At 59.9% G+C, this 56,308-nt stretch carries 58 protein-coding genes (2 of these 58 only partly in view); 34 read left to right on the plus strand and 24 right to left on the minus strand.

The window, feature by feature from the left end; translation table 11 throughout:
- On the minus strand, positions 1-308 hold the 5' end (the start) of the coding sequence (locus tag AC30D9_RS24740; RefSeq protein ID WP_307575414.1) for an ABC transporter substrate-binding protein. 466 nt of this gene lie to the left of the window's left edge; the window shows 308 of its 774 coding nt (coding positions 1-308); the start codon lies at positions 306-308; its stop codon lies off the left edge, out of view.
- A 709-nt stretch (positions 309-1,017) separates the two neighbouring features.
- Positions 1,018-2,973, minus strand: coding sequence for an acetate--CoA ligase (gene acs / locus AC30D9_RS24745; RefSeq protein WP_134925478.1), 1,956 nt, complete (start codon positions 2,971-2,973; stop codon positions 1,018-1,020).
- A 567-nt stretch (positions 2,974-3,540) separates the two neighbouring features.
- Here acs and AC30D9_RS24750 point away from each other — a divergent pair.
- From AC30D9_RS24750 to AC30D9_RS24770, 5 genes are all read left to right on the plus strand, one after another.
- Complete coding sequence (locus AC30D9_RS24750; RefSeq protein ID WP_053147209.1) at positions 3,541-3,804, plus strand: DUF2790 domain-containing protein; 264 nt, start codon at positions 3,541-3,543, stop codon at positions 3,802-3,804.
- Between the two features lie 31 nt (positions 3,805-3,835).
- Entirely contained in the window at positions 3,836-4,051 is a 216-nt protein-coding gene (locus AC30D9_RS24755; protein WP_490145060.1) for a hypothetical protein, read from the plus strand.
- 489 nt (positions 4,052-4,540) lie between these two features.
- Positions 4,541-5,788: a ribonucleotide-diphosphate reductase subunit beta gene (locus AC30D9_RS24760; RefSeq protein WP_024776511.1), complete on the plus strand. Its 1,248-nt coding sequence runs from the start codon at positions 4,541-4,543 to the stop codon at positions 5,786-5,788.
- A 346-nt stretch (positions 5,789-6,134) separates the two neighbouring features.
- Positions 6,135-6,755, plus strand: coding sequence for a LysE family translocator (locus tag AC30D9_RS24765; protein WP_307575416.1), 621 nt, complete (start codon positions 6,135-6,137; stop codon positions 6,753-6,755).
- Positions 6,756-6,765: 10 nt separating this feature from the next.
- The gene (locus tag AC30D9_RS24770; RefSeq protein WP_490145061.1) at positions 6,766-7,752 is read left to right on the plus strand and encodes a quinone oxidoreductase family protein; all 987 of its coding nucleotides are present in this window, start codon (positions 6,766-6,768) and stop codon (positions 7,750-7,752) included.
- On the opposite strand, the gene AC30D9_RS24775 is transcribed toward AC30D9_RS24770, so the two are convergent.
- Complete coding sequence (locus tag AC30D9_RS24775; protein WP_490145062.1) at positions 7,732-8,640, minus strand: LysR family transcriptional regulator; 909 nt, start codon at positions 8,638-8,640, stop codon at positions 7,732-7,734. The two genes, AC30D9_RS24770 and AC30D9_RS24775, sit on opposite strands and share 21 nt — an antisense overlap.
- A gap of 110 nt (positions 8,641-8,750) precedes the next feature.
- Between AC30D9_RS24775 and AC30D9_RS24780 the strand changes: the two genes are divergently transcribed.
- The 4 genes from AC30D9_RS24780 to AC30D9_RS24795 all read left to right on the plus strand — a co-directional run bounded on the left by AC30D9_RS24780 (position 8,751) and on the right by AC30D9_RS24795 (position 12,801).
- Positions 8,751-9,875 carry a fatty acid desaturase gene (locus AC30D9_RS24780; protein WP_490145063.1) on the plus strand — a complete coding sequence of 375 codons (1,125 nt, stop codon included), beginning with the start codon at positions 8,751-8,753 and terminating at the stop codon, positions 9,873-9,875.
- 14 nt (positions 9,876-9,889) lie between these two features.
- Positions 9,890-10,345 (plus strand): cobalamin B12-binding domain-containing protein, encoded by a 456-nt coding sequence (locus AC30D9_RS24785; protein ID WP_307575424.1) that lies wholly within the window; start codon positions 9,890-9,892, stop codon positions 10,343-10,345.
- Between the two features lie 43 nt (positions 10,346-10,388).
- A complete protein-coding gene (locus tag AC30D9_RS24790) occupies positions 10,389-11,594 on the plus strand; it encodes a methylaspartate mutase (RefSeq protein WP_490145064.1) in 1,206 nt (401 codons plus the stop codon).
- Positions 11,595-11,811: 217 nt separating this feature from the next.
- Positions 11,812-12,801: a hypothetical protein gene (locus tag AC30D9_RS24795; RefSeq protein WP_490145065.1), complete on the plus strand. Its 990-nt coding sequence runs from the start codon at positions 11,812-11,814 to the stop codon at positions 12,799-12,801.
- A gap of 34 nt (positions 12,802-12,835) precedes the next feature.
- On the opposite strand, the gene AC30D9_RS24800 is transcribed toward AC30D9_RS24795, so the two are convergent.
- From AC30D9_RS24800 to AC30D9_RS24810, 3 genes are read right to left on the minus strand one after another with little or no spacing between them, the layout of a single operon-like run.
- Positions 12,836-13,531 carry a DUF6933 domain-containing protein gene (locus AC30D9_RS24800; protein WP_307575430.1) on the minus strand — a complete coding sequence of 232 codons (696 nt, stop codon included), beginning with the start codon at positions 13,529-13,531 and terminating at the stop codon, positions 12,836-12,838.
- Positions 13,532-13,562: 31 nt separating this feature from the next.
- Complete coding sequence (locus AC30D9_RS24805; RefSeq protein WP_307575432.1) at positions 13,563-13,913, minus strand: hypothetical protein; 351 nt, start codon at positions 13,911-13,913, stop codon at positions 13,563-13,565.
- Positions 13,914-13,957: 44 nt separating this feature from the next.
- The gene (locus AC30D9_RS24810) at positions 13,958-14,770 is read right to left on the minus strand and encodes a sulfite exporter TauE/SafE family protein (protein WP_307575601.1); all 813 of its coding nucleotides are present in this window, start codon (positions 14,768-14,770) and stop codon (positions 13,958-13,960) included.
- Between the two features lie 112 nt (positions 14,771-14,882).
- On the opposite strand from AC30D9_RS24810, the gene AC30D9_RS24815 reads away from it, so the two are divergent.
- Positions 14,883-15,659: an AraC family transcriptional regulator gene (locus AC30D9_RS24815; RefSeq protein ID WP_490145066.1), complete on the plus strand. Its 777-nt coding sequence runs from the start codon at positions 14,883-14,885 to the stop codon at positions 15,657-15,659.
- Between the two features lie 83 nt (positions 15,660-15,742).
- Complete coding sequence (locus AC30D9_RS24820; RefSeq protein WP_490145067.1) at positions 15,743-16,060, plus strand: helix-turn-helix domain-containing protein; 318 nt, start codon at positions 15,743-15,745, stop codon at positions 16,058-16,060.
- 17 nt (positions 16,061-16,077) lie between these two features.
- Here AC30D9_RS24820 and AC30D9_RS24825 read toward each other — a convergent pair whose 3' ends face one another.
- Positions 16,078-17,136, minus strand: coding sequence for an MBL fold metallo-hydrolase (locus AC30D9_RS24825; RefSeq protein ID WP_490145068.1), 1,059 nt, complete (start codon positions 17,134-17,136; stop codon positions 16,078-16,080).
- Positions 17,137-17,325: 189 nt separating this feature from the next.
- Here AC30D9_RS24825 and AC30D9_RS24830 point away from each other — a divergent pair, with 189 nt between their 5' ends.
- On the plus strand, positions 17,326-17,934 hold the full coding sequence (locus AC30D9_RS24830) for a TetR/AcrR family transcriptional regulator (protein WP_307575439.1): 609 nt from the start codon (positions 17,326-17,328) through the stop codon (positions 17,932-17,934).
- A 15-nt stretch (positions 17,935-17,949) separates the two neighbouring features.
- Here the strand turns inward: AC30D9_RS24830 and AC30D9_RS24835 are convergent, their stop codons facing one another.
- Positions 17,950-18,483: a DUF1003 domain-containing protein gene (locus AC30D9_RS24835; RefSeq protein ID WP_134925493.1), complete on the minus strand. Its 534-nt coding sequence runs from the start codon at positions 18,481-18,483 to the stop codon at positions 17,950-17,952.
- 92 nt (positions 18,484-18,575) lie between these two features.
- Complete coding sequence (locus AC30D9_RS24840) at positions 18,576-19,523, minus strand: LysR family transcriptional regulator (protein WP_490145069.1); 948 nt, start codon at positions 19,521-19,523, stop codon at positions 18,576-18,578.
- A 14-nt stretch (positions 19,524-19,537) separates the two neighbouring features.
- On the opposite strand from AC30D9_RS24840, the gene AC30D9_RS24845 reads away from it, so the two are divergent.
- Positions 19,538-20,248, plus strand: coding sequence for a CTP synthase C-terminal region-related (seleno)protein (locus tag AC30D9_RS24845; RefSeq protein WP_490145070.1), 711 nt, complete (start codon positions 19,538-19,540; stop codon positions 20,246-20,248).
- 275 nt (positions 20,249-20,523) lie between these two features.
- Here the strand turns inward: AC30D9_RS24845 and AC30D9_RS24850 are convergent, their stop codons facing one another.
- Positions 20,524-20,850, minus strand: coding sequence for a DUF2025 family protein (locus AC30D9_RS24850; protein WP_163857086.1), 327 nt, complete (start codon positions 20,848-20,850; stop codon positions 20,524-20,526).
- Between the two features lie 245 nt (positions 20,851-21,095).
- Between AC30D9_RS24850 and AC30D9_RS24855 the strand changes: the two genes are divergently transcribed.
- On the plus strand, positions 21,096-22,223 hold the full coding sequence (locus AC30D9_RS24855; protein ID WP_490145071.1) for a glycerophosphodiester phosphodiesterase: 1,128 nt from the start codon (positions 21,096-21,098) through the stop codon (positions 22,221-22,223).
- 150 nt (positions 22,224-22,373) lie between these two features.
- The gene (locus tag AC30D9_RS24860) at positions 22,374-22,679 is read left to right on the plus strand and encodes a PepSY domain-containing protein (protein ID WP_134925497.1); all 306 of its coding nucleotides are present in this window, start codon (positions 22,374-22,376) and stop codon (positions 22,677-22,679) included.
- A gap of 79 nt (positions 22,680-22,758) precedes the next feature.
- Here the strand turns inward: AC30D9_RS24860 and AC30D9_RS24865 are convergent, their stop codons facing one another.
- Positions 22,759-24,384: a methyl-accepting chemotaxis protein gene (locus tag AC30D9_RS24865; protein WP_307575453.1), complete on the minus strand. Its 1,626-nt coding sequence runs from the start codon at positions 24,382-24,384 to the stop codon at positions 22,759-22,761.
- Positions 24,385-24,645: 261 nt separating this feature from the next.
- On the opposite strand from AC30D9_RS24865, the gene AC30D9_RS24870 reads away from it, so the two are divergent.
- The 4 genes from AC30D9_RS24870 to AC30D9_RS24885 all read left to right on the plus strand — a co-directional run bounded on the left by AC30D9_RS24870 (position 24,646) and on the right by AC30D9_RS24885 (position 27,527).
- Positions 24,646-25,668, plus strand: coding sequence for a transporter (locus AC30D9_RS24870; protein ID WP_307575455.1), 1,023 nt, complete (start codon positions 24,646-24,648; stop codon positions 25,666-25,668).
- Between the two features lie 142 nt (positions 25,669-25,810).
- Positions 25,811-25,954: a hypothetical protein gene (locus AC30D9_RS24875; protein WP_014339834.1), complete on the plus strand. Its 144-nt coding sequence runs from the start codon at positions 25,811-25,813 to the stop codon at positions 25,952-25,954.
- Between the two features lie 37 nt (positions 25,955-25,991).
- Positions 25,992-26,225: a hypothetical protein gene (locus AC30D9_RS24880; RefSeq protein ID WP_307575457.1), complete on the plus strand. Its 234-nt coding sequence runs from the start codon at positions 25,992-25,994 to the stop codon at positions 26,223-26,225.
- 102 nt (positions 26,226-26,327) lie between these two features.
- Positions 26,328-27,527: an MFS transporter gene (locus AC30D9_RS24885; RefSeq protein ID WP_134925501.1), complete on the plus strand. Its 1,200-nt coding sequence runs from the start codon at positions 26,328-26,330 to the stop codon at positions 27,525-27,527.
- Here AC30D9_RS24885 and arfB read toward each other — a convergent pair.
- The 3 genes from arfB to AC30D9_RS24900 all read right to left on the minus strand — a co-directional run bounded on the left by arfB (position 27,524) and on the right by AC30D9_RS24900 (position 30,548).
- Positions 27,524-27,937, minus strand: a complete 414-nt coding sequence (gene arfB, locus AC30D9_RS24890) for an alternative ribosome rescue aminoacyl-tRNA hydrolase ArfB (protein WP_025215135.1) — start codon at positions 27,935-27,937, stop codon at positions 27,524-27,526. The genes AC30D9_RS24885 and arfB overlap by 4 nt on opposite strands.
- A 268-nt stretch (positions 27,938-28,205) precedes the next feature.
- The gene (locus tag AC30D9_RS24895) at positions 28,206-29,624 is read right to left on the minus strand and encodes an amino acid permease (RefSeq protein WP_490145072.1); all 1,419 of its coding nucleotides are present in this window, start codon (positions 29,622-29,624) and stop codon (positions 28,206-28,208) included.
- 702 nt (positions 29,625-30,326) lie between these two features.
- Positions 30,327-30,548 (minus strand): hypothetical protein, encoded by a 222-nt coding sequence (locus AC30D9_RS24900; protein WP_307575460.1) that lies wholly within the window; start codon positions 30,546-30,548, stop codon positions 30,327-30,329.
- Between the two features lie 14 nt (positions 30,549-30,562).
- On the opposite strand from AC30D9_RS24900, the gene AC30D9_RS24905 reads away from it, so the two are divergent.
- Together AC30D9_RS24905 and AC30D9_RS24910 are read left to right on the plus strand one after the other, a co-directional pair.
- Positions 30,563-30,700: a hypothetical protein gene (locus AC30D9_RS24905; protein WP_003178782.1), complete on the plus strand. Its 138-nt coding sequence runs from the start codon at positions 30,563-30,565 to the stop codon at positions 30,698-30,700.
- 92 nt (positions 30,701-30,792) lie between these two features.
- Positions 30,793-31,758, plus strand: coding sequence for a M29 family metallopeptidase (locus AC30D9_RS24910; protein WP_134925503.1), 966 nt, complete (start codon positions 30,793-30,795; stop codon positions 31,756-31,758).
- A gap of 225 nt (positions 31,759-31,983) precedes the next feature.
- Here the strand turns inward: AC30D9_RS24910 and rluB are convergent, their stop codons facing one another.
- From rluB to AC30D9_RS24935, 5 genes are all read right to left on the minus strand, one after another.
- Entirely contained in the window at positions 31,984-33,219 is a 1,236-nt protein-coding gene (rluB, locus tag AC30D9_RS24915; RefSeq protein WP_134925504.1) for a 23S rRNA pseudouridine(2605) synthase RluB, read from the minus strand.
- 357 nt (positions 33,220-33,576) lie between these two features.
- Positions 33,577-34,572 (minus strand): SMC-Scp complex subunit ScpB, encoded by a 996-nt coding sequence (gene scpB, locus AC30D9_RS24920; protein WP_490145073.1) that lies wholly within the window; start codon positions 34,570-34,572, stop codon positions 33,577-33,579.
- Positions 34,573-34,583: 11 nt separating this feature from the next.
- Positions 34,584-35,414, minus strand: coding sequence for a segregation and condensation protein A (locus AC30D9_RS24925; protein ID WP_134925506.1), 831 nt, complete (start codon positions 35,412-35,414; stop codon positions 34,584-34,586).
- Positions 35,415-36,044, minus strand: coding sequence for an L-threonylcarbamoyladenylate synthase (locus AC30D9_RS24930; RefSeq protein WP_053124883.1), 630 nt, complete (start codon positions 36,042-36,044; stop codon positions 35,415-35,417).
- 13 nt (positions 36,045-36,057) lie between these two features.
- Complete coding sequence (locus AC30D9_RS24935; protein WP_109753880.1) at positions 36,058-36,921, minus strand: PHP domain-containing protein; 864 nt, start codon at positions 36,919-36,921, stop codon at positions 36,058-36,060.
- Between the two features lie 87 nt (positions 36,922-37,008).
- Between AC30D9_RS24935 and AC30D9_RS24940 the strand changes: the two genes are divergently transcribed.
- From AC30D9_RS24940 to AC30D9_RS24990, 11 genes are all read left to right on the plus strand, one after another.
- On the plus strand, positions 37,009-37,605 hold the full coding sequence (locus AC30D9_RS24940; RefSeq protein WP_134925507.1) for a septation protein A: 597 nt from the start codon (positions 37,009-37,011) through the stop codon (positions 37,603-37,605).
- A 1-nt stretch (position 37,606) separates the two neighbouring features.
- Entirely contained in the window at positions 37,607-37,906 is a 300-nt protein-coding gene (locus tag AC30D9_RS24945; RefSeq protein ID WP_490145074.1) for a YciI family protein, read from the plus strand.
- Positions 37,907-38,011: 105 nt separating this feature from the next.
- Positions 38,012-38,422, plus strand: coding sequence for an SH3 domain-containing protein (locus tag AC30D9_RS24950; RefSeq protein WP_109753877.1), 411 nt, complete (start codon positions 38,012-38,014; stop codon positions 38,420-38,422).
- A gap of 7 nt (positions 38,423-38,429) precedes the next feature.
- Positions 38,430-39,107 (plus strand): response regulator transcription factor, encoded by a 678-nt coding sequence (locus AC30D9_RS24955; protein ID WP_003178772.1) that lies wholly within the window; start codon positions 38,430-38,432, stop codon positions 39,105-39,107.
- Between the two features lie 288 nt (positions 39,108-39,395).
- Entirely contained in the window at positions 39,396-39,833 is a 438-nt protein-coding gene (locus AC30D9_RS24960) for a Spy/CpxP family protein refolding chaperone (protein ID WP_134925509.1), read from the plus strand.
- A gap of 66 nt (positions 39,834-39,899) precedes the next feature.
- Positions 39,900-41,240 carry a sensor histidine kinase gene (locus tag AC30D9_RS24965; protein ID WP_490145075.1) on the plus strand — a complete coding sequence of 447 codons (1,341 nt, stop codon included), beginning with the start codon at positions 39,900-39,902 and terminating at the stop codon, positions 41,238-41,240.
- 236 nt (positions 41,241-41,476) lie between these two features.
- Complete coding sequence (locus tag AC30D9_RS24970; protein WP_134925511.1) at positions 41,477-42,904, plus strand: di-heme oxidoreductase family protein; 1,428 nt, start codon at positions 41,477-41,479, stop codon at positions 42,902-42,904.
- Positions 42,905-42,932: 28 nt separating this feature from the next.
- Positions 42,933-43,997, plus strand: a complete 1,065-nt coding sequence (locus AC30D9_RS24975) for an imelysin family protein (protein WP_116833304.1) — start codon at positions 42,933-42,935, stop codon at positions 43,995-43,997.
- A gap of 2 nt (positions 43,998-43,999) precedes the next feature.
- Positions 44,000-45,097, plus strand: coding sequence for a DUF1513 domain-containing protein (locus AC30D9_RS24980; RefSeq protein ID WP_490145076.1), 1,098 nt, complete (start codon positions 44,000-44,002; stop codon positions 45,095-45,097).
- A gap of 155 nt (positions 45,098-45,252) precedes the next feature.
- Entirely contained in the window at positions 45,253-46,401 is a 1,149-nt protein-coding gene (locus AC30D9_RS24985; protein ID WP_307575478.1) for an efflux RND transporter periplasmic adaptor subunit, read from the plus strand.
- Positions 46,402-46,414: 13 nt separating this feature from the next.
- Positions 46,415-49,441 (plus strand): multidrug efflux RND transporter permease subunit, encoded by a 3,027-nt coding sequence (locus AC30D9_RS24990; protein WP_134925514.1) that lies wholly within the window; start codon positions 46,415-46,417, stop codon positions 49,439-49,441.
- A 254-nt stretch (positions 49,442-49,695) separates the two neighbouring features.
- On the opposite strand, the gene AC30D9_RS24995 is transcribed toward AC30D9_RS24990, so the two are convergent.
- The 5 genes from AC30D9_RS24995 to colR all read right to left on the minus strand — a co-directional run bounded on the left by AC30D9_RS24995 (position 49,696) and on the right by colR (position 53,385).
- Positions 49,696-49,923, minus strand: coding sequence for a hypothetical protein (locus tag AC30D9_RS24995; RefSeq protein WP_109753868.1), 228 nt, complete (start codon positions 49,921-49,923; stop codon positions 49,696-49,698).
- A gap of 2 nt (positions 49,924-49,925) precedes the next feature.
- Positions 49,926-50,636 (minus strand): lipopolysaccharide kinase InaA family protein, encoded by a 711-nt coding sequence (locus AC30D9_RS25000; RefSeq protein WP_134925515.1) that lies wholly within the window; start codon positions 50,634-50,636, stop codon positions 49,926-49,928.
- A 4-nt stretch (positions 50,637-50,640) separates the two neighbouring features.
- On the minus strand, positions 50,641-51,309 hold the full coding sequence (locus tag AC30D9_RS25005) for a class I SAM-dependent methyltransferase (protein WP_109753866.1): 669 nt from the start codon (positions 51,307-51,309) through the stop codon (positions 50,641-50,643).
- A gap of 128 nt (positions 51,310-51,437) precedes the next feature.
- Complete coding sequence (locus AC30D9_RS25010; protein ID WP_134925517.1) at positions 51,438-52,712, minus strand: sensor histidine kinase; 1,275 nt, start codon at positions 52,710-52,712, stop codon at positions 51,438-51,440.
- The gene (gene colR, locus AC30D9_RS25015; protein WP_025215158.1) at positions 52,702-53,385 is read right to left on the minus strand and encodes a two-component system response regulator ColR; all 684 of its coding nucleotides are present in this window, start codon (positions 53,383-53,385) and stop codon (positions 52,702-52,704) included. The genes AC30D9_RS25010 and colR overlap by 11 nt, the downstream gene beginning before the upstream one ends.
- 209 nt (positions 53,386-53,594) lie before the next feature.
- Here colR and AC30D9_RS25020 point away from each other — a divergent pair, with 209 nt between their 5' ends.
- A complete protein-coding gene (locus AC30D9_RS25020) occupies positions 53,595-55,544 on the plus strand; it encodes an LTA synthase family protein (protein WP_490145077.1) in 1,950 nt (649 codons plus the stop codon).
- 53 nt (positions 55,545-55,597) lie between these two features.
- On the plus strand, positions 55,598-56,308 hold the 5' portion of the coding sequence (locus AC30D9_RS25025) for a phosphatase PAP2 family protein (protein WP_307575487.1). It continues 33 nt past the right edge of the window; only the first 711 of its 744 coding nucleotides appear in the window; the start codon lies at positions 55,598-55,600; its stop codon lies off the right edge, out of view.

The following is a 56,308-nucleotide window of genomic DNA, read 5'->3' on the forward strand; positions in this document are numbered from 1 at the left end:
AAATCAACGGACTTCTTACGGTCTTCAGTGATCGACATGGACGACAGGATCGCATCGATCTTGCGCACCTTGAGCGCCGGGATCAGACCGTCGAACTCTTGCTCGACCCACACGCACTTGACCTTCATCTCTTCGCACAGAGCGTTGCCGATGTCGTAGTCGAAACCGACGATGCTGCCATCCGGAGCTTTCGAGGCGAACGGAGGGTAGGCCGCTTCGATACCGATCTTCAGGGGCTTCTCATCGGCAAATGTCGGCAGGGACAGCACGGACAGTGCCAGGGCGCCAAGCAGCACAAGTTTCTTCATCTTGGAACTCCATCGGTAAAGGGCGAAAACGGCAGAGTGAGCAACAGCCCAATATGCGAATGGGTGGAACGAACTTTGGTGCTGCGTCCTAGGAAGCTCACGTTTTATTCAACGCGAGCCACGACGAGCGAGTGATCGGCATTCTAACGACAGGCCCGAAGCCGATATTTCTTCAATGCGACAACAAATTACAGAAGCACCGAGAAAGCGGTTCGAGCACATTGACAGTCTCGCAAATTCATGCAAGAGCAAAAGAAGGGAAACCGATCTATGCTGCAAATAGCGGGCCCATTATTCGCAAACCCTTCTAATCCGGCAAGCACAGCGTGTCGGCTTATTTTCTGAGGCGCCTGGAGCCGCTCTGTAACGGGGCTTCACGTTTCACATCGCCCCGTTGTGGCGCCTTTGGTTACACATTTCGAAACAGGGGTAACGTTCGGAAGCGTCCTGCTTTGAAGGTCGATATTTATTCGTAGAGCACGTCAGCCCAATACGACAACCCTGTGGCGAGGGGATTTATCCCCGCTGGGCTGCGTAGCAGACCCAAAACACTTTATGGGGCGACCTGGCACACCGAGGCGGCTTCTCAGGGGCTGCTTCGCAGCCCTACGGGGATAAATCCCCTCGCCACAGGGATCGCGCCAGGCACAAAAAAAGCCCCACCCGGCAAATGCCGGGCGGGGCTTTTCGGTGTTACTGACTACTACCGTCAGGCCACGTTCATGGTCTTGTGCGTCTCGATCAGATGCGCCACCACACTCGGATCGGCCAGGGTGGAGATATCACCCAAACCGTCGTACTCCGCTGTGGCGATCTTGCGCAGGATGCGGCGCATGATCTTGCCGGAACGGGTCTTCGGCAGCCCCGGGGCCCACTGGATAACGTCCGGCGAAGCAATCGGACCGATCTCCTTGCGCACCCAGTTCTTCAGCTCCAGGCGCAGGGCTTCGCTGGTTTCCTCACCGGCATTCAGGGTGACGTAGACATAAATGCCCTGCCCCTTGATGTCGTGCGGCACACCCACCACCGCCGCTTCGGCGACTTTCGGGTGGGCGACCATGGCGCTCTCGATCTCGGCCGTGCCCATGCGGTGGCCGGAGACGTTGAGCACGTCATCCACCCGACCGGTGATCCAGTAATAGCCATCCTCGTCGCGACGCGCACCGTCACCGGTGAAATACATGCCGCTGAAGGTCTTGAAGTAGGTGTCGACGAAGCGGTCGTGGTCGCCGTACAGCGTACGGGCCTGGCCCGGCCACGAATCGAGGATCACCAGGTTGCCTTCGGCCGGGCCTTCGATCAGGTTGCCGAGGTTGTCCACCAGCGCCGGCACCACACCGAAGAATGGACGGGTGGCCGAGCCTGGTTTCAACGCCGTGGCGCCCGGCAGTGGGCTGATCAGCACGCCACCGGTTTCGGTCTGCCACCAGGTGTCGACAATCGGGCAACGTTCCTTGCCGACATTCTTGTAGTACCAGTCCCAGGCTTCCGGATTGATCGGCTCGCCCACCGAACCCAACAGGCGCAGGCTGCTGCCATCGGCGCCTTCGACAGCGGCGGTGCCCGAGGCCATCATCGCGCGGATGGCGGTCGGCGCGGTGTAGAGGATGCTGACCTTATGCTTGTCGACGACCTTGGCCACCCGGGTGATATCCGGGTAGTTCGGCACGCCTTCGAACAGCAGCGTGGTCGCGCCATTGGCCAGCGGGCCGTAGACGATATAGCTGTGGCCGGTGACCCAACCGACGTCGGCGGTGCACCAGTAGACTTCGCCCGGCTTGTAGTCGAACACTCGCTCATGGGTCAGAGCCGCGTACAGCAAATAGCCGGCCGTGGTGTGCTGCACACCCTTGGGCTTGCCGGTGGAACCGGAGGTGTAGAGGATGAACAGCGCTTCTTCAGCGCCCATTTCCTTCGGCGCGCAAACGGTGCCGGCCACTTTCATCAGGTCTTCGTACCAGATGTCGCGGTGCTGGTTCCACTTGATGTTGCCAGCGGTGCGCTTGCACACGATGACTTTCTGGATGCTGCTGGTTTCCGGGTTGGTCAATGCGTCATCGACGTTGGCCTTGAGCGGAATCTTCTTGCCAGCGCGAACACCTTCGTCGGCAGTGATGACTACTTTGGATTTGCAGTCGATGATCCGGCCGGCCAGCGCTTCAGGCGAGAAACCGCCGAACACCACCGAGTGGATCGCACCGATCCGGGCACAGGCCAGCATGGCGACCACAGCTTCAGGAATCATCGGCATGTAGATCGTCACCACGTCGCCGCGATGCACGTCCTGACCACGCAAGGCGTTGGCGAACTTGCAGACTTCTTCATGCAGTTCGCGATAGGTAATGTTGCGGCTCTCGGACGGGTCATCACCCTCCCAGATAATCGCAACCTGATCACCGCGCTCGGCCAGATGACGGTCGAGGCAATTGTAGGAAACGTTCAAGGTGCCGTCGGCGAACCACTTGATGTCGACATGGTGATCGTCGAAGGACGTCTGCTTCACCGTGGTGAAAGGCTTGATCCAATCGAGGCGCTTGGCCTGCTCACGCCAGAAGCCGTCCGGGTTGACGACCGACTGCTGGTACATAGCCTTGTAGGTCGCCTCGTCAGTCAGCGTATTAGCCGCAACCTCGGGGCGAACGGGATACACAGAAGCCGCACTCATCTTTCTTACCTCGGAGACATAGTTGTTTTTGTATGGTCCCGTTGTAGCCCGGGGCGGGCCTATAGAACCATTCGACGATGGTAGTAACAAGTCCCTACAAAATGTCGGTACTAACGTGCAAGGCCCTGCCTGCGGGGATTTTCCTGTGTGGGAGCGAGCCTGCTCGCGATGGCATTGGGTCAGTCAATATCGATGTTTGATGTAACACCGCCTTCGCGAGCAAGCCCGCTCCCACAGTTGAATTTCAGTGAACGCCTATTTTATGTCCAACACAGATCCTCTGTGGGAGCGGGCTTGCTCGCGAAGACGGTGGTAAATCCAACACAGACGTAACAGACAGCCACCGGTCCCTACGACGATTATTACCAGATCAACCAACAGTGTTTATCAAAACCCGGTCTTTTTGCGATTACCCCCTCCCCCTAAAATCCATCTCGCCAACCGGCAAACACGATTAACGCAACACAGCCCCCACGAAGGCCGTTAATCCAACCTCCAAAACCAAGCTCCACACGCAGCCCCAAAAAGGTTGCGTGACCCCACTCGACCTCAAGAAAGGTGAATTAGATGAAAGCTTTATGGGTTCTGGTCCTCGGCAGCCTCTGCGCCACCGCGATGGCAGACGAGGCCCCGACCGATGTCGCACAGCAAAAACCGGCGATCGAGGAGTACACCTACTCCACCCACCTGGACATCGCCAAAGTCATCTCCATGAGTGAGATCCCCAATGTCTGCGAAGTGGTCCCGGCGAAGATGGAATACGACGATTCCAAGGGCCAGCGCCACATCTTGCGCTACAGCGTCATGGGCAACGGTTGCTCCAACGGCTGATCAACCCTTGAACGAATCAGGAGCAACTACCATGAAAGCCCCACTGATCCTCGCCTTGGCCCTGTCCGTACTGGCCACCAATACTTTCGCCGCCGATGGCTTCGATCGCACCGGCTCCGCCGCCGCGATCAGTCGGTACGACATGGCGGACTCTGCCACCATCGCGAGTGACGACTACACCACCACGACATCAACCACCGTCGCCTCGGATGGCAGCGATCACACCGGTTCCGCCCATACCGATTGATCATTACTGGCATTTTCCATGGCCCGATTTCGATCGGGCCTGGTTGTGTCTGCAACCGCCGAAAACCCTCAACAAACACAACATGTAGTGTAAAACCGCAAAAAACGCTCGTTTTTTGATCAAAAAATACCGCCACCCGATCCATGCAAAAAAAATCTTCGGCGGCCAAAGCCTTGTAAACACTCGCTCCCACGCGGGTATGCCCTTCGCTGTGCCTTCTGTGAGCCATTTCGCCGCAGCACGTAGGCAAAAAAGCCCTTATAATGCCGCCTCAAACGGGCCTGCAATATTCCCTTACAGGGGATCAAGCCAGCCTGAAGCCCACGCAGGGGCCTATCACCTCCTCGCGTTCACTGCCGCTTCAGAATGACCCGTACATTTTTCTGTTTATTGCCTGCGTCAGCTGCTGCAACAAACGATTTTTCAAGATCCATCGCGGCCAGTAGGCCTTCATCGGGCATCTGGCCCTCACGCAGGAGACGACACGTCATGCTGAGCTGGGACGAATTCGACAAAGAAGACGGCGAAGTCGCTGTAAAAGGCGCCAACGCCGGCCACGCTTCTGAAGCCAACATGGACCGCCTCGACAGCGCCGGCGGTGCCGCCGCCCTCGAAGCCCGGGCCGTGACGGCCAGCGACTCGGCCGCGATCATTCGCGCCAAGGCCGCCCTCGACAAACTCGACGTCGCCGAAGGCCTCGCCGAACTCGAAGGCGCCTCCGCCCGTGTCGCCGTCGATGAAAAACGCATGATCAACTGCCGCGCCGACCTCAACCAGCTCGTGCCGTTCAAATACGACTGGGCCTGGCAGAAGTACCTGGACGGCTGCGCAAACCACTGGATGCCGCAAGAAGTCAACATGACCGCCGACATCGCCCTCTGGAAAAACCCGGAAGGCCTGACCGACGACGAGCGCCGCATCGTGATGCGCAACCTGGGCTTCTTCTCCACCGCCGACTCCCTGGTTGCCAACAACCTGGTCCTGGCCGTGTACCGCCTGATCACCAACCCGGAATGCCGCCAGTACATCCTGCGCCAGGCTTTCGAAGAGGCGATCCACACCCACGCCTACCAGTACTGCATCGAATCGCTGGCCATGGATGAAGGCGAAATCTTCAACATGTACCACGAGATCCCATCGGTCGCGAAAAAAGCCGCCTGGGGCCTGAAATACACCCGTTCGATCTCCGATCCGAAGTTCGAAACCGGCACCCCGGAAACCGACAAAGAACTGCTGCGCAACCTGATCGCCTACTACTGCGTCCTGGAAGGCATCTTCTTCTACTGCGGCTTCACCCAGATCCTCTCCATGGGCCGCCGCAACAAAATGACCGGCGTCGCCGAGCAGTTCCAATACATCCTGCGCGACGAATCCATGCACCTGAACTTCGGCATCGACGTGATCAACCAGATCAAAATCGAAAACCCGCACCTGTGGGATGCCGAGATGAAGGAAGAAGCGACCCAGATGATCCTGCAAGGGACCCAGCTGGAGATCGAATACGCCCGCGACACCATGCCTCGCGGCGTGCTGGGCATGAACGCGGCGATGATGGAAGACTATCTGAAGTTCATCGCTAACCGTCGCCTGTCGCAGATCGGTCTGAAGGAAGAGTACCCAGGGACGACGAACCCGTTCCCTTGGATGAGCGAGATCATGGACTTGAAGAAAGAGAAGAACTTCTTTGAGACTCGGGTGATTGAGTATCAGACTGGCGGTGCGCTTAGCTGGGATTGATTCGAAAGAAAATCCTGGGCTGCACGCATAACTAAAACCCCGTGAAAACGGGGTTTTTTGTATTCTACGGAACCAAAACCGCGTTTAGCGCTGGGACAGGCACGCTACCTTTACCCTACGAAAAACTTAGAATGCGCTCCGCATTGACGCCGTATATCCTCGCTGAACCCTCGTTCTAGCCTCCCCGCAACCTTGATCCTCCCAAAGGTCGCGGAGACCGCCCTCCTCCATGCCACGCTTCCCCCCATTTCTGGGAAACCGCCTTGCGCTCTTCGCTATAACCTTAGAAGCAACTGCGAATTAGACTTGCCGGAGTTAAGTCCGCGTTGTGATGAAGGAAGACAACATGCAAGAAATTTTCAGCATCAACTGGTTGCTTTGGCTATCGACCATGGTGCCGCTGACCCTGAGCGCAGGCCCTGGCAACTTGATGGTGGCGACGTCGGGTGCGCAAAGCGGTGTGCGTCGTTCGGTGCGGTTTATCGTTGGGCTCGACATTACTTACTTCCTGATCGCCGTGCTGGTCGGCTTAGGCCTTTATCACACGCTGATGAACAATCCGACGCTGGTATGGGCGCTGCAAGTAGTGGGCAGTTTCTACATCTTGTGGCTGGGTGTGCGCATGCTGCGTCGTCCATTGAAGGCGCCCACCGACAAGGCCATGCACCTGCAATTTCGGGACGGCATTGTTGTACAACTGGGCAACGTGCAAGGGATCGTGATGTTGCTGGTGATGTTTTCCACGTTCATGCCGTCCGGCGAGACCAGCAGCACTGTCGTCTTGATCCTCAGTGCGGCGCTGATTTCACTGAACTTCTTCTCGCACGTCATCTGGGTGTCGATGGGTTCGACCGTGCAGAAACTGATCCAGTCCCGCCCCAAATTGCTGATGTTTCAGAACGCTGCGTTCGGCCTGATGCTGATCGCGGTTGCGGTATGGATTTTCCTGCGCATCGGCCCGCTTTAAGGAGGCTCCCATGACCCAGACCCACGGAATTGTCTTCGCCGCCGCCGGAACACCCAACGTCATGGAATTGCGCAAATACCCGCTGCGTGTCATCGGCCCTGAAGAAATCACTGTGGCCATCGAAGCCGCCGGCGTGAACTTCATCGACCTGCACCGGCGCTCCGGCGCGCTGGACGATGGCTCAGCCTTCCCCAGAGGCTTGGGCATGGAAGGTGCGGGGCGTGTCGTCGAATGTGGATCGCAGGTGGACAGCTTGGCCATTGGCGATCGAGTGGCCTTCGTCGACAGCTCGACCGGCAGCTACGCCGGTCACGCGGTCGTTCGCGCTTCGCGGGCAATACGCCTGCCCGATGACGTGCCGAGCGAAGTCGCGGCAGGCGTAATGTTCAAAGGGCTGACGGCCGAATACCTGACGCATCGCTGCGTGCCGCTGGCGCCTGGCGAGTTTGTAGTCTGGCACGCGGCGGCGGGCGGCGTGGGCAGCATTGCCACAAGCTGGCTGATCGCTCGCGGGGTGCGCGTCATAGGTCTCGCTTCGACCGAAGCCAAACGCCGCCAGGTTCTGGATGCGGGGTGCATAGCGGCCCTCGACGCTGAGGCTCCAGACACGCTTGGGCTGATCCGTGAATTGACCGATGGCAAAGGCGCCCATGTCGTGTTCGATTCTGTCGGCAAAGATACCGTAGAACTGTCATTGGCGAGCTTGCGCCCGCGCGGCCACCTCGTGTTGTTTGGCAATGCTTCGGGCGACGTGACGGATTTCAACCTGTCCCGGCTCGGGCAAATGGGCTCGCTGCATGTGACGCGGCCGTCGTTGAAGCACTACATCGGCGGCGACGCTGAATTGGCCCACGCGGCCGCACGGGTGCTGCAAGCGGTGTCCAGCGGCGCGATTCGTTTGCCGCGAATAACGCACTTTCCCCTCGCGCTGGCTGCCCAGACCCATTGCGTCATGCAATACCGCCAAACCCAGGGTTCATTGATTCTGGTGCCATGACCTCGCGTTAAGACGACCGTCAGTGCATGCCGACCGCTTTGCCGTCAGATACTCCACCACTCGATCAACGCGGCTCACACCCTGGGTAGCCTGATTGCGCAGCAACCAGATTTCCGAGCGGCGAGCAGGGCGATTGGCCAACACCTGGCACAGACCGGACTGGTGTCCGACATAGGCGGGTAGCGCGGCAATCCCCAGATCGGCTTCGACTGCCTTGAGCTGCGCATTCAGGTTGGAAACGCGCATCCACAGCTTCTGGTCTCCGGTCATTTCGCTCAACCATTGGGCGAGCGGCATATACGACATTTCTTCGGTCCAGCCGATCAGGCTGTGGTGCTTGAGGTCGGCGGGTTCGGCCGGCAGACCGTTGGCATCGGCATAAGCCTGGGAGCAGAAAAGCCCCTGCATCAGTGTCCCGACCCGGCGCATGGTGAAGTTACCGTTCTCCGGTCTGCGCAAGCGGATAATGATATCGCTGTGGCTCTGCGTGAGTTTCGACGACACCGCCGAGTTAATGAAGTCGAAGCTGATCTCGGGGTGCTGATCATGAAATACCGCGAGTTGCGGAATGATCAAGTGCGTGCCCATTAGCTCCGGACAATCAATGCGCACCTGTCCCGCCATCCGATCACCCGGTTGCGACATCTGCCGCTCGATCAGTTTGAAACGCTCCTCCGTCTCCAGTGCCAATGGCAGCAACGCCCTTCCCGCTTCAGTCAGGAAGTAGCCGTTAGTCTTTTTCGAAAACAATACCGTACCGAGCGATTCCTCAAGCGCCGCGATCTTGCGCGACACCGTCGAGGCCGAAACCTTGAGCGAGATTCCGGCCTCGGTCACGTTGTTCGATTTAGCGACGAAGATAAAAACCTTCAGATCATCCCAATCCATGTTGATGACATACCCAAAAATGGAAAATCGATCTCCACCTATTTCTATTCGAAATATCCAGAGGCCACGTTACAGTTTTTGCATGGAGCAAAACCCTAGAGGAAACATGGATGATACGTAACTCAATGCGCGCCCTTCCAGGGTTCATGCAGCCGTTTCTGAGTTGGCTGACAGCCAAGCCTCTCCCCGAAGATCTCGATAAAGTCCGTCCTCTGAAGCCGTTCCACCATATCGTTGTGTCGGCGGGATTAATAGCCGGCGGCGCGCTGTTGGCCGGTATCGGTTATTCGCAGGCCAGCATTGCGCTGTGGCTGCTGGGCTTTGTCCTGGCCACCGGTGGCATCAAGCAGATGCAAGTGATGATCTGCCACAACTGCGCCCATGACATGGTCTTCGAATCACGCGAGACCAATATAACCGTCGGCCGGATCATTTCCGGCGTCCTGATGCTCAAACCCTTCGATACCTACAAGAGCGAACACGCTCTGCATCACAGTTCGAAAACGCTGCTGACCGACGATGATGACACCCTCTCCTACCTGCAAAGTGTGGTGGGGTTAAAACCGTCCGACAGCATCGCCACCATGTGGACCAAACTGGTCTCGACCGCGCTGTCGCCACTGGCCGTGCTGCGTTCGCTCTGGGGCCGATTGAAAGGCACCGCCACGGCTGCAAACCGTCGCGTCGCAGTATTGACGTTGGTCTTCTGGGCGGGCCTTGCACTGCTGTCGGCAGCCTTGGGCCATTTCGATCTGTTCATCGTGGCGTGGGTGATTCCGATTTTCGCCGGCTACCACATCAGCACCACATTTCGCCTGGCGGCCGAGCACACCTGGCCCAGCGTAGACGTGCTGGAACGGCGTGGCATCGACTTCATTTGCGAGAGCACCACCGGCGTATTTATCGGTGAAGAACTGCGCATCCCCGAAGGTGCGGGAACGGTTCGACGCTTCGCCCATATCAGCGTGTGGCTAATCAAGATGCTGGCGTTCCACTTGTTTGTCCGGGTGTTTGTGATGGTCGGCGATACACCGTGCCACGACTTTCATCACCGGCGCCCACGATCCAAAGACTGGCCGAACTACATTACTGCCCGCGAACGCGACAGGATCGATGGTTCCAAACCCTTTCCCACGAACTACGCCGACAACTGGGGTTACATCAACTCGGTGACCACCAACTTTCGCAACTTTCAGCGGGCGCTCCCGTACTACACAACCAGGACAGCCACTTAAAAGGGACTTTAACGATGACTTTCAGCAAAACCGTTCTGCTCACCACTGTGCCTTCGGATTCCCATAGCTGGAATCTGGTGTTCATGGAGTTCCTGCTCACTGACATTGGCTACCACGTCGAGAATCTGGGACCGAACACCCCCATGGATGAGGTGATCGCACGGCTCAACCGCCACGCCAGCGCCATGGTTGTCGTCAGCACGGTCAATGGCCATGGCTACATCGAAGGCGCTGAACTCGCGCAGCGTATTCGTAGCGAAACCAAACACACCGATGGGGTGTATATCGGCGGCAAGATCTGCACCGAAAACGATCCCCAGACCATTGCCCGGCATAGCGACACACTACGCGCCGCAGGTTTCGATGAGGTGTTCGACGACAGCGTGGCCAACAGCTTCGATGCTTTTCAGGAGCTAGTGTCTGCCCAGTTGTATCCAGAGCATTACCTGGAGAAACGGGTCGCTCGCTGACCCGTTGCACCCCCTACCGATTCGTAGAAAAAGGCAGATCAGGATGATCGATTTCAACACCCATGTTCTTGAACGCTTCAACGCGCATGGCCCGGTGCTCCAGCCGCGAATGGGCTTCAGTGACCCGGCCCGGATGCAAGCCGGCTTGGAAGCCACAGCAGCGAGCCGGGCGAACACGGTGTGCACCATCACGCTTGATGCATTCACCCGGGTAAACAATCTTGAAGCAGCGCAACGGGCCATCGACAGCGAATCGATGCTCAACGGTTATCCGATCGTCAACCATCCGCCGGCGCAGACCCGCGCCATGATCGATCAGATTGATGCGCGCTACCGCCTGCCGGTGCAGGTTCGTCATGGTTCACCCGACCCGTTGCACATTTTCGAGCGCATGGTCGAAGTCGGTCTGCCCACCACCGAGGGCGGGCCGATTTCCTATTGCCTGCCGTACAGTCGCACACCGTTGCGCGAGGCGTTCGGTCACTGGGAGAAAGCCTGTCAGGTGCTGTCCAGCGGCGTCGACGACAGCCACATCGAAAGCTTCGCCGGCTGCATGATGGGCCAGATGTGCGACCCAGTGATTCTGGTGGCGCTCAATATTCTTGAAGGGTTGTTCTTGCGCGCCCATGGCATCAAGACGCTATCGTTCTCCTACGCCCAAGGCACCTCGCCGGTGCAGGATCGTGCGGCGGTGACGTCCCTGCAACAACTCGCGGCCGAATATTTTGCGCCGGGCAGCTATCACTTTGTCGGTTATGTGTTCATGGGGTTCTTCCCACGCTCGCTTGGCGGTTTTTGTCGAATCACTGGCGATGCGCTGGCCATGATCCGCGCCACAGGTGTGCAGCGCGTGATCATCAAGACACCGGTGGAATCAAGGCGCATTCCTCGGGTAGAGGAAAATATCGCGGCGCTGGAGTACTGCGACTACTGCCTGAACACCGACGGCGTTTTACCGCAGATTCCCTTCGATTCCCAGGAACACGGGCGCGTCCTGCGCGGCGCGAAACGCCTGATCGAAGGCGCGCTGGCCCACGACAGCAACTTGTCCGAAGCCCTGCTCGGTGCCTTCGACAGTAGTTTTCTGTCGATCCCCTACTGCCTGCACCCCGACAACAAACGCGGCGCCGGCACCGTGCTGACGCCGGAAAACTATTACCACGGGTTCCAGGGCGAGCGGGTGGAAAATGCCTTCTCATTTCTGGCGGCGCTGAGGCAGAACATCCGCACTTATGACTGCGTGCTTTGACGCTGGATCGAGGCCACCAGTAGCAGCACGGGTCTGTTATAAATCTTGTGTACAGGCATGACATGTTGAAGAGGTGCATGCATGCCGATTCAAAAGATTGGTTTTGAGAATCGCGAGCAAGCTCTCTGCCACAGGGTTTGTGGTGGGTTGAAACAAGGGGTGCATCCCGCCCTGCCCTTCGGTATTAATACACATCCTCTCACGGACCCGAGCCCCGATGAAATTCGACACCGCCTACTGCCTCAGCCTCGATGCCAAGCTTTCGATCTATGACGTTCGGGATCTGAATTTCGACGAGACCATGGCATTCGATTCGGCCAAGGAGCGCTTTCAGTGCCCCAACGATGCCTGTCGGGCGGCGTTTGATGAGGACAATCGGCTGACGACGTTCAACGCCAAGAACGTCAATTACATCCGCACGCCGCATTTCAAGAATCAACCAACTACCCAGCATATCGAGGGCTGCCCTTATGTCAGTCCGAAAACGCCGGGATTGGGTGCGGAGGGTGTTGAGGCGGAAACGGATGACGACCGTGAAGAGCATTTTCCGTCGGAGCTGCTGCTGACTCGGCGTCAGTACGTGCGTAAACCGTCCGAACTGTCGAAGGATGTTGAGGCGACTCGGCCTACGTCGCCCAATCAATCGTCCCACGGTGATGACGCTCATTCCGCCCAGGACTCGACACCGGACAAGACCAGTGTCTTCGCCCACCCGGTGGAATGTTTCGTCTCGAATTTCGATAACAAAGACCTGCTCAAGCGCATGCCGCTGAAGATTGGCGAGCACACGGCGCCCTATGCCTCGTTCTTCAAGAAGATCGATTACCTGCTGGACAACAAGGGGTTGATTTACTGGGGCAAGATCAAGGAGATAAAGGATTACACCCAGAGCTTTCGCATCGACTTCGAAGCCAAGGTCTGGTTCAAGCAACCAGACGAGGCGAAGAAGAAGCCATATTCGGTCAACGTTTACCTGAGCAAGAAGCTGATCGACAACTACCGCAAGCGCAAAGCGTTTCTGGAAGAGATCAAGCATGCTGTCGACAGTGAGCGGGATTTGTATTGCTTCTTTTATGGTGTGACGCCGGAGTTGAAACAGGTGCCGAGCAAGAAAAACCCCGAGCAGACGTTCGGGGTGTTCAGTGCCAATATTGAGAATCTGGATCACTTCATTGTTCGAGAGGCGCCGGGGTTGGCCGACAAGTAACTTCGCCTAGGGTAGCTGTAGCACTACACCTTCTTCATAGCCCTTCTTGAGCAAGTTGCCATTCGAACGCCTTTATCTCTCGTCTCACTTCCATGCGCCGCTCACGGGCTGCCTGAGCGGCGGGCTCATCCAGACCGCCGTAACGCCGCAACCAGTGCATGATCATTTCCTTATCCGGAAAGTAATAGTGCTTATGACCTTTGCTGCCTCTCGGGGTGTCGTTCATATCCCCATCGAAGCGGCCCGCAGCGTATTCATCGGCGGGTAACGTTCCCCATTCGGCGGCGCAGTCCTCGAAAATCCAGGAAATTTCGTTGATGTGTTTTTGCGCACCGCGATGACCGCGTTTGTAAAAAACGTACTCACGACAACTTTTCTGGAAGCGCTCCATCATCGACTCGTCATCGATCCAACGAAGGAGGTCGTGCTGCCCTGCATGGCGCATGAGGCCATTGATCCATCGCTCGGAAAACCGTTGAACAAAACCTTCAATGTCAGCTTTTTTAGCACCGGCGAAAATCATGCAGTAACGGGTTTGCACATGGATGACGAACAACACGTGTTTGCGCTGCACAGTAATGGCATGGACCAGCCACTGTTCGGCGAATTCAACCACCTCATCGTCCTCGATAACGGGTGATGGTGGTTTCTCCACTGGGGTAATTTTCTTACCTTTGCTCACGTGGCTGAAGAAGTCGCTGGCCGCTTCGGTGCAGTTGAAGATTAACATTCAGGTTCTCTGGAAAATGCTTGAAAAATACTTATGTGTCTTCAGCCCATTCAATCTCAAAGGGTTGGCGAACGGCGTCAGAAACCCTTTCACGCAACTCCTCGCTCAGAACCGCCAATTCCTGATCGCTCAGCAGGTCATATGCAATCATCAATCTCAAAGATAAAGAGACGTCTCGACGTCGAGATACATTGAATGCCATCGCCAGATCCTTATCCCGATTTCGCATGAGGCGATAGAGCGTACGATATCGCGCGTGAGCCGATAAAGCTTCGCTCTGAGCGACGGTCTGGGCATCAGCAAGAACGCCTTGGCAGAAGCGCTCTAGCGCCAGATCGTAGAGTTCGTTGTAACTCTTCCAGTCACTGTCGGATATCGACATGCCACCCCTCCTTCACTAGATTTCGAGCAACGTTGTGCAGCGATTTATTGTATCGATATGCTCAGCATCACAATGACCAACAATCCAATATAGACCCAAGCGTGAAGCCGATCCGGTATCCGCCCGATCCATGGCGTTGCCAAGCGAATGCCCAGTAGCGCGCCAAGCGTGAGCGCAACAAAGGCCAGTAGGTCGACATAACCGATAAACCACGAGCCGAAGTCTATATCGGTGAAACCGGCCAAAGCCATGTAAGTAACAGTACCGACCAGAGCAACGGGCAAGCTCAGCGGGTTAGCCATGGATGTGGCCTGGGACATGCTCAGGCCACAACGGCGCAGCAGCGGCACGGTCATGACGCTGCCGCCAACCCCCAGGACCGTGGCGATGATTCCGATGGTGGTGCCGCCCAATACGCTCTCCATCGTCGCCAAAGGACGTGGGACGGCATCGCTGGTGTGTGTCAGAAAACCTCGCCGCAGCAGGCAATCCAGAATGGTCAGGCCCAGGTAGGCAATGAAAGCGTAGCGAATAATCTCGCCGCTGAGCCAAGTGGCAGCCACTGCGCCGAGAATCGCCCCCAAGCCAATGAAGCCACCGAACGGCCACAGATAATGACGAATCATCTGACCGGCACGGTGGTGTTTTCCGGTGGAGACCAAGGCGTTGACGATCATGACGCAGGTGGAAGTGGCGACGGCAATGTGCATCGCCGATTCACCGATGACGTCATCTGGGTGGTGAGCCGTCAGCATGCGATACATCAAGGGCACCACGACGAAGCCACCACCGAAACCGAACAGCACCGCCGTCACGCCACTCAGGCAGCCGAAACACGCGAGCAATACATAGAACATCGAGGCGAATCCATGAAAAGGGAGGCGCCCACGATAGGTAAGCGAAGCCTGGCCTGCTGTAGCAAATAGGCCAATAATGTTCGCGTTTACGCCAATCACGAGTGGCTCATCGATGCGCAACACTTCGATTGATTTATTGGATGCGACACCCAGGGCTGTCGTCGCCATCGGCACCGATTATCCCCACGGACATTTATTGCCGCTGCACCACCATCGCCGGGCGCAGTTACTGTATGGCGCCACTGGCGTGATGCAGGTCAGCACCGAGGACGGCAATTGGGTGGTGCCGCCGCAACGGGCGGTGTGGATTCCGCCAGGGGTGGCCCATGAAGTGCTGATGCTGGGCGTCAGCACCCGCAGTCTGTACATCGAACCGGCGGCAGTGACGGCCATGGACGCCCGCTGCCAGGTCATCAATGTGTCGCCCCTGATGCGCCAGTTGCTGTTGGAAGCCGTGGAGCTTGCGCCGGCTTACGACGAGGCTGGGCGGGACGGTGCGCTGATCAATCTGTTGCTGCACGAACTGCTGCGCAGCGCACATCTGCCGCTGCACCTTCCACTGCCCAAGGATTCGCGCCTGCTCGGCCTGTGCCACGCATTCCTGAAGCACCCCGATGCCCATGCCTCGCCCGTGGAATGGGCGGCGCAATTGCATATCAGCCTGCGGTCGTTCAATCGCCTGTTCAGCCGGCAAACCACGCTGAGTTTCAGCCAGTGGCGGCAGCAAGCGTGTGTCATGGCGGCGTTGGCCCGCCTGGCCGAAGGTGATGCGGTGACGCGAATAGCCCTTGATCTGGGCTACGACAGCCCCGCTGCGTTCTCCACCATGTTCCGTCGGGTACTGGGCCACGCCCCGAGTGCCTGGTTAGAAAAGACCACTGGTCACTGATCAAAAAAATGAGATTGATCCGGGTTCAAAACAACTGTACAAAAACACAGTATTTTTTGAATCCACAGCTTTGGAGAACCCCCATGGCCTCTCTCGCAATCAAAACCACTCTGGAACGCATCGCTGTCTATCAATTCACCCCCGCTCACAGCGCACAGGCCCGAGCCATGCTGGGCTGGAGTGTCGAGGAGCTGTCCCGCCAATCCGGTGTCTCGGTCCAGGCTATCCGCCGCTTCGAGGCCGGTGGCGACTTGCTCGACGTGACCCGCCTGGCCCTGGCCTTCCGGCTGGAAGCCGAAGGCCTGGTGTTCTTCCCCGGGTTCGCACCGGGGCGCGGCATGAATATCAAGGGCGCGACGCCGGATCCCATGGGACGACCCGATTACGCAATGATTGAATAGCGCAGGCTCCGCGTGCGCTATGCGATACCGGCCTGGTCCTGATACGCCGAGGGCTCGACGTCCAGCCACCAGGCCTGTCCACGCTGCGGTTGCGTCAGGCTAAATGCTTCACCCATTTGTGGCGTGGCAATGCAAACATTGCGTTCCCAAGCCAGGGCCAGGATGCGGTCGAAGGGTTCGTACCAGGCATGCATCGCCAGGTCGAACGTGCCGTTGTGGATCGGCAGCAACCAACGGCCCTTGAGATCGATATGAGCCTGCAGGGTCTGCTCTGGCTGCATGTGGACATGGGGCCAATCGACGTTGTAGGCGCCGGTTTCCATCAGCGTCAGGTCAAAGGGCCCGTATTGCGCGCCGATGCGTTTGAAACCGTCGAAATAGCCGGTATCGCCGCTGAAGAAAATTCGGCTGGCGCCGTCGATCATCACCCACGAGGCCCACAAGGTGCTGTTGCTATCGAACAGGCCGCGTCCGGAAAAGTGCTGGGACGGCGTAGCGATGAACTCGATACCGTCCACCTCGGTGCCTTGCCACCAGTCCAACTGCTGCACCTTGCTGGCGTCGATGCCCCATTTGACCAGGGTGTCACCCACGCCAAGAGGCGTCAGGAAGTGGTGAGTCTTGGCCGCCAGCTTGAGGATGGCCTGATGATCGAGGTGGTCGTAATGATCATGGGAAAGGATCACGGCTTCAATCGGCGGCAACTCTTCCAGGCTGATGGGCGGCTGATGAAAACGCTTCGGGCCGACCCATTGCACGGGTGAGGCGCGTTCAGAGAACACCGGGTCTGTCAGCCAGAATTTGTCCCGCAGCTTGAGCAGAACGGTGGAATGGCCGAGGCGCCAGACACTGTTGTTCGGCGCGGCCAGCAGGGCGGCACGCGTCAACGGTTGAACCTCGATGGCGCCCGCAGGCCGAGTGGTGCGCGGCTTGTGGAAGATCATGTTCCAGATGATGCGCAGGGTGGTACCAAAGCCTTCCCGAGGAGTGAAGGCGTGATTGCGATACTTGCCCTGTTCCTGCCGGGATGAAGGGAGGGCAGACGGGCTGTCGGTGGAAAAAGAGGGAATGGTCATGGTGCGATAACTCCAAGGACGTCGTCGCAATTGCGCTTCGCCGTTGTGGGACGCTGGATGGCCGTTGCATGCACGCTCAGCCGTCTGACTCAAAACTACACCACTCGGTGTAGTTTCTAGATTGCATGAATCCCGAGAGCAAGTAAACTTCCGAGTGTAATTTCTATCATCTCAACCGACGAATTGCCCATGACCGCACCGCAGCGCCTTACCGAGCGAAAACGCGAAGCCATCCTCCAGGCCGCGATTGCTGAATTCCGTAGCAGCGGTTTCGAGATCACCAGCATGGACAAGATCGCAGCGACAGCCGGCGTATCGAAACGTACGGTGTACAACCATTTCCCGAGCAAGGAAGAGTTGTTTGCCGAAATTCTGAATCGGTTATGGAACAGCATTACCGCAGAACAGGACATGCCCTACAGCCCGCAAAAGCCGCTACGGGATCAGCTCCAAACGTTGCTGAAAGCCAAACTGCACATGCTCGCAGACGAGAACTTCCTCGACCTGGCACGCATCGCCATCGCCGCGACTATCCACTCCCCCGAGCGCGCCCAAGACATGGTTGCGCGCATGGGACAACGTGAGGAAGGCTTGACTGCCTGGATTCGCATGGCCCAGGCCGATGGCCGCTTGAAGCCCGTGGAACCGGCATTTGCCGCCCAACAAATGCATGGGCTACTCAAGACGTTCGCCTTTTGGCCGCAGGTTTCGATGGGGCAACCAAGCCTGACCCTGGATGAGCAGACCCAGGTGATCGAGTCGGCCCTCGACATGTTCCTGAGCCGTTACCAAGCCTGATCAGGCAATGGAGGACTACTGCATCGATGGGTTGTGCATGACCTTCTGATGCAGTTCGGTAGTCAAGCTGTCGATACGCTCGGTCAATGCCTTGGTCATTTCCGTCAGGCGGGTGTTCTGTTCCAACAATTCGAGCAACTGCGCCGTATTCTGCGCGGCCTGGGCCTGGCGCTCGCTGTTGGCGATGGCCAAGGCTTCGCGATGCTGCGCATCGGCTTCCGCCTGGGCTTTGTCTCGGGCGGCCTGGCGGGTCTGCGCCAGCAAAATCAGCGGCGCGGCATAGGCTGACTGCAGGCTGAATGCCAGGTTCAGCAAGATGAACGGGTAAGCATCGAAATGAACGACGCCCAACAGGTTCAGGCTGATCCATATCAGCACAATCAAGGTTTGCGCGCCGAGGAACATCGGAGTTCCGAAAAAACGCGCGAACGCCTCCGCTCTCAACGCAAAGCGGTCATTGCCAAAGGTCGGCGCCAGATGAGCGTGAGGGCGATGAAAACGCAAGTGGTCAACGGGTGCGGATGGGGTGGGTTGGGAAGACTTCGTCATCGTGATGTTCTCTGCCAAGGGCGGGTGCTCAGCGCACTATAACCGTTGGGGGACCGTCATCCAGAGTCATGCGCACCCTGCCCCGTTGAAAGTCAGCGCCATCGCAGATTGCGCCCCAGCTCATCGAACAAGGTCACCACCGAACGCAAGGCCCGGCAGTCCGGACGAGTCAGGAGCCACAGGGCCGTGTCATATCCCTCCAGCGGTTCGCCAAGGGGTCTCAGGCCCTGGCGTTCATCGATCAGAAAGTCCGGCAGCGCCGCAACCCCCAAGCCGGCCCGCACCAGCTCGGTGACCGAAAGCATGCTGTTGCAGCGATAAGCAGGCACCACGCCGGGTAGAGATTGGCGGCGCCAGGCCACGGTGGGGTGATCGGGAAGGAAGTCGTCCGGCGCGATCCAGGTCATGGAGGCCAAATCATCCGGACTCGCCGAGCGTAGGTACGTGGCGCCGGCACATACCCGGTAAGTCACGCGCCCCAGATTTCGCCCAACCAGGTGTTCCGGCGGCGTACGGGTCAAGCGCAACGCAATGTCGGCATCACGGCGGCTCAGGTTGGCGAAGTCGTTCGAGGTGCTCAGCTCAAGGGTCAATGCCGGGTAGTCGGGCATGAACCGAGCCAACGCGGGCAGCAGCAATGCCTGCAGGACCGAGTCGGTGCACGTCAGGCGTACCGTGCCGCTAACGACCTCGCCCCCCTGCTCCACACCGATCCGCGCCGCTTCCAAGGCCTGCTCGGCGCGCTCGGCCTGCTCGGCCAATGCTTGGGCCAGGCTCGTGGGCAGGTATCCAGAACGACTTTTTTCGAACAAGGGTTGGCCCAGCGCCGCCTCGAGCCGGCGTATCGAGCGGAATACCGTGGACACGTCCACCTGGAGCAATCGTGCTGCCCGAGCCAGCGAGCCGCCACGGACCAGCGCGAGGATCAGGGACAGATCCGGGTAGTCCAGACGATAGTGCGTCGATGCATTGAACACTTGGATAAACGCCAATATTGATTGCGTGAACGCCAATCTATAGTGGCGACCAGCAATCAACAAGCGGCGAACATCCCATGGATAACCAGCGTTCTTTACACATCGCTCTGGTCGGCGACTATGACCCACAGATAACGGCCCATCGGGCGATCCCCCGCGCCCTTGAGCTCATCGCCAGGCAAACCGGGCAAGACATTCGCAGCCAATGGTTGGCAACCGACGCCATCGCCGCCGACAACATCCTGGTTGGCTTCGATGGCGTCTGGTGCGTGCCCGGCAGTCCTTACCGAGGTGAAGATGGCGCCTTGCAAGCGATTCGTTTTGCTCGGGAACAGCGTCGCCCTTTCCTCGGCACCTGCGGTGGCTTTCAGCATGCCGTACTGGAATACGCCCGTAACGTGATGGGCTGGGCCGATGCCGCCCATGGCGAAACCGCTCCCGAGGCTGAGCGGGCCCTGTTGACGCCGCTGAGCTGTGCCTTGGTGGAAATCATCGATAGCCTTCAGCTCGAAGCGGGTTCCCTGATCGCCAGGGCCTATGGTCGCCAGACGGTTTTCGAGGGCTATCACTGCCGCTTCGGGGTCAATCCGGATTTTGAAAAAGACTTGCTGAACCAGCGCCTGCACGCCGTGGCCCGGGATTCGGCTGGCGACCTGCGGGCGGTAGAGCTGCGCGATCATCCATTCTTTGTCGCGACGCTATTCCAACCTGAACGTGCTGCGCTGGAGGGTCGTGTGCCGCCGTTGGTTGCTGCGTTTGTGGAGGTCTGCGCGAGGACAAGGCCATGAGCGCAGCTCGCATTGATGTTGACTGTGACGCCGCCATCGCGAGCAAGCTCGGCTCCCACATGGATATGAGGTGGACGCAGATCCTGCGTCCCCCCGATCCCTTGTGGGAGCGGGCTTGCTCGCGATAGCGGTGGGTCAGTTTGCCACCGATCCCTGTGGGAGCTGAGCTTGCTCGCGATAGCGGTGGGTCAGTTTGGATCAATACTGAATGTGCCGCCGCCATCGCGGGCAAGCCTTGCTCCCACAGGGGCTCTTGCTCAACTCACGGTCGGGGTTCAGCCTTCCACCAACTGCCGCACCGCCACGATTTCCGGCAGGTCGCTGCGGGCCATGTACACCCGTAAAGGTTCGGTGAGATTGATGCGGTCGTCGATGTGCTGGTCCAGCAACAACTGGATGCGCTCGCGCTTGAGGGCCATGGTGCCGTCTGCCACCTCAGCCCAGACAAACTCGCTGGCGGGAATGATGCCGTCGTCGGCCACGTCCATGCCAAAGGCGTCTTCGCTGAAACGTACGATGTAGTGGCCGGTCTTGCGGTTCAGACCGACAAACCCCTTGAGCTGGTCGGCGGCCTGGCAGATGAATGTCGAAGTGGTGCGCATGGTAAACCTCATGGATGCGTCCCTCGGGACGTCTGATCGATGGTTTACACGCAGGGCAAGTGAACGATGGTTTCGGGTTTCCCTCTGCCGGGGAAACTGGTGCTGCCAAGGGTACTGCAAAGCATCCTGGAAATGCGTGGGAAAATTCTGCTTTGCACACGTTTATGTCGGTATGGCGATAGCGCCGACAGCGTTCAGTTGCTAAAAGATAGGTTTTTGCACACACCCACGAAAGGATTTCGAGCATGCCTGTCACTTTTACCCGCAGCGCCTTGGTGCTGAGCCTGTTGCTCGGCTTCGGCCAGACACAAGCCTCCGAGGCCTCGTCACCCAAGGCGCTGGCAGCCCTCCAGGGCATTCCGCACCCGGCGGTCATCGCCCACCGTGGCGCTTCGTTCGACGCGCCGGAATCCACCGCCGCGGCCTACAAACTGGCCCGAGACCTGGGCGCCGACTATCTGGAACTGGACCTGCAACGCAGCAAGGACGGTGTGTTGTTCGTCCTGCATGACGACAGCCTGCTGCGCACCACGGATGTCGCGACCAAGTTTCCCGAGCGCAAGGACAGCGCCGCCAACCAGTTCACCATGGCGGAACTCAAGACCCTCGACGCCGGCAGCTGGTTCAACACCGCCTACCCGGACCGTGCCCGCCCTTCATTCGCCGGCCTGAAAATCCTCACCCTGGATGAAGTGATCGACATCGCCGAAGGCAACCCGCTGCACAAACCAGGGCTGTACATCGAGACCAAGGAGCCGAAGCTGTTTCCCGGTATCGAACGCGATCTGAAGGACAAATTGCAGGACCGCGGCTGGCTGAGCCCGGCCGGCTCAAAACTGGCCAAGCGCGCCACCGGAGTGGGCCAGGGCAAGGGCAAAGTGATCTTGCAGACCTTCGAAAAGAGCAGCCTCGAGTTGCTGCACAAAGAGATGCCGAAAGTGCCGAAGATCCTGCTGCTATGGGTCGGCGAAGGCAACATCGAGCCCAAGTCCAAGGTGTCTTTTGCCGAGTCCGGCGAAACCGACAAGGCAGTTTATTACGCCAAGCAGGAACCCAAGGACAAGGCTGAATTCGAAAAATGGGTACAGTCCGCCAAAGCCCTGGGCGCCATCGGCACCGGACCGTCCGCGGCGTTGACCCACGGTGGCAGCCAGAGTTATTCGGATCTGGTGCAACCGTGGATGAACCAGTACACCCATGACCAGGGCCTGTTGGTGCATGTCTATACCGTGGATGAAGCGGTGGACTTCAAGAAAGTCATGGATGCCGGCGTCGATGGCATCTTCACCAACCGCGCCAGTGAACTGCTCAATTACTTCAAGCGCCCCGAGACTGGCAGCGTCGCGCAACTGTTGGAAAAGAACGGCTACTGAACTCGAACACGCCTATGGGGGAGGACTTTGCCCCATAGGCCCCGTTCGGCACTTCAGAAGTTTTTTCGAATTAAGGGTGAATTAAGTTGCCACAGATAATCTGGCCCCACTTAAACGACTCACCCCTTAATGACACCAAGGAAAGAACTTATGAAAACTTTGACTGCCCTGTTCACCGCTGCCACCCTGACCCTCACCGCTGGCTTGGCCCAGGCCGATGTGCGCATCGACCAGATCCCAGAACTGGTCAAGGAAGGCAAGATCAAGCCCCTCGAATCGATGAACAAAGAAGCCCTGAAGTTGCACCCGGGCGCGACCATCACCGACACCGACCTGGACAACCACTTCAACGGTTATGAATATGAAGTCGAATTGAAAACCGCCGATGGCAAAGAGTTCGATGTTGATTTCGATGCCACGACCGGCAAAGTCCTGAGTAACAAGCAAGACACTTGATCGGTCAGCAAAAAAGAGCCGCACAACCTTAGGGTTGCGCGGCTCTTTTGCGTTTATCGATAACTAACGCGAACTACCGTCAGGCACTCAACCGCGCCGTCACTTCATTCAACTGCCCCGACAAGCCGTGCAAATCCCGACTGGCAGCTTCGGTACGCTGCACATTGTCCAGGTTAGTGCTGGCAATGCAGGTGATTTCAGTCAGGTTGCGCGAAATGTCTTCGGCCACGGAGGTCTGCTCTTCGGCTGCGGTGGCGATCTGGCGGTTCATGTCGCGAATCGCTTCGACAGCTTGGGTAATGCGTTCGAGCATCGCACCGGCCTGGGTCACTTGCTCCACACTTTCTTCGCTGCGCGATTGCCCACTCTCAATGGCGTGGGCCGCGTCCACCGCACCCGTTTGTACTGTCTGGATGATCTGGTTGATCTCGATGATCGACGAGGCCGTACGCTGGGCCAGGCTGCGTACCTCATCGGCGACCACCGCGAAACCGCGCCCCGCCTCCCCGGCCCGCGCCGCTTCGATGGCTGCGTTGAGGGCCAGCAGATTGGTCTGCTCGGCGATCCCGCGGATCACCTCCAGCACCTTGCCGATGCGCCCGCTGTCGGTTTCCAACTGACGGATGACCGTGGCCGTGTTGGCGATCTCACCGCGCATTTGGGTAATAGTGCGAATGGTCCCTTGCATGACCTGCTCGCCCTGTTGCGCCGATTGATCAGCGTCATCGGCCGCTCGCGCCGCGTCGGCGGCATGGCGGGCCACTTCCTGGGCCGTGGCGGACATCTCGTTCATCGCCGTCGCCACCTGATCGGTGCGTTCGAATTGCTCGCTGGTGCCCTGGCTCATCAGGCTGGCGATGGCATTGAGCTCACCGCTGGCACTGTCCAGTTCCGAGGCACTGCGTTGCAGGCGGGTAAAGGTTTCGGCCAGGAAATCACGCAGTGTGTTGGCCGCTACCGCCAGATTGCCCAGTTCGTCCTGACGGTTGCTCGTCACACGCTCGGCGAAACGCCCGTGACTGAGCCGGGTCACGTATTCGATCAGGTTACGGATCGGCTGCACCAGGTTGCGGTTGACCAGCCACAGGCTGAACAAGCCGATCAGCACGCCCGACACCAGCATGACCACGGTGCCGAGCATAATCGTGCGATCGGCACCGGCACTGATCAGCATCGATTGCTCGGAGCCCAGCTTGCGCAGCTCCACCACCAGCGCACTCATTTGCTCACTGGCCGCACGGTCCACACCCTTGACCGCCGCATCGCCCGCCGCCGCATCGCCACCGGAGGCGACAAAGGCATCACGGCCCTTTTGGTAGGCCGCGCCCAATTGACGATGCTCATCGCGCAGGGCCTCGATACGCGTCTTGATTGGCGCTGGTACACCTTCACGCCCGCTCAATTCGCCAAGGATGCCCTGGACATCACGCTGGCGCTCCTCGAACTGCTTCCAGTATTTATCCAGGTCAGCCGGCTGCTTGCCGCGCAACAGGACGTTTTTCCATTCCTGCACCTGCACCTTGAATTGCAGGTTGGCCTCGTCGATCAACTGCGAGGCACGCAACGGACCATCGATCAGGCTGCGATAGTTCTGGACACCGTTGGAAAGGAAGTGAAAGGACGCCAGGGCGATCAGCAACATCGCCAAAAGGCTGCCGCTCAACAGGGCAAGGATCTGGGCTCTGAGGGATTTTTGTAAAAACATGGGGAGCAATCTCTAAGGAGCGAAAAGAACAGGAACGATGTCCCGACCTCCATGTCCGCAACACACCGCGTCGCAACCCGAATACGGGGGATATGTACAAGCCATCGGCCTGCCTGGGGCACTCTTGAGCCTTGGCGACCACCGGTAGGCCAGTTGGGCGGCGCCCATGGAATCGTCACAAAACCTTCAAGAAAGCTTGCGATGATGCCCTACAAGTGACCTGTGGCCGCTGCGACAGGCACTTCCCGCCAGCGAGACTTCATGAACCACAGCATCGACCAAAGCCATCGCGATCCGGACCTGTTCGGCCTGCTTTACGGGTTTCGTTTCCGGCCTGGCGAGCGTGGCCGGGAGATCGATTCGGCCCAGGCCCTGCAAAGCCTGCAACAGCCACAAGACGCCGATGAGTTCCTCTGGCTGCACCTGAACCTGGCTCATGCCGCGTGCGAGCGTTGGATGAAAAATCACCTGGCCCTGCCTCAGGAGTTTTTCGAAGCCTTGCACGAAGGTTCGCGCTCGACCCGCATCGAGCATGTCGACTCGGCGTTGCTGGCCGTGGTGAACGATGTCGTGTTCAACCTCAGCAACATGGTGTCCTCGGATATCTCCACATTGTGGGTTTGCGTGCACAGTCGATTGATCGTCAGCGCGCGCTTGCAGCCCCTGCATTCGGTCGACAAGCTGCGCTCGTCGGTCAAGGCCGGAGAGCGCTTTCGATCCCCCGTGGAATTACTCGTGCACTTGCTGCGCGACCAAGGCGAAGTGCTGACCCAGATCGTGCGCAAGACCAGCCTCAGCGTCGATCAGGTCGAAGATCAGTTGCTGTCCTCGCGACTGTCCACCAACCGCGCCGAGCTGGGCAGCAACCGCCGGGTACTGGTGCGCCTGCAACGCTTGCTGGCCCTGGAGCCGGGTTCGTTGCTGCGCCTGCTCAACCGCCCGCCACAATGGTTGCAGAAAGAAGACGTCAAGGAACTGCGCAAATCCACCGAAGAATTCGCCCTGATCATCAACGACCTCACCGCGTTGAGCGAACGGATCAAGCTGTTGCAGGAAGAAATCGCCGCCAACCTCAACGAACAAAGCAACCGCACCCTGTTCACCCTGACAGTGGTCACAGTGTTGGCGTTGCCCATCAATATCATTGCCGGTTTCTTTGGCATGAACGTCGGTGGCGTGCCACTTGCGGGCGATCCCGAAGGCTTCTGGATCCTGGTGGCGCTGGTGGCGACCTTCACGTTGATTGCTGGCCGCTGGGCCTTTCGCAAGCGCCGCGACTATTGAACATGACCTGTCCAGACAACCCCTTTTGTCGGCACAACGGGATTTAAAAGTCTTTTTGTCATTTCTCCTGGGGTATCCTGCCCAGGCTTTTTAAAAGCGCGGATCTACCAGATCTATCAACAGACTTTGCGAGGAGCGCGATATGCACGAGATCCCTAATCTCCCCTTCCCAAGCCTGCACGACACTGAGCAGACGACCACGCTACAAGCCGGGGGGCAAACAGACGCCCAGCAACCCGAACCCAAAGAAGCCACTGAACGCCGCCAGGCTGACAGCGAAGACTGATTGACCCGCACCACCAGACCGTGTGGAAAGCGCTAATATGCGCTTTCCACACTGCCTGAATCCCGAGCCCCGCACCATGACCGATGACACCCCGACTTTCAGCGAAGCCCAGGCCAGCGTCCTGATCGGCACCGCCGAGAAAATGGTCGAGATCTGGACACGCCTTTCCCCCGAGAAACAAGCTGCCCTGCTGGCCCGTTTCGGCACCGAAGAAAATGCCCTCGCCGCACTGGTCACCACGCACCTGGTCGCCGGAAAAAACGACCGCTGAGCAACCACTGGGCAAATAGTTATACTTTTCCACGCCCAGCCACCACGCTCGCCGTTATCATAAGCAGCCTATCTATCCTGCTGCTCCGTGGACCTTTTCCTCATGTCAGATTCCCAGCGCCCCCTGGCGGTCACGCTGCAAGTCGTCTCCATCGTTCTGTTCACATTCATTGGCTACCTGAACATCGGCATTCCCCTGGCCGTGCTGCCTGGGTATGTCCACGGCGAGCTGGGTTTCGGCGCGGTGATCGCCGGGCTGGTGATCAGCGTGCAATACCTGGCCACCCTGCTCAGCCGTCCTTATGCAGGAAAGATCATCGACAACCTGGGGAGCAAGCGTGCGGTCATGTTCGGCCTCGCCGGCTGCGGACTGAGCGGTGTGTTCATGCTGGTGTCTGCCTGGACGCCCCATCTGCCAGTGTTCAGCCTGATCAGCCTGTTGATCGGTCGCCTGGTGCTGGGCAGCGCGGAAAGCCTGGTGGGCTCCGGTTCGATTGGCTGGGGCATCGGCCGGGTTGGCGCGGCCAATACCGCCAAGGTGATTTCCTGGAACGGCATCGCCAGCTACGGCGCGCTGGCGATTGGTGCACCGCTGGGGGTATGGCTGGTCAATCGCCTGGGGCTGTGGAGCATGGGCGTCAGCATTATCCTGCTGGGTTTGTTGGGGTTGGCACTGGCCTGGCGCAAGACCGCTGCGCCCATCGTCGCTGGCGAGCGCCTGCCATTCATGCACGTGCTGGGACGCGTCCTGCCCCACGGCTGTGGCCTGGCCCTGGGCTCCATCGGGTTTGGCACCATCGCCACGTTCATCACCCTGTATTACGCAACGCAGCATTGGGACAACGCGGTGCTGTGCCTGAGCCTGTTCGGCGCCAGCTTCATCGGCGCGCGCTTGCTCTTTGGCAACCTGATCAACCGCCTGGGCGGCTTTCGCGTGGCGATTGCCTGCCTGTCGGTGGAAACCCTGGGACTGTTGCTGCTGTGGCTCGCACCCGATGCCCATTGGGCCTTGGCGGGTGCGGCGTTGAGCGGCTTCGGTTTTTCCCTGGTGTTTCCGGCGCTGGGCGTGGAAGCGGTCAACCTGGTGCCCGCCTCCAGCCGTGGTGCGGCGGTGGGCGCATATTCGCTGTTCATCGACTTGTCGTTGGGGATCACCGGTCCACTGGCCGGTGCGATTGCCGCAGGCTTCGGCTTTGCCTCGATCTTTCTGTTCGCCGCCCTGGCGGCCCTGGGCGGATTGGCACTGAGTGTCTACCTGTACCGGCAGGCGCCTCGGTACCGTGAAGCACGGGAGAAAAACTAGAAGTCCACCTTGCCGCGCCCGGCCTTGATCGAACCGCGCTTGGTCTTGGATTCCAGGCGACGCTTTTTCGAACCCAGGGTTGGCTTGGTCGGGCGGCGTTTCTTTTCGACCTTGGTGGCGCTGAGGATCAGTTCGACCAGGCGCTCCAGGGCATCGGCCCGGTTCTGTTCCTGGGTGCGATATTGCTGGGCCTTGATGATCAGCACACCGTCGCTGGTAATGCGGCTGTCGCGCAGGGCCAGCAGCCGCTCCTTGTAGAACTCGGGCAAGGACGAGGCTGGAATATCGAAGCGCAAGTGCACGGCGCTGGACACCTTGTTGACGTTCTGCCCCCCGGCCCCCTGGGCACGGATGGCCGTCAGCTCGATCTCGGCGTCGGGGATGTGCACGGTGTTGGAAATCGCCAGCATGGAAAACGTCCGGGTTCAGGCCCCACAGGATACCGCGAATCCCCCAGCCAACAATCAACCTTGCTCGCGATAGCGGCGGCACAGTCAATACAGATGTCGCCTGTGATGGCCTCTTCGCGAGCCAGCCCGCTCCCACAAGATCCGACGGTGAACACACATTCTGTGACCACTGAAGATCCTGTGTGGGAGCGGGCTGGCTCGCGAAGAGGCCGGCACATCCGGCATAGGTTTCACCTGCGAGAGCACCATCGCGAGCAGGGTTTCGTGCTTACTTGGCAGCCGCTGCCACGGCCATTTCATACCGGGCACTGCGCTTGTTCTTGATGACGTAGCAGCCCCACATGAACACCACCCACACTGGAATCGCATAGACCGAAATCTGGATGCCGGGGATCAGCAACATCACGCCGAGGATGAACACCACGAACGCCAGGCAAATGAAGTTGCCGTACGGATACCACAGCGCCTTGAACAGCGGTGTCTGGCGGGTCTGGTTCATGTGCTGACGGAACTTGAAGTGCGAGTAGCTGATCATCGCCCAGTTGATCACCAGGGTCGCGACCACCAGCGACATCAGCAGCTCCAGCGCATGCTGCGGGATCAGGTAGTTCAGCAACACCGCCACCAGCGTCACGGCCGCCGAGGCGAGGATCGAACGCACTGGCACGCCGCGCTTGTCGATCTTGGCCAAGGCCTTGGGCGCATCGCCCTGCTCGGCCATGCCCAGCAACATGCGGCTGTTGCAATAGGTGCCGCTGTTGTACACCGACAGCGCGGCGGTCAGCACGACGAAGTTGAGAATGTGCGCGGCGGTGTTGCTGCCCAGCATCGAGAACACCTGCACGAACGGGCTGCCGCTGTAGGCATCGCCGGAAGCGTTGAGGGTGGTCAACAGGCTGTCCCAAGGGGTCAGGGACAGCAGCACCACGAGTGCACCGATGTAGAAAATCAGGATCCGGTAGATCACCTGGTTGATGGCCTTGGGGATCACGGTTTTCGGCTTGTCGGCCTCGGCGGCGGTGAAACCGAGCATTTCCAGGCCACCGAAGGAGAACATGATGATCGCCATGGCCATCACCAATCCGCTTACGCCGTTGGGGAAGAATCCACCGTGGGACCACAGGTTGGTCACCGACGCTTGCGGGCCGCCATGGCCGCTGACCAGCAGGTAGCTGCCCAGGGCAATCATGCCGACAATCGCCACGACCTTGATGATCGCGAACCAGAATTCGGCTTCGCCAAAGACTTTGACGTTGGCCAGGTTGATCGCGTTGATCAGGATGAAAAACGCCGCTGCCGAAGCCCAGGTCGGAATGTCCGGCGCCCAGTAGTGGATGTACTTGCCAACCGCGGTCAGCTCGGACATGCCCACCAGAATGTAGAGAATCCAGCAGTTCCAACCCGACAGGAACCCGGCGAAACCGCCCCAATACTTGTGGGCAAAGTGGCTGAACGAGCCGGCCACCGGCTCTTCGACGATCATTTCGCCCAACTGGCGCATGATCATGAAGGCGATGAAGCCGCAGATGGCGTAGCCAAGGATCATCGACGGGCCGGCTGATTTCAGCACCCCCGCCGAGCCGAGGAACAGGCCGGTGCCGATCGCGCCACCGAGGGCGATCAGTTGAATGTGGCGATTTTTCAGGCCGCGTTTCAGCTCGCCCGAATGCGAGTTTTGTCCACTCATGAAAAGGGTCTCACGCAAGGTTTGATGATGTTCGTTAGACGTTGCCGCTCGAATCGGATCTCAAGCAGCGCCGATCAAACCCCAGCGCAGGCACCAGGAATTCAGCGTTTTTACAACGGTCATGCGTCACCTGTTTGTTTTTATCTGTGACGAAATCGAACCCGACACGCTTGTGGCGTGGCGGAGTGAACAAGGCGGATAACCTTGAAAGTGCGTGGGTACGCGAAGGGTCACAGTAAAACGCGGCGCATTGTACACCGCTGACCCCCTGCTGCCAGACACCACCGGATCAGCGTGTCGTTTGCCGGGATTGCATGGGTCCACCTCGAACGTGCCGGGTGGCTGCAAAAAAGTGTCCAGGCCCTTGCGGACCCTTGAAGGGTGTAGCGCGAAAAACGCCACCACGGGAGAAATGCACTTGAGCTGCGGCGTTCATTGCGCCTCCTTCTTGTTATTCACCTGCACGACAGGCATGGAGCGCATCTCACCCTGCCCATCGCCTGGAAACAAGCGGGCCAGAGCCTTGGAAAAACCACCTGGGCAAGGCATGCGGAAGTTTTTTCTTACGATCCGGGAATGCACCGTTTCGGGCCGTCTCGACGGGCATTTTTCGTCAGCATTTCTTTACAATCCGTAACGCAAACTTTCCATGAAGGAAATTTCCGTAGGCTGACTGCAAATTGACGGTAGGTAGCTACCTATTTAAAAAAACCACCCAGGCGGCTGTTTTTGAATGAGTAATGCTGTCGCTGAAAATGGAACAAAAAGTTCAAACGAAAAAAATAAAAATATTTTTTTGCAATCCAAAAAACCCTCGACTAGGTTTTCAGCGACTTGCCAAGGCATCGTGCCGACAAGTTCTGCGGTGTCGTGCCGGCCTGTTTCCACTCGCCGAATCGAGCCGCTAATTTCCGTAAAAGTCATCTAGGAGATTCACTATGCAAGCACTGGACAAAGACTTGGAAACCGAACTGCAACTGGACGAATGGTTTGAGGCCCCTACCCATGAGGCCGCCGTTGAAATGATGCAAGCCGACGCCGTCGTTCCGTTCGGCACGGCGATGTGGCCTCTGTAGGCATCGCCCGGCGGAGGCGATCCGGCCGGTCGACTCCGCCACTTTCGCCGGTTGTCAGGGAAGTTAAATGAACTTGTCAGGGAAGGATAAGCATGGATACACAACGAGCCATCTCACATTTCCTTTACTACCTCGAACACCATCCCGCACTGGCCGGCATCCAGCCCGCCAAGGTGCTGCTCGGCCATACCGCTGAGTACGAAGCGCTGACCGGCGCCATCGCCGAACAGGCTGGCAGCGGTTCGCCCTTCCGGTTCAGTGCCATGCGCCTGGACCTTGAATCCACGGAACGCCTGTCCAAGGCCATTGCCGACAGCGATCTGTATATTTTCTTCTACGACTCCTCCACCCTGCCCAACCCTCGTCCCGACGGCCCGGACTTTGTCCGCGCACTGCAAGGCGTGATGGCCGACAACTGGAGGAAATCGCTGCTGTTCAAAGATTACGGTGACTATTTCTACGACACTTTCAGCGTGATTCCCCAGCGCATCGCAGGGCTCAACAGTCACCTGATCCGGCGCATGTCCCAAGCGACGACCCTGAGCTTCCAGGATGACCACGGTTCGTATTTCGACACAGCCCTGGGTAGCGTGAAGAAATGGACCGACATCAACGGCGTCGGCAACTACGACCTGGCCCCCGGCGAAATCGCCACCCACAGCGACACCATCAATGGCCGGGTGAAATTTGTCGGCACATTCCTGAGCACCATCCCGTTCGCACGCAAATATGGCGTGCTGCAATCGCCGCTGGAGCTGTGGATCGAAGACTCCACTATCCAGAAAATCGCCACCGATGTTCCGGGTTTGGAGCACGACTTCAACAAGTACCTGGACGCCAATCCATCCAACCGTCGTATTGAGGAACTGGGAATCGGCACCAACGAAGGGGTCAAGAGCCTGTATGCCCGTAATGCCGGTTTCGAGGAGCGCCATTGCGGCTTGCACCTGGGCCTAGGTGGCGGGGCCAAGGGTAGCCATCACCTGGATCTGATTTTCGAGGCTGGCGTGTTGGCCCTGGATGATAAGCCGATGTTTGATGGGCGGTTTGTGTTGTAGGCTGAGTTTAATGGTGGTGCTACTGACGCCATCGCGAGCAGGCTCGCTCCCACAGTTGATCCTCAGTGAATGGGGATACGAGCTCGGCGCCGTCTCATTGTGGGAGCGAGCCTGCTCGCGATGGCGGACTTATTAATACCGCATCACTAAAAGTCAGGTAAAAAAACGGCAACCCAATGGTTGCCGTTTTTTCTTGCAGCGTGCAGCTAGAAACTCACCTCTGCCTCACTCCGGCTTGCGACGCCCAAACCCCGGACGTTGCCCCGAACCCGCCGGTGCCCCACGGCGCTTGCCCGATGGCGCGTCGCGGTCGGCCAGGACGATGCCCGGGCGCTTTTTCGGCGCAGGCTTGGCCGGGCGCTTGGTGTCGGCCGGGCGATCGGCCACTGGCGTACCACGACCAGCAGGAGCACCGCGGCCTTCGCCGCGCTCAGTCCGACCGTTGGCCGGGCGGGGCGTGCGCGGGGCGCGTTCGCCGTCCTGACGTGGCGCCGGCTTGCGGGCCGGGCGTTCACCTTCGATCTGCGGCTCGCGGGAAGGACGTGGGCCGGTCGGAGCACCTTCGGCAGCCGGACGCAGGGTACGCACGCGCTCGGTCTTGCCCATCGGGCGCGAAGACTTACGCTGCATCCGCTCCAGCTTATCCTTGCTCTTGGCGGTCATCTGCGGCATCGCCACCGGCTTGAGGCCCACTTCGGCGGCCAGGATGTCGACTTCGTACTGGCTCATTTCACGCCAGCGGCCCATCGGCAGGTCGGAGTTGAGGAACACCGGGCCGAAGCGCACACGCTTGAGGCGGCTGACCACCAACCCCTGGGATTCCCACAGGCGACGCACTTCACGGTTACGGCCTTCCATCACCACGCAGTGGTACCAGTGGTTGAAGCCTTCGCCGCCCGGTGCCTGCTTGATGTCGGTGAAACGCGCCGGGCCGTCTTCCAGCACAACGCCGGCCTTCAGGCGCTCGATCATCTCGTCGTCGACTTCGCCACGCACACGCACGGCGTATTCGCGGTCCATCTCGTAGGACGGGTGCATCAGGCGGTTGGCCAGCTCACCGTCGGTGGTGAACATCAGCAGACCGGTGGTGTTGATGTCCAGGCGACCGATGTTGATCCAGCGGCCCTCTTTCGGACGCGGCATCTTGTCGAACACGGTCGGACGGCCTTCCGGGTCGTCACGGGTGCAGATCTCGCCGTCGGGCTTGTTGTACATGATCACGCGGCGTACCGTTTCGGCGGCCTCTTCGCGCTTGATCACCTTGCCATCGATGGTGATGGCGTCATGCATGTCGACACGCAGGCCCAAGGTGGCATCTTTGCCGTTGACCTTGATCCGGCCCTGGGTGATCCAGGCTTCCACGTCGCGGCGCGAGCCGACGCCGATCCGGGCGAGTACTTTTTGCAGCTTCTCGCCTGCTGGGCCGATTTCCTGGCTGTCGTTCTGGTCTTGGTCTTTCATTCTGGGCACCTCCCGGTGTGGTCGGGTCAGGCGCGGGGCCTGACACTTTGAAAACGGGTCTTCGACGAAGGGATCGCCAAAGGGTCGCGAATCATACGCTTGTTGAGGCAATTGCGCATCAGAGACTAGCTGATCGACCAGCGCCTGGCGTTTTTTCCGCCGACCGGCCAGCTCGCACACAGTGGACCTGCGGCGGTCACAGGAACCTCGCACACCTCAATTCCCTGTGGGAGCGGGCTTGCTCGCGAAGAGGGCGTGTCAGCTTAATCGATGCTGGCTGACCCACCGCCTTCGCGAGCAAGCCCGCTCCCACACAGAGGTTGTGGTGTATCAGCAATATAGGCGGCACAAGTCGGGTCAGTCATCGAACTGGCGCCGTTCGTTTTCGATCGCTTCAGCCAGGGCCCGAGCTTCGGCCTCTTCGTCGCTCAGTTCGGGTTCCGGCGGCTGGAGGGCGGCGACAGCGGCGAGCAGTTTTTCCCGAGCTTCGGCGACGCCGAGGATGTCTTCTTCCGGTTCCGCTTCTGGCTCTGGCTCTGGCTCTGGCTCTGGCTCTGGCTCTGGCTCTGGCTCTGGCGCAGGTTCCACCTCGCTGTCGGGCTCCGCCAGTTCATCCGACTCACTCTCAAGGCCAGGCCCCTCACGCAGCAGGTCGTCGAAATCGGTCTTGAGCCCCTCTTCCATGGTGTCCAACTCCAGCAACAACGAGTGGAAACTGGTCTCTTCCTTGGGTTCCTCCGGCTCGACGCTGGCGTCGGCCAGGTCCTGCAAGCCCTGGGGTACCGGGGCGTCGTCGAACTCCAGCATTGGTTCGAGTTCCAGTTCCCGCAGTTCGGCCAGCGGCGGCAAGTCGTCCAGGTTCTTCAGGTTGAAGTGATCGAGAAAGGCCTTGGTGGTGGCGAACATCGCCGGTTTGCCCGGCACATCACGATAGCCGACGACGCGGATCCACTCGCGCTCAAGCAGCGTCTTGACGATATGACTGTTGACCGCCACACCCCGCACATCTTCGATCTCGCCCCGAGTGATCGGCTGGCGATAGGCAATCAATGCCATGGTTTCGAGCATGGCGCGGGAATAACGCTGCGGCCGCTCTTCCCACAGGCGCCCGACCCAGGGCGCGAACTTCTCGCGGATCTGCAGGCGATAACCGGACGCCACTTCCTTGAGCTCGAAAGCCCGCCCCTCGCAGGATTTACCCAGGAGTGCCAGGGCTTTCTTGAACACGGCCGGATCAGGCCGCTCGCCTTCTTCGAAGAGTTCGAACAGCTTTTCCATCGATTGCGGCTTTCCCGAGGCCAACAGGAAGGCTTCAAGCAAGGGGGCCAGCTCGCGGGGTTCAGTCAGATTCATTGATTTGCTCGTTATTCGGCTCGTGCCCGCACGTGGATCGCTGCGAACGGCTCATTCTGCACCAGCTCGACCAAGGATTCCTTGACCAATTCCAGGATCGCCATAAACGTCACCACCACCCCCAAGCGCCCTTCCTCGACGGTAAACAGCTCGACGAACGGCACGAAGCCGCCACCCTTGAGCCGCTCCAGCACATCGCTCATGCGCTCGCGGGTGGACAGCGCTTCGCGGCTGACCTGGTGACTTTCAAACATATCGCCCCGGCGCAGGACCTCAGCCATGGACATCAGCAACTCTTCCAGGCTCACATCCGGAAGCAACTTGCGCGCCCGCGCCTCGGGTGCATCGAGCTTGGGCACCACCACATCGCGCCCAACCCGGTTCAAACCATCAAGGCCTTCGGCGGCGACCTTGAAGCGTTCGTACTCCTGCAAGCGACGGATCAGCTCGGCGCGCGGGTCATCTTCTTCCGCTTCGACCTCGGCCGAACGCGGCAGCAACATCCGCGACTTGATCTCGGCGAGCATGGCCGCCATCACCAGGTACTCGGCCGCCAGTTCCAGGCGCACCGACTGCATCAACTCGACGTAGCCCATGTACTGACGGGTGATTTCCGCCACAGGGATGTCGAGGATGTTGATGTTCTGTTTGCGGATCAGGTACAGCAGCAGGTCGAGCGGGCCCTCGAAGGCTTCGAGGAACACTTCCAGCGCATCCGGCGGAATGTACAGGTCCAGGGGCATTTCCATGACCGCCTGGCCGTAGACCATGGCGAACGGCAGTTCCTGCTGCGCGCCGGCCTGGCTGTCTGCACTGTCCACGACGGTTTCCACGGCGGACATTCAGGCCTCGACCATGAACGGCGTCGGATCGCCACAACCGACGCGCACCACCTGGGGCTCGCCATCGGCCAGGTTGATCACCGTGGACGCCGACATGCCGCCGAAACCGCCGTCGATGATCAGGTCCACCTGATGCTCGAGTATCTGGCGCATCTCATAGGGATCGGTCAACGGCTCGGTCTCACCGGGCATGATCAACGTCACGCTCATCAGCGGCTCGCCCAGCTCCGCCAGCAGCGCCAGGGCGATGGGATGGCTCGGCACCCGCAGGCCGATGGTGCGTTTTTTCGGGTGCAGCAACAGCCGCGGGACTTCCCGGGTGGCGTTGAGAATGAAGGTATACGGCCCTGGCAAATGGGCCTTGAGCAGGCGGAAGGTGCCGGTGTCGATCTTGGCGAACAGGCCCAACTGCGACAGGTCGCTGCAGATCAGCGCGAAGTTGTGCTTGTCATCCAGTTGACGCAGGCGTCTTACTCGCTCCACGGCATTCTTGTCACCGATCTGGCAACCAATGGCGTAGGACGAGTCAGTGGGATAGACCACCACGCCCCCACCACGAATGATTTCCACAGCCTGTTTGATCAGGCGCGCTTGCGGGTTTTCCGGATGAATCTGGAAAAATTGACTCACGTGTTCTACCTGTTCAGACGGCGGCGGTAACGGGATCATGTTTGAATCTACACCATAGTGGTGGCAGATCTTCCGGCAACGGGCGGTATTCGCCTATCTCGGACCAGCCCCCAGGGCCATGGAAATCACTGCCGGCGGTGACCAGCAGACCGAATTCACGGGCCAGGATCGCCAGGCTGCCGACCTGCTCGGCAGGCTGATGGCCGTTGACCACCTCGATGGCATGGCCTCCTGCTTGAATATAGTCGGCGACCAGGCGACGGCGCTTGCTGCGGGTGAAATCATAGTGCCAAGGATGTGCCAGGCTGACCCAGGCGCCAGCGGCCCGCAGGGTCTCGACGGTTTCTTCCAGTGTCGGCCAGTGCTGCTTGACGTCACCCAGCTTGCCGGCCCCCAACCATTTGCGGAACGCTTCGGCGCGGTCCTTGACGAAGCCTTCGCGCACCATCCAGTCGGCAAAGTGTGGCCGGGCCGGTGCGTTGCCACTGTCGCCCAGTTCCTGCTGGATCTGCCGGGCGCCGTCCAGCGCACCGGGCATGCCCTTGAGGGCCAGCTTGCGACTGATCTCCTCGGAACGCAGCCAGCGCCCGTCGCGCAGTTGTGCGATGGCCTGGACCAACGCTGGCGCATTCACATCGAAACCATAGCCCAGCACATGGATGGTCGCCCCACCCCAAGTGCAGGACAGCTCGACCCCATTGACCAGCTGCATGCCCAGCGCCGTGGCGGCGCCGCGGGCCTCGTCGAGGCCTTCGAGGGTATCGTGATCGGTCAGGGCCAGGACTCGCACGCCGTGCTCGAACGCCCGCGCCACCAGAACCGCAGGCGCCAGGGCGCCATCGGAGGCCGTGCTATGGCAGTGCAAATCAACATTCACGAGAGTTTGTTACCTCAAATCAGCTGGCCCTATCGCGGCCAAGGATGTTTGTTATTATGCCGCCACATCCTGCTTCTGGCTGCCACTGTGAAACAATTCATCGACTTCATCCCGCTCCTGCTGTTTTTCATCGTCTACAAACTTGATCCACGAGCCGTCGACTTCGCCGGTCATTCCTTGACTGTAGGCGGTATTTACAGCGCCACAGCGGTGCTGATCATCAGCTCCCTGGTGGTCTACGGTGCATTGTTCGTATCCCAGCGCAAACTGGAGAAGAGCCAGTGGCTGACCCTGATCGCCTGCCTTGTCTTCGGCAGCCTGACCCTGGCCTTCCACAGCGAAACCTTCCTCAAATGGAAAGCTCCGGTGGTCAACTGGCTGTTCGCCCTGGCCTTTATCGGCAGCCACTTCGTCGGTGACCGCCTGCTGATCAAGCGCATCATGGGCCATGCCGTGAACCTGCCGGACCTGATCTGGACCCGGCTGAACATCGCCTGGATCGCTTTTTTCCTGTTCTGCGGCGCTGCCAACCTGTTCGTTGCGTTCACGTTCCAGGACTACTGGGTCGACTTCAAGGTCTTCGGTAGCTTGGGCATGACCCTGTTGTTCCTGATTGGCCAGGGTATCTACCTGTCCCGTCACCTGCATGATGCCGACCCCACCACGCCAAAAACCGAGGACTGACATGCTCTACGCAATCATTGCTACCGACGTCGCCAACTCCCTGGAAAAACGCCAGGCCGCTCGTCCCGCGCACTTGGAGCGCCTGCAAAAACTCCAGGCCGAAGGCCGCGTCGTGCTGGCCGGCCCGCACCCGGCGGTGGACAGCAATGACCCGGGCGCCGCAGGTTTCAGTGGCAGCCTGATGGTGCTCGAGTTCGACTCCCTGGTTGCGGCACAAGCCTGGGCCGAGGCCGACCCGTTCGTCGCGGCCGGCGTCTACGCCAATGTCGTGGTCAAGCCATTCAAGCAATCCATGCCGTAATCCCCCGGCGCGATGAGCCTTCGCGGCTCATTGCGCTCAATTGCTCATTTTTCTCGTTTGCCTGCCGACAACCTGTCTAATCTCGATTGGAATTCAGGAGTTGCAATGCGCAAAGGTCCGTTGTGCCTGTTATTGGTCACATTGGCGGTCGGGGCACCCGCCCATGGCGAGGAGAGCACCGATGCCAATCATTCGACCCCCTTGTCCCTGAGCGCCGGCGGCCAGATCGCCGAACTGCAGCAACGCTTGAAAGACAGCGAACGCCAGCGCGAAGAACTGAGCAAGCAATTGCAAAGCGCCGACAGCGAACGCGAGAGCGCATTGCTGGCCCGGCTGCGCCAGGAGAACCAGCGCCTGAAGCTGCAACTCAAGGAAGCCCAGGCCAGCCCCCTGCCTCGCCTGTTGACCGATCAACAGCAATGGTTTGTCATCGGCGCCGGGGTAGCGCTATTGGCCCTGCTCTGCGGTATCTTTGCCAGCGGTGGACGTAGACAACGTCGGCAATGGCTAAATTGAGTGAGTCATGAGCGAGCTGTTACTGATAGACGATGACCAGGAGCTGTGCGAGCTCCTCGTAAGTTGGTTGAGCCAGGAAGGTTTTCAGGTCCGTGCCTGCCACGACGGCCAGAGTGCCCGCAAGGCCCTGGCCGAAACCGCCCCGGCGGCGGTGGTATTGGATGTGATGCTGCCCGACGGCAGCGGCCTGGAACTGCTCAAGCAGCTACGCAACGATCACCCGGAGCTGCCGGTGCTGATGCTCTCGGCCCGTGGTGAACCACTGGACCGCATCCTTGGCCTCGAATTGGGGGCCGACGATTACCTGGCCAAACCCTGCGACCCACGGGAACTGACCGCCCGCCTGCGCGCCGTGTTGCGCCGCAGTCACCCGGCGGCGGTGTCCAGCCAGATCGAACTGGGTGACCTGACCTTCAGCCCGGTGCGTGGCGTGGTCAGCATCGATGAACAGGAACAGACCCTCACCGTGTCCGAAAGCCGCCTGCTCGAAGCGTTGCTCAAGCAGCCGGGCGAGCCCCTGGACAAGCAGGAACTGGCGCAGATCGCCCTGGGCCGCAAGCTGACCCTGTACGACCGCAGCCTCGACATGCACGTGAGCAACCTGCGCAAGAAAATCGGCCCCCACCCCGACGGCCGCCCGCGCATCGTGGCCCTGCGTAGCCGTGGTTATTACTACAGCCTCTAGGACACCACCGATCCCTGTGGCGAGGGGATTTATCCCCGCTGGGGTGCGAAGCGCCCCCCAAACTATCCCTACCACTGCGGTGTGTCAGATGAAACCGAGGGGGCCGCTACGCGCCCCAGCGGGGATAAATCCGCTCGCCACAATTCTGTGTTTCGCTCACACGGTTTTGTCAGCGCCACACCAAACCGTCTTTACCCAAGCTTTACCCACCCCTGACCGCCGCTGACCTTGATCTCCGTAATCTGCACACATCCGGAACTGACCGGGAATGAGACAAGGAGATACCCCATGCGCAAGACCCTTATCGCTCTGATGTTCGCTGCCGCCCTGCCCACCGTCGCCATGGCCATGCCTGGAGACGCCGGCCCGATGGGTCCGATGGATGGCCCGCGTCACGGCGGCATGATGCACGACAAAGGTCCGTTCAGCGAACTGAACCTGAGCCGTGAACAACGCCAGCAGATCCGCCAGATCATGGGCGAACAGCGCCATGAACGCCGCGAGCTGGTAGAGAAATACCTGGCCAAACTGTCACCAGCCGACCAGAAAGCCATGCAAGACGAAATGGAAGCCCGGCACCAGAAAGTCGACGCCCAGATCCGCAGCTTGCTCAAGCCTGAACAGCAAAAAGCGTTCGATGCGATCCAGAAGAAGCAAGCCGAGCGTCGCGCCGAGTGGGCCGAGTTCAAGGCCTGGAAAGCGCAACAGCCGCAAAAAGCGCAATAATGCGCTGAAGCTCCCCAGCCCAACGGCAGATCGCCGTTGGGCTTTCTTTGTTTTCGAGGATTGACCGTGCGTTCATTGTTCTGGCGCATCCTGGCCAGTTTCTGGCTGGCCATCGCCCTGGTTGCGGGACTTTCGATCCTGATGGGCCACATGCTGAACCAGGACGCCTGGATCCTCAGCCGCCACCCGGGCCTCAATACCCTGCCCGAAGAGTGGACCCAAACCTACGAAAGCCAGGGCGAGGACGCGGCACAGGACATCCTGCAACAGCGCAAGCGCCAGTATCACATCGACGTTCAGGTGTTCAACGAAAGCGGCGACCCGGTAGTACGCGGCACCTTCCCCCATCGCGCCGAGGCCTTCGAAGCTCGACAGAATGGCAACGATCGACGCCTGCCCTGGCGGCGGCTGACCGACGAATTCACCAGCGCCAAAACCGGCGACACTTACCTATTCATCTACCGCATTCCCCATCCCGAACTGGACGCCTGGCATCGCGGCAGCCTGCTCTGGCCCCTCAGTGCACTGGGGATCGCGCTGGTGGTGCTGACCCTGTTCAGTCTGCTGGTGACCCTCTCCATCACCCGCCCGCTGAACCGCCTGCGCGGCGCGGTGCATGACCTGGGCCAGGCCGCCTATCAGCAGAACAGCCTCGCCAAGCTGGCCAACCGGCGGGACGAGTTCGGCGTATTGGCCACTGACTTCAACCGCATGGGCGCGCGCCTGCAAAGCTTGATCGCCAGCCAGCGACAACTGCTGCGCGACGTGTCCCACGAATTGCGCTCGCCCCTGGCCCGGCTGCGTATTGCCCTGGCATTGGCTGAACGGGCCAGCCCCGAGGAGCGCGAAAAACTCTGGCCGCGCCTGACCCGCGAATGCGATCGCCTGGAAGCGCTGATCAGCGAAATCCTGGTATTGGCCCGGGTCGATGCCGACAACGCCAGCGCCGAAGAGGTGGAACTCAACGGCTTGCTGGTCACCCTGCAAAAAGATGCGCAACTGGCGTCACCGGAACAAACCGTGCACCTCGAAACCGAGGCAGACCTGACCCTCAAGGGCTGGCCGACCATGATCGAGCGAGCGGTGGACAACCTGCTGCGCAACGCCCAGCGCTTCAATCCCGCCGGGCAACCCATCGAGATGCGCGCGCTGCGCCAGGGCGAACGGATCCTGATCAGCGTGCGCGACCACGGCCCTGGCGTGGAGGCCGAGCACCTGGGGCAATTGGGCGAACCGTTCTTCCGCGCCCCCGGCCAGACCGCCGCCGGCCATGGCCTGGGCCTGGCGATTGCACGCCGTGCCGCCGAACGTCACGGTGGCGCGTTGGTGCTGGCCAATCACCCTGGGGGCGGATTCATCGCGAGCCTGGAACTGCCGTTGGTGCCGGGGGCGGTGGTCCAGCCGTAACACTAAAAATGCACCCAACACTAACCTGTGGCGAGGGGATTTATCCCCGCTGGGCTGCGCAGCAGCCCCAAATTGCCAACAGGTGCTCAGACAGAACGCAGGGGCCGCTTCGCGCCCCAACGGGGGTGAATCCCCTCGCCACAATGAATAAAACCAAACGATAATTCCTCTTATTCAAACAGCCCCGCCCTGTTAGACTTTGCGCCCTCGTTTTCACTCATTTCCCAGGTCGTCCGATGCCGTCGTTGCCTCTTCGTTTATGTGCACTGTTCATGGCCCTGGGCCTGAGTGCCTGCGATGATGCCCCGCGTTTTACCCAGGCCGAACCGGGTGAAGCCCGTTCCGGTGGCGCCGCGACGGTACGCAAGAGCGATCAGAACGCCTTTTCCCTGCCCTCGGCCAACCTGCCGCCCTCACGGCGCGTGGATTTCAGCGTCGGCAACAGTTTCTTCCGCAGCCCCTGGGTGATCGCCCCCTCGACCACCACCGCCCGGGACGGCCTCGGGCCCTTGTTCAACACCAACGCCTGCCAAAACTGCCATATCAAGGACGGTCGCGGCCACCCGCCAGCGCCGGACGCGAGCAATGCGGTATCGATGCTGGTGCGCCTGTCGATTCCCGATGCGCCGCCTTACGCCAAGCTCATCGAACAATTGGGCGTAGTGCCGGAACCGGTCTACGGTGGGCAGTTGCAGGACATGTCCGTGCCCGGCGTCGCCCCCGAAGGCAAGGTGCGGGTCGATTACACGCCAGTCCCGGTGCGTTTCAAGGACGGCACCGTCGTGGAATTGCGCAAGCCAAACCTGCAGATCACCCAGCTGGCCTATGGGCCAATGCACCCGGACACGCGTTTTTCCGCCCGCGTCGCCCCGCCGATGATCGGCCTGGGGTTGCTCGAGGCCATTCCCGACGAAGCCATCCTGGCCAACGCCGAGGCCCAGGCCCGGGAGAAAAACGGCATTACCGGGCGTCCCAACCAGGTCTGGGACGATGCCCGGCAAAAAACCGTCCTGGGACGGTTCGGCTGGAAGGCCGGGCAACCCAATCTCAACCAACAGAACGTCCACGCGTTCTCCGGCGACATGGGCCTGACCACCAGCCTGCGGCCGTTCGACGATTGCACCGAGACCCAGGTCGACTGCAAGCGCGCCCCCAGCGGCAACGGCCCGAACGGCGAGCCGGAAGTCAGCGACAACATCCTGCGCCTGGTGCTGTTCTACAGCCGCAACCTCGCCGTACCGGCCCGTCGCGACGTGAACTCGCCCCAAGTGCTGGCGGGCAAGAACCTGTTTTTCCAGGCCGGCTGCCAGTCTTGCCACACACCGAAATACACCACCGCCGCCAACGCCGCCGAACCGGAGCTGGCAAACCAGGTCATCCGCCCCTACACCGACCTGCTGCTGCATGACATGGGCGAAGGCCTGGCCGACAACCGCAGCGAATTCAAGGCCAGCGGCCGTGACTGGCGAACCCCGCCGCTATGGGGCATCGGCCTGACCGAAACCGTCAACGGCCACACCCAGTTCCTGCATGACGGTCGTGCCCGTGACTTGCTCGAAGCCGTGCTATGGCATGGCGGCGAAGCACAAGCGGCGCAGCGCCAGGTTTTATCGTTCAATGCCGAGCAGCGCGCCGCGTTGCTGGCCTTCCTGAATTCCCTTTAAACGCCTTTTCCAGAAGTGGGAGCACGACATGTTCCGTCCCAAGCTGTTGTTCACCAGCCTCGCCGCCATCGCCCTTGGCGCCTGCTCGCCCCAGGATCCACAAGCCGTCACCTCGGCCGCCATCGCCAAGCAAGTGATCCTGCCGACCTACAGCCGCTGGGTCGATGCCGACCGGCAACTGGCGAGCAGCGCCCTGGCGTTCTGCCAAGGCAAGGAAAACCTGGAAACTGCCCGCGCCGACTTCCTCAAGGCGCAAAAAGCCTGGGCCGAGCTGCAACCGCTGCTGATCGGTCCGTTGGCCGAGGGCAACCGCGCCTGGCAGGTGCAGTTCTGGCCGGACAAGAAAAACCTGGTGGGCCGCCAGGTCGAGCAACTGGTCAACAGCGAGCCACAGATCGACGCCGCCGGCCTGGCCAAGTCCAGCGTCGTGGTCCAGGGCCTCTCGGCCTATGAATACCTGCTGTTCGACGCCAAGATCGACATGGCCGACAGTGCGCAAAAAGCCAAGTACTGCCCACTGCTCACCGCCATCGGCGAACGCCAGAAACAACTGGCCGAAGAGATCCTGTCGCGCTGGAACACCAACGACGGCATGCTCGCCCAGATGAGCAAATTCCCCAACCAGCGCTACGCCGATTCCCACGAGGCCATCGCCGACCTGCTGCGGGTCCAGGTCACCGCCCTGGATACGCTGAAGAAAAAACTCGGCACGCCGATGGGCCGCCAGAGCAAAGGCGTACCCCAACCGTTCCAGGCCGATGCCTGGCGCAGCCAGTCGTCGTTGCAAGGCCTGGAGGCCAGCCTGAGCGCGGCCAGGACCGTCTGGGCAGGCGTGGACAACAAGGGCCTGCGCGGCCTGCTGCCAAGCGACCAGAAACCACTGGCCGACAAGATCGATGCCGCCTACGATGCCTCGCTGAAATTGTTCGCCAGCAGCCAGCGCTCGCTGACCGAAATGCTCAACGACGATGCCGGGCGCCAGCAACTCAACGATCTGTATGACAGCCTCAACGTCGTCCATCGCCTGCACGAAGGCGAACTGGCCAAGGCGCTGGGCATTCAATTGGGCTTCAACGCCAACGACGGTGACTGATCATGTTTCGACGTCAGGTCCTGGCCCTGGGCAGCTTGCTGCTAGGCGCCGTTACCCTGGGCGGCTGGACGCTGTTCAAGCAAAAGGACAAGAGTCCGCTGCTGCTTTCGGCACGGGACGATGGCGACGGCAAGCACTACGCCGTCGGCTATCGACTGGACGGCACACGGGTGTTCGCCACCCAGGTCGGCCAGCGTTGCCATGACATCATCAACCATCCGACACTGCCGATTGCACTGTTCGTCGCCCGTCGTCCAGGCACCGAAAGCTACCTGATCGACCTGCGCGAAGGAACGCTGCTGCAAACCATCACCTCGTTGCCGAACCGGCATTTCTATGGCCACGCGGTGATCCACAAAAGCGGCGAATGGCTGTATGCGACCGAGAACGACACCACCGACCCGGGACGCGGGCTATTGGGCGTGTACCGCTTCGAAGGCGAGCGGCTGGTGCACAGCGGCGAGATTTCCAGCCATGGCATCGGCCCTCACCAGGTGTCGTGGATGCCCGATGGCGAAACGCTGGTGGTCGCCAATGGCGGCATTCGCACCGAGGCCGAAAGCCGGGTCGAAATGAACCTCGACGCCATGGAGCCGAGCCTGGTGCTGATGCAGCGCGATGGCACCCTGCTGAGCAAGGAAACCCTCGCCCAGTCGATGAACAGCGTGCGTCACCTGGGCATTGCCAGCGACGGCACCATCGTCTCCGGCCAGCAGTTCATGGGCGCTGCCCACGAGTCGTCGGAACTGGTGGCGATCAAGCGGCCGGGCCAACCGTTCAAGGCGTTCCCGGTGCCTGAAGAGCAATTGCAGGCCATGGGGCACTACACCGCCAGCGTCGCCGTGCACAGCGACTTGCGCCTGCTGGCCCTGACCGCTCCGCGTGGCAACCGCTTCTTCATCTGGGACCTGGACAGCGGCGAAGTACGCCTGGATGCGCCGCTGCCGGACTGTGCCGGCGTGGGTGCGGTGGCCGACGGTTTCGTCGTGACGTCGGGCCAAGGACGCTGCCGCTATTACGATTGCCGGCAGACACAACTGGTTGCAAAACCACTGGATTTGCCGGCAGGGCTCTGGGACAACCATTTGCATCTGGCCTGAGCCAGGGAGCGAAGCGCATCGGCGCCGAGCTCCCTGATTTTTCGGAAAAATCCCACGCATTGCCAGCCCGCCAGCATCTGGAATACCCCGCACACTCAGAGTAATGTGCCCGCCTATCTGTATTTTCTCTCAGCTCTTTTCCAAGGAAGTGGAACATGCTGCGACGCCGCATGCTGATCATGTTGGGTGTTGTCCTGCTGGTGGTGCTGTTGCTCGCCGGCTACAAGGCCTTCTCCGTCTACCAGCAGATCCAGATGTTTTCTGCACCCAAACCACCGGTCAGCGTTGCCGTGGCCACGGCCGCCCAGCAGCCCTGGGAGGCTCGCCTGCCCACCGTTGGCAGTCTCAAGGCGCTGCAAGGCGTGGACCTGAGCCTGGAAATTGCCGGGACCGTGCAGAAGGTGCAATTCCAGTCCGGGCAGAAGGTCAAGGCCGGCCAGCCGCTCCTGCAACTGGACAGCGACGTCGAAAGCGCCCTGCTGGAAACCGCCGAGGCCGACCTTGGCCTGTCGCAACTGGATTTCGGTCGCGGCCGACAACTGGTGGGCAGCCAGGCGATCTCCAAGGGCGAGTTCGACCGACTCTCGGCGCAACTGAAAAAGAACCAGGCCACGGTCAATCAACTCAAGGCTTCGCTGGCCAAGAAACACATCCTGGCGCCGTTCAGCGGCACCATTGGCATTCGCCAGGTGGACGTCGGCGACTACCTGGCCAGCGGCACGGTGATCGCCACCCTGCAAGACCTCAGCAGCCTTTATGTGGACTTCTACGTCCCTGAGCAAACCGTGCCCAGGCTCGCCGTTGCCCAGCCGGTCAACGTCAGCGTCTCGGCCTATCCCGGGCAGAACTTCGTCGGCACCATCAGCGCGATCAACCCCAAGGTCGAGGACAGCACCCGCAACGTATTGGTGCGCGCCACCCTGGCCAACCCCGACGGCAAGCTGCTGCCCGGCATGTTCGCCAACCTGCAGGTGATCCTGCCGGAGGTGGCCGCCGGAATCGTCGTGCCGGAAAGCGCCGTGACCTACACCCTCTACGGCAACTCCATGTACGTGGTGAGCCAGAAGAAAACCGCCGACGGCAATATCGAGAAAGACGACAAGGGCCAGCCGGTCCTGATCGCCGAACGGCGCTTCGTCGAAACCGGCGAGCGACGTGACGGACAAGTGCTGGTTTCCAAAGGCGTGCAGAGTGGCGAACAAGTCGTGATCGCCGGCCAGATCAAACTCGACAACGGTACGCCCATCGCCATCAGCGACGACAAGACCCTGACCGAACAGAACAGCCCGCCGCGCGCGGACTGATCAAGGAACCCCCATGGCTTTTACCGATCCGTTCATCCGCCGTCCGGTGCTCGCCACCGTGGTCAGCCTGTTGATCGTGCTACTGGGCTTCCAGGCCTGGAGCAAGTTGCCCTTGCGCCAATATCCACAGATGGAAAACGCCCTGATCACGGTGACCACCGCCTACCCCGGAGCCAACGCCGAGACCATCCAGGGCTACATTACCCAACCGATGCAGCAGAGCCTGGCCAGTGCCGAGGGCATCGACTACATGACCTCGGTCAGTCGCCAGAACTTCTCGGTGATTTCGGTCTACGCCCGCATCGGCTCCAACAGCGACCGGCTCTTTACCGAACTGCTGGCCAAGGCCAACGAGGTCAAGAACCAGTTGCCCCAGGACGCCGAGGACCCTGTCCTGAGCCGCGAGGCCGCCGACGCCTCGGCACTGATGTACATCAGCTTCTTCAGCAAGGAGCTGAACAACCCGCAGATCACCGACTACCTGTCGCGGGTAATCCAGCCCAAACTGGCGACCCTGCCGGGCATGGCCGAGGCGGAGATCCTCGGCAACCAGGTCTTCGCCATGCGCCTGTGGCTGGACCCGGTCAAGCTCGCCGGCTTCGGCCTGACCGCCGCCGACGTGACCAATGCCGTGCGCCAGCACAACTTCCTCTCCGCTGCCGGTGAAGTGAAAGGCGAGTATGTGGTCACCAGCATCAACGCCAATACCGAACTCAAGTCCGCCGAGGCCTTCGCCGCGATCCCGCTCAAGACCGACGGCGACAGCCGCGTGTTGCTGCGGGACGTGGCCCGGGTGGAAATGGGCGCCGAGAACTACGACACCATCAGCTCCTTTGGTGGGACGCCCTCGGTGTACATCGGGATCAAGGCCACACCCGGTGCGAACCCGCTGGATGTGATCAAGGAAGTGCGCAAGATCATGCCGGACATGGAGGCCCAGCTTCCGACCAACCTCAAGGCCGAGATCGCCTACGATGCCACCCTGTTCATCCAGGCCTCCATCGACGAGGTGGTGAAAACCCTGTTCGAGGCGGTGCTGATCGTCATCGTCGTGGTGTTCCTGTTCCTCGGTGCCCTGCGTTCGGTGGTCATCCCGGTGGTAACCATCCCGCTGTCGATGATCGGCGTGATGTTCTTCATGCAACTGATGGGCTACTCGATGAACCTGCTGACACTGCTGGCCATGGTGCTCGCCATCGGCCTGGTGGTGGACGACGCCATCGTGGTGGTGGAGAACATTCACCGGCACATCGAGGAAGGCAAGACCCCGTTCGACGCCGCGATAGAAGGTGCCCGGGAAATCGCCATGCCGGTGGTCTCGATGACCATCACCCTGGCGGCGGTGTATGCACCGATCGGCCTGCTCCAGGGCCTGACGGGCGCGTTGTTCAAGGAGTTCGCATTGACCCTGGCCGGGGCGGTGGTGATCTCCGGGATCGTCGCCCTGACCCTGTCGCCGATGATGTGCGCCATGCTCCTGCGCCACGATGAGAACCCATCGGGCCTGGCCCACCGGCTGGACATGGTCTTCGAACGCTTGAAGAGCCGTTACCAGCGCATGCTTCACGGCACGCTCAACACCCGGCCGGTGGTGCTGGTGTTCGCGGTGATCGTCCTGCTGCTGATCCCGGTGCTGATCATGTTCACCAAGTCCGAACTGGCCCCCGACGAGGACCAGGGCATCATCTTCATGATGGCCAACGCCCCGCAGCCAACCAACCTCGACTACCTGAACACGTACACCGACCACTTCATTACCATCTTCAAGGAGTTCCCGGAGTACTACTCCTCGTTCCAGATCAACGGCTACAACGGCGTGCAGTCAGGCATCGGCGGCTTCCTGCTCAAGCCCTGGAACGAACGCAGCCGCACCCAGATGGAAATCCTGCCAGAGGTCCAGGCCAAGCTGGAAAGCGTGCCTGGCTTGCAGATCTTCGGTTTCAACCTGCCCTCGCTGCCAGGCACCGGCGAAGGCTTGCCGTTTGCGTTCGTCATCAATTCGCCGAAGGACTACGCGACGCTGCTGGAGATCGCCGACCGGGTCAAAAAGCGTGCATTGGAATCCGGCAAGTTCGCCTTCATGGACATTGACCTTGCGTTCGACAAGCCCGAGGTCGTGGTGGACATCGATCGCGCCAAGGCCGCCCAGATGGGCGTTTCGATGCAGGACCTGGGTGGCACCCTGGCGACACTGCTGGGTGAAGCCGAGATCAATCGCTTCACCCTCGAGGGTCGCAGCTACAAGGTCATTGCCCAGGTCGAGCGTCCCTTCCGGGACAACCCGGACTGGTTGAACAACTACTACGTGAAAAATGCCAAGGGTGAATCGCTACCGTTGTCGACCCTGATCAAGGTCAGCGACCGGGCGCGACCGCGACAACTGAACCAGTTCCAGCAACTCAATGCGGTGACGATTTCAGGCTTCCCCATCGTGAGCATGGGCGAGGCCATCGAGACCGTCCGCCAGATCGCCCGGGAGGAGGCCCCGGTAGGGTTCGCCTTCGATTACGCCGGGGCTTCGCGCCAATTCGTACAGGAAGGCAGCGCGTTGTGGGTGACCTTTGCCCTGGCCCTGGCGATCATCTTCCTGGTGCTGGCCGCGCAGTTCGAAAGCTTCCGGGACCCGTTGGTGATCCTGGTGACAGTGCCACTGTCGATTTGCGGCGCCTTGATTCCGCTGTTCCTCGGCTGGTCGAGCATGAACATCTACACCCAGGTGGGCCTGGTGACGCTGATTGGCCTGATCAGCAAGCACGGGATCCTGATTGTCGAATTCGCCAACCAGTTGCGCAGGGAGCAGGGACTGACGCCAAGGGACGCAGTGGAACAAGCGGCTTCGATTCGTCTGCGGCCAGTGTTGATGACCACCGCGGCAATGGTGTTCGGCATGGTGCCGCTGATCCTCGCCACGGGCGCCGGGGCCGTGAGCCGTTTCGACATCGGTACGGTGATCGCTACCGGGATGTCGATTGGCACCCTGTTCACGCTGTTCGTGTTGCCCTGTGTCTACACGCTGCTGGCCAAGCCGGACAAAGCCTGATTCTGTTGGAGAGGAGAGTGGGGGGCTTTGTGGCGAGGGGATTTATCCCCGCTGGGCTGCGCAGCAGCCCCAAAACACTTGAACCCAACCGGTCTGGCACACCGCGCTTCCATGTACAGGGGCCGCTACGCGCCCCAACGGGGATAAATCCCCTCGCAACAGGTTTGATGTTCGACTGAAGACTTGTATGTTGGATTAGAGTCTAAAAATAAAGGCCTCGCACAAGCGAGGCCTTTATTTTGGCTTCATGTCTCTCAACTTTGCGGCCTCATCCCCTGGGACAGGCTGAACATGAACAGCAGCAGATCATTGTCCGGTCGAATCGCCTCGCTGGCCTTTGCCACGCGTGGCAAAGGGCAATGCGCATCAGCATTCGAAGCACTGAGGATCTGCGAGCGTGGCTGTTCCCACACAGCCACCGCCATCGATGCAACTGCCAGGGCTCCGACTAAAAACAAACCTCTAGCAATTTCTAGTTTCATCGCTATAAACCTTTGATAGCGCTGCCAAACGCCGTCTCATAAAAGTAGACGAGTTTTTTCCAATCGGCATCGCTGAACGACGAATGGCGCCGCAACTGCTTGAGGTCATGGGACGCGGCACGCCGGGCGGTCAGGCGCTGGCGACACTTTTCAAAATCGAGCAATGCCACTTCGGCCTTGGCCGCCTCACCCTCTCCGGTCACGCGCACAAAGACGTGCTTGATGTAGATACAGCCATGTTGCCAACGCCCCTTGTGCATGAGAGCCAGGTTTTGCGCCAGTGCCAGGAGGATTTGATCATGCACCGCTTCGCCATGACGCTCGCGACCACCTGCGGCATACCAGTGCTCGATCTCTTCAAACCCTTCCAGCGCTTGGGTCACCAGCAGCGCGCGCCACTTGTGAATCGGGTCCCGCTGGGCGCCACAGAAAATGAGTTTGGGGACACGGACACCCAGACGGGTCAACGCCAGAAGTGCGTCTTGCTCCCGCAGCACGGTCGGTCTACCGAACGGGTGCAGCCAACTGCGATAAATATGGCCAGTCTGGCGCTTGGCATAAAGCAGCTTGCCGTCCTTGCTCTTGATCCGTTGCACACCGCTTTCACCGCCGCGACGCACATTGGGTTCTTCCACCCATTCACCCTGCTGACTCCAGAAATGTTCGAAGTCGTCGAGCAGAATCGTTGATGTCCCTGCTACCTGTACACCCATGCCCTTACCTCTTGCGTAATACATAAACTCGCCACATGGCATAGAGCGGTAGAAAATCCAGTCGTTCCTGAATGCGAAACCCTGCCTGCCGAAACTCATCCTCTACTGTAGCAACCGGTAACACAAATCGATTCTGGTAGCCTTTCTGCCCACGAGTACGTTCCTGCCGCTTGCGTTTCCAGGCCTTGAAATTGCCATCGACCCATAATGAAACAATCACGCTATCACGGGTAACGCGCTCGAATTCCTTAAGAATTGCGAGCCGATGCGCGGGTTCACCGATGTGGTGCAGCAGGCGCATACAAAAAATGCTGTCAACGGCGCTATCAGGCAGAGCAATGTCGAACGCAGAAGTGTGCAAGGGTTGTACCCGTTTCACGACATCGACCGGTTGAGACTCCATTGCGGTCTTGAGCATGGCTTCGGAATTGTCCGCGCCGATGATGACCCGGTTCGGCTTTTCGGCCAACAAGGGCCAGAATCGCCCGGCACCGCAGGGCAAGTCCAGCACCAGGCCAGGGTCGCCCACCAGGGCTAATGCACGGCGGGCCAGTTGCTGGTCTCGTTGATTGGAAAGGCGACGACTCAAATTGCTTCGATGCTTTTGAAAATATCTTTGGGCATGCTGCTCGTCGTATTTCTCGGAAAAATCGAGCTTGATGGGATCGGGCATTGATGGGGGCCTCCCTGTCTGAGTAGCCCCCACCTTATGAATTGACATGTCAGGGTCAGGTCATCGCTTTGTGAAAACTTTGTCATGTAAATGACCGAATCTTTACAAGACTTTTCCGGTATTGGCGATCACACTATCGGATTCAATTCCACCTCGAAATGGCAACCGTTGGGTTCCATCGTGCTGAGACTCACCGTCCAGCCCTGGTTCTCGCAGATCCGTTGCACCAGTGACAACCCCAACCCCAGCCCCTCGCCGCGCTTTTCATTGCCACGCACGAATGGCTCGAACATCGCCTCGCGCTTCTCCTCCGGGATGCCCACACCGCTGTCCTCGACCACGAACCCGGTAGCGGTCAGCGAAAGGCGGATGAAGCCCTGATCGGTGTAGTGCAGGGCGTTGCGCAGCAAATTGCCCATCACGGCAGTCAGGAACGTGGCGTTGTACAGGGTTTCGGCGGTTTGCCCGGGCTCGAAAATCAGCGTCAGGCCTTTGGACTCGATGGACCCGCGCCATACCCCAAGGAGGTTCTCGGCCACCTGCCCCAAGGTCAGGCGAGGCGACCCGCTGTCTTCGCGCTGAGCCCTGGCGAGCATCAGGAAGGTCTGCACCAGTTCACGCATCTCTTCACTGGCCCTGTTGATGCGCTCGACCTGGGTCCGACCACGCTGGTCCAGCGCCGGGTTTTCCAGCAGCAACTCACAGGAGGTCGCCAGGACCATCAGCGGTGTGCGCAATTCGTGGCTCACGTCGCTGGTAAACAATCGCTCGCGGGTCAGGGCCTGGCGCAAGCGTCCCAGGGTTGCATCGAACGCCACAGCCAGCTCACCCACTTCATCGGCGGCATAATCCGGGGCCAGCGGCGGAGCGAGGCCGAGGAGCTGGTCGCGATGACGCACCTGCCGGGCCAGGCGGACCACCGGCGCCATCACCCGGCGGGCCAGGACCCAGCCCAGAAATACCGCCAGTGCCAGGCTGAGCACAAAGCCCACCAGCACCACGGCGAACAGCACCCGCTCGCGCTCTTCAAAGTCGCTCTGGTCTTGCAGCAACACGTAGTGCCGACCGTCCACGATCTCGACCATGGCGTGATACGACAACTGTTCGCGAAACACTTCGTGGAAACCACGCTCCAGATGGCGCAGGTCCTTGGGCAGCTCGAAATCGCCTGGGCCGCCGCTGAAATAAAACAGCTGGTCGGGTTCCGGCCGATGGTTCCAGTCCGAAACACTGTCCATCAACAGCAAGCGTTGCAGATCGCCCCCAAGCCCGGCGGAAATCAGCTTTTCTTCCACAAGGTGGACCGTCGCCACGATGCCCATGGCGAACGCCCCCGCCACCAACGCACTCATCAGCGCAAAGGCGATAATGATCCGTTGGGCAAGGCTTTGCTTAAACTCCATCGCGGCCCTCGGCCAAGCGATAGCCGACGCCGTGCACGGTGTGCAACAACGGTTTGTCGAACGGTTTGTCGATCACCTGGCGCAGTTGATGGACGTGGCTGCGCAGGCTGTCGCTGTCCGGGCAGTCATCGCCCCACAAGGCTTCTTCGAGGATTTCGCGGCGCAGTACATGGGGGCTTTTCTGCATCAGTACCGCCAGCAGCTTGAGGCCTACGGGGTTGAGCTTGAGCAGCTTGCCTTCACGGGTCACTTCCAGCGTATCGAGGTCGTAGCTCAGGTCGCCGACCTGCAAGGCACGGCGACCACCGCCCTGGGCGCGGCGCATGACGGCTTCGATCCGCGCGGCCAGTTCCGACAGGGCAAACGGTTTGATCAGATAGTCATCGGCCCCGGACTTGAAACCCTGCAGACGATCGTCCAACTGATCCCGGGCTGTGAGCATGATCACCGGTGTATCGCGCCGGGCGTCTTCGCGCAGGCGCTTGCACAAGGTATAGCCGTCGATGCCCGGCAACATGATGTCGAGCACGATCAGGTCGTAGTGTTCGGTAGCGGCCAGGTGCAAGCCCGACAAACCATCCTGGGCACAATCGACGGTGTAGCCCTTGAGCCCCAGGTAATCGGCCAGATTGGCCAGGATGTCGCGGTTGTCTTCAACCAATAGAATTCGCATGGGCACCTCCTGCGTATACGGTTAACGGCCATCTTGGCCCGCGCAGCTTACGGCCAATGCCGATTCAGGGCTAGGGCTGGAGGCTGCGGAAAATCGACATCTACCACCCATCAGTTTTTTATAGTTTTTTCACTATCGATTCACGACCTGACTACAGTGAAGGAGCAACACTCTCGCGCTATCGGATTGATATATAAGGAAAGTAGTAAATGGACTTTATCAAAGCAGCGCCCATGCGCTTTCTGCTGTTGATCACCAGCACCTGGCTGGTGATATTTCTCCTGACCCGAACCGTTCTGCTGCTCACTCACCTGGATGAGGCTGGCGGCGTCGCGTTTTCCGTGTTTGGCACCGGCCTGCTGTATGACCTGGGATTTCTTGCCTATGCAATCTTGCCGATGGGGTTGTATTTGCTGATTTGTCCTCCCGCCCTATGGCACCGTCGTGGTCACCGCTGGTTTCTTCGGGGGCTGCTGACCGTCAGCATATTCGTCATGTTGTTCACCGCCGTCGCCGAATGGCTGTTCTGGGATGAGTTCGGCGTGCGCTTCAACTTCATTGCTGTCGACTACCTGGTCTATTCCGATGAAGTGCTGAACAACGTGCTGGAATCGTACCCAATCGGCACCCTACTGACGATTCTCGCGGTACTGGCCACGGGCTTGAGCCTGGCTTTGGGCAAACCGTTCAATACCGCGCTGGCCGCGCCATTGCCACCCTTGCGCGGGCGCCTGCTCAGTGCATTAGGACTGTTGGCTGTCGCGGGCCTGAGCCTGCAATTGCTCAGCCAGGATGCGCCACGCGCTCAGGGCGGCAATGCCTATCGGAACGAACTGGCGAGCAACGGCCCGTATCAGTTCTTCGCGGCGTTTCGTAACAACGAACTGGATTATGGGCAGTTCTATAGCAGCCTGGCCCCAGCCACCGTCGCCCAGCAGATACGTGCCGAACTGAGCGAGCCCAATACACGCTTCATCGGTGAGGATCCGCAGGATATCCGCCGAATGGTCGACAACCCCGGCACCGCCCGTAAACCGAACATCGTGCTGGTAACCATCGAAAGCCTCAGCGCCAAATACCTGGGCAGCAACGGTGACCAACGCAACTTGACACCCAATCTGGACGCCTTGCGCAAACAGAGCCTGTATTTCAGTAACTTTTACGCCACGGGCACCCGCACCGACCGAGGCCTGGAAGCCATCACCCTGGCTATTCCACCGACCCCAGGACGCTCGATCGTCAAGCGCATTGGCCGGGAAAGCGGCTTCGCCAGCCTTGGCCAGCAATTGAACGCAGTCGGCTACGACAGCGTATTCGTGTATGGCGGGCGCGGTTACTTCGATAACATGAACGCGTTTTTCAGTGGTAACGGCTATCGGGTCGTCGATCAAAGTAGCGTCGATGAATCCGAGATCCATTTCAAGAATGCCTGGGGCATGGCCGACGAGGATCTGTACGCACAGACGTTGAAACTGGCCGATGCCAATTACGCCAGGCAGCGGCCATTTCTATTGCAACTGATGACCACATCCAACCACCGTCCCTACACCTATCCGGACAATCGGATCGACATCAAGTCCGGCAATGGGCGTGACGGGGCAGTGAAATACACCGATTACGCCATTGGTCAGTTTCTGGAGCAGGCACGGCAAAAACCGTGGTTCGATAACACCCTCTTCGTTTTCGTGGCCGACCATACCGCTGGCAGCGCCGGCAAGGAAGACCTGCCGATCAGCAATTATCAGATCCCGCTGTTCATCTACGCGCCGAAGCTGATCGAGCCGCGGGAAAGCGACCAGTTGGCCAGCCAGATCGATCTCGCGCCCACCTTGCTCGGTTTACTGAACATGGATTACCAGTCGACCTTCTTCGGTCGCGACCTGTTGCAGGAAAACTCGTTGCCGCCCCGCGTCGTCGTAGGCAATTATCAGCATCTGGGCCTATTCGACGGCAAGAATCTGGCAATCCTCAGCCCACGCCAGGGTATGCGACGGCACGACGATGCGCTGACCGAAAGTCGTGAATCCCGGACGGACATCGAAGACCCACTGGTCAGCCGCGCCATCACGTATTACCAAACCGCCAGTTATGGCTTCAAGCAACAGCTGCTTGCCTGGAAAACACCCAAGGAGGGTGTCGAGCAAGTCAGCGAACGTTAATCGAACTGCCCCAGGCTGATGCCCTGGGGCGCTTTCTTGGTTCAGGATCTGTCATGCCATCGAGTGCTCTACGCCCTACCCCTCGCCCGCTGAATTTCTGGTTGTGCCTCACAATTCCCGCCGTTGCGGCAATTACTCTGGTTTTGTTGGAGTGGACCGATCTGGACATGGATTTGGCCCGATTGTTCTATGACCCGGCCACCGGCGACTTCATCGGGCGCCACAGCTATTTTCTGGAAAACATCCTCCATGACCGGGCAAAACAAGTTGTCATCGCCTTTTCCGTACTGGCGGTCCTCGGATTTATCGGTTCGTTTTTCGTCGCCCGGCTCAAGCCATTCAAACGCGAACTGGGTTGCCTGGTATTGTCCCTGGCCCTGGCGACATCCTTCGTCACACCGATGAAAGCGGTGACGGCGGTGCAATGCCCCTGGAGTTTGAAGGAGTTCGGTGGCAAGGAGACCTACAGTGAATTGCTGAGCCCGCGTCCGGCCACCGACAAACCTGGCCGCTGCTGGCCCGGTGGACATGCCGCCACCGGCTTCACGCTGTTTGCACTGTTCTTCGTGCTGCGCGACCGCCGCCCACGCCTGGCTCGCCAGGCCCTGGTATTCGCCTTTGCCCTGGGCACGGTGTTTTCCGTGGGCCGGATGATGCAAGGCGCGCACTTCTTTTCCCACAACGTGTGGACTGCGGTGTTCTGTTGGCTGATTTGCCTGGGGTGTTACTACTACATCCTGTACCGACCGGCCTTCACCGCCGAA

It is taken from the genome of Pseudomonas sp. DF11 (assembly GCF_058148565.1).

Coding starts and splice junctions, on each gene's coding strand:
- acs (WP_134925478.1), bottom strand. CDS start 2,973: ATGAGTGCGGCTTCTGTGTATCCCGTTCGCCCCGAGGTTGCGGCTAAT.
- AC30D9_RS24750 (WP_053147209.1), top strand. CDS start 3,541: ATGAAAGCTTTATGGGTTCTGGTCCTCGGCAGCCTCTGCGCCACCGCG.
- AC30D9_RS24755 (WP_490145060.1), top strand. CDS start 3,836: ATGAAAGCCCCACTGATCCTCGCCTTGGCCCTGTCCGTACTGGCCACC.
- AC30D9_RS24760 (WP_024776511.1), top strand. CDS start 4,541: ATGCTGAGCTGGGACGAATTCGACAAAGAAGACGGCGAAGTCGCTGTA.
- AC30D9_RS24765 (WP_307575416.1), top strand. CDS start 6,135: ATGCAAGAAATTTTCAGCATCAACTGGTTGCTTTGGCTATCGACCATG.
- AC30D9_RS24770 (WP_490145061.1), top strand. CDS start 6,766: ATGACCCAGACCCACGGAATTGTCTTCGCCGCCGCCGGAACACCCAAC.
- AC30D9_RS24775 (WP_490145062.1), bottom strand. CDS start 8,640: ATGGATTGGGATGATCTGAAGGTTTTTATCTTCGTCGCTAAATCGAAC.
- AC30D9_RS24780 (WP_490145063.1), top strand. CDS start 8,751: ATGATACGTAACTCAATGCGCGCCCTTCCAGGGTTCATGCAGCCGTTT.
- AC30D9_RS24785 (WP_307575424.1), top strand. CDS start 9,890: ATGACTTTCAGCAAAACCGTTCTGCTCACCACTGTGCCTTCGGATTCC.
- AC30D9_RS24790 (WP_490145064.1), top strand. CDS start 10,389: ATGATCGATTTCAACACCCATGTTCTTGAACGCTTCAACGCGCATGGC.
- AC30D9_RS24795 (WP_490145065.1), top strand. CDS start 11,812: ATGAAATTCGACACCGCCTACTGCCTCAGCCTCGATGCCAAGCTTTCG.
- AC30D9_RS24800 (WP_307575430.1), bottom strand. CDS start 13,531: ATGTTAATCTTCAACTGCACCGAAGCGGCCAGCGACTTCTTCAGCCAC.
- AC30D9_RS24805 (WP_307575432.1), bottom strand. CDS start 13,913: ATGTCGATATCCGACAGTGACTGGAAGAGTTACAACGAACTCTACGAT.
- AC30D9_RS24810 (WP_307575601.1), bottom strand. CDS start 14,770: ATGTTCTATGTATTGCTCGCGTGTTTCGGCTGCCTGAGTGGCGTGACG.
- AC30D9_RS24815 (WP_490145066.1), top strand. CDS start 14,883: ATGCGCAACACTTCGATTGATTTATTGGATGCGACACCCAGGGCTGTC.
- AC30D9_RS24820 (WP_490145067.1), top strand. CDS start 15,743: ATGGCCTCTCTCGCAATCAAAACCACTCTGGAACGCATCGCTGTCTAT.
- AC30D9_RS24825 (WP_490145068.1), bottom strand. CDS start 17,136: ATGACCATTCCCTCTTTTTCCACCGACAGCCCGTCTGCCCTCCCTTCA.
- AC30D9_RS24830 (WP_307575439.1), top strand. CDS start 17,326: ATGACCGCACCGCAGCGCCTTACCGAGCGAAAACGCGAAGCCATCCTC.
- AC30D9_RS24835 (WP_134925493.1), bottom strand. CDS start 18,483: ATGACGAAGTCTTCCCAACCCACCCCATCCGCACCCGTTGACCACTTG.
- AC30D9_RS24845 (WP_490145070.1), top strand. CDS start 19,538: ATGGATAACCAGCGTTCTTTACACATCGCTCTGGTCGGCGACTATGAC.
- AC30D9_RS24850 (WP_163857086.1), bottom strand. CDS start 20,850: ATGCGCACCACTTCGACATTCATCTGCCAGGCCGCCGACCAGCTCAAG.
- AC30D9_RS24855 (WP_490145071.1), top strand. CDS start 21,096: ATGCCTGTCACTTTTACCCGCAGCGCCTTGGTGCTGAGCCTGTTGCTC.
- AC30D9_RS24860 (WP_134925497.1), top strand. CDS start 22,374: ATGAAAACTTTGACTGCCCTGTTCACCGCTGCCACCCTGACCCTCACC.
- AC30D9_RS24865 (WP_307575453.1), bottom strand. CDS start 24,384: ATGTTTTTACAAAAATCCCTCAGAGCCCAGATCCTTGCCCTGTTGAGC.
- AC30D9_RS24870 (WP_307575455.1), top strand. CDS start 24,646: ATGAACCACAGCATCGACCAAAGCCATCGCGATCCGGACCTGTTCGGC.
- AC30D9_RS24875 (WP_014339834.1), top strand. CDS start 25,811: ATGCACGAGATCCCTAATCTCCCCTTCCCAAGCCTGCACGACACTGAG.
- AC30D9_RS24880 (WP_307575457.1), top strand. CDS start 25,992: ATGCGCTTTCCACACTGCCTGAATCCCGAGCCCCGCACCATGACCGAT.
- AC30D9_RS24885 (WP_134925501.1), top strand. CDS start 26,328: ATGTCAGATTCCCAGCGCCCCCTGGCGGTCACGCTGCAAGTCGTCTCC.
- arfB (WP_025215135.1), bottom strand. CDS start 27,937: ATGCTGGCGATTTCCAACACCGTGCACATCCCCGACGCCGAGATCGAG.
- AC30D9_RS24895 (WP_490145072.1), bottom strand. CDS start 29,624: ATGAGTGGACAAAACTCGCATTCGGGCGAGCTGAAACGCGGCCTGAAA.
- AC30D9_RS24900 (WP_307575460.1), bottom strand. CDS start 30,548: ATGACTTTTACGGAAATTAGCGGCTCGATTCGGCGAGTGGAAACAGGC.
- AC30D9_RS24905 (WP_003178782.1), top strand. CDS start 30,563: ATGCAAGCACTGGACAAAGACTTGGAAACCGAACTGCAACTGGACGAA.
- AC30D9_RS24910 (WP_134925503.1), top strand. CDS start 30,793: ATGGATACACAACGAGCCATCTCACATTTCCTTTACTACCTCGAACAC.
- rluB (WP_134925504.1), bottom strand. CDS start 33,219: ATGAAAGACCAAGACCAGAACGACAGCCAGGAAATCGGCCCAGCAGGC.
- scpB (WP_490145073.1), bottom strand. CDS start 34,572: ATGAATCTGACTGAACCCCGCGAGCTGGCCCCCTTGCTTGAAGCCTTC.
- AC30D9_RS24925 (WP_134925506.1), bottom strand. CDS start 35,414: ATGTCCGCCGTGGAAACCGTCGTGGACAGTGCAGACAGCCAGGCCGGC.
- AC30D9_RS24945 (WP_490145074.1), top strand. CDS start 37,607: ATGCTCTACGCAATCATTGCTACCGACGTCGCCAACTCCCTGGAAAAA.
- AC30D9_RS24950 (WP_109753877.1), top strand. CDS start 38,012: ATGCGCAAAGGTCCGTTGTGCCTGTTATTGGTCACATTGGCGGTCGGG.
- AC30D9_RS24955 (WP_003178772.1), top strand. CDS start 38,430: ATGAGCGAGCTGTTACTGATAGACGATGACCAGGAGCTGTGCGAGCTC.
- AC30D9_RS24960 (WP_134925509.1), top strand. CDS start 39,396: ATGCGCAAGACCCTTATCGCTCTGATGTTCGCTGCCGCCCTGCCCACC.
- AC30D9_RS24970 (WP_134925511.1), top strand. CDS start 41,477: ATGCCGTCGTTGCCTCTTCGTTTATGTGCACTGTTCATGGCCCTGGGC.
- AC30D9_RS24975 (WP_116833304.1), top strand. CDS start 42,933: ATGTTCCGTCCCAAGCTGTTGTTCACCAGCCTCGCCGCCATCGCCCTT.
- AC30D9_RS24980 (WP_490145076.1), top strand. CDS start 44,000: ATGTTTCGACGTCAGGTCCTGGCCCTGGGCAGCTTGCTGCTAGGCGCC.
- AC30D9_RS24985 (WP_307575478.1), top strand. CDS start 45,253: ATGCTGCGACGCCGCATGCTGATCATGTTGGGTGTTGTCCTGCTGGTG.
- AC30D9_RS24990 (WP_134925514.1), top strand. CDS start 46,415: ATGGCTTTTACCGATCCGTTCATCCGCCGTCCGGTGCTCGCCACCGTG.
- AC30D9_RS24995 (WP_109753868.1), bottom strand. CDS start 49,923: ATGAAACTAGAAATTGCTAGAGGTTTGTTTTTAGTCGGAGCCCTGGCA.
- AC30D9_RS25000 (WP_134925515.1), bottom strand. CDS start 50,636: ATGGGTGTACAGGTAGCAGGGACATCAACGATTCTGCTCGACGACTTC.
- AC30D9_RS25005 (WP_109753866.1), bottom strand. CDS start 51,309: ATGCCCGATCCCATCAAGCTCGATTTTTCCGAGAAATACGACGAGCAG.
- AC30D9_RS25010 (WP_134925517.1), bottom strand. CDS start 52,712: ATGGAGTTTAAGCAAAGCCTTGCCCAACGGATCATTATCGCCTTTGCG.
- colR (WP_025215158.1), bottom strand. CDS start 53,385: ATGCGAATTCTATTGGTTGAAGACAACCGCGACATCCTGGCCAATCTG.
- AC30D9_RS25020 (WP_490145077.1), top strand. CDS start 53,595: ATGGACTTTATCAAAGCAGCGCCCATGCGCTTTCTGCTGTTGATCACC.